Annotated in this window: 51 protein-coding genes and 1 tRNA gene (2 of these 52 cut by a window edge); 38 read left to right on the forward strand and 14 right to left on the reverse strand. The window is 46.6% G+C overall.

Going from position 1 to position 57,671, the window contains the following annotated elements:
• The 4 genes from ACFOET_RS16200 to carB form a co-directional block, all read right to left on the reverse strand.
• Positions 1 to 1,670, reverse strand: partial view of a TonB-dependent receptor gene (locus tag ACFOET_RS16200; RefSeq protein WP_379024552.1) — the 5' portion only. The gene continues 1,648 nt to the left of window position 1, outside the view; 1,670 of the gene's 3,318 nt are visible here — the first part of the coding sequence; it begins with the start codon at positions 1,668 to 1,670; its stop codon lies beyond the left edge, outside the window.
• Positions 1,671 to 1,944: 274 nt separating this feature from the next.
• Positions 1,945 to 3,156, reverse strand: a complete 1,212-nt coding sequence (locus ACFOET_RS16205; protein ID WP_379024554.1) for a FecR family protein — start codon at positions 3,154 to 3,156, stop codon at positions 1,945 to 1,947.
• A gap of 94 nt (positions 3,157 to 3,250) precedes the next feature.
• A complete protein-coding gene (locus ACFOET_RS16210; protein WP_379024556.1) occupies positions 3,251 to 3,853 on the reverse strand; it encodes an RNA polymerase sigma factor in 603 nt (200 codons plus the stop codon).
• A 154-nt stretch (positions 3,854 to 4,007) separates the two neighbouring features.
• Positions 4,008 to 6,824 (reverse strand): carbamoyl-phosphate synthase large subunit, encoded by a 2,817-nt coding sequence (gene carB, locus ACFOET_RS16215; protein WP_379024558.1) that lies wholly within the window; start codon positions 6,822 to 6,824, stop codon positions 4,008 to 4,010.
• Positions 6,825 to 7,033: 209 nt separating this feature from the next.
• Between carB and ACFOET_RS16220 the strand changes: the two genes are divergently transcribed.
• Positions 7,034 to 7,609 (forward strand): hypothetical protein, encoded by a 576-nt coding sequence (locus ACFOET_RS16220; protein WP_379024560.1) that lies wholly within the window; start codon positions 7,034 to 7,036, stop codon positions 7,607 to 7,609.
• A gap of 67 nt (positions 7,610 to 7,676) precedes the next feature.
• Positions 7,677 to 8,228 carry an AAA family ATPase gene (locus ACFOET_RS16225; protein WP_379024562.1) on the forward strand — a complete coding sequence of 184 codons (552 nt, stop codon included), beginning with the start codon at positions 7,677 to 7,679 and terminating at the stop codon, positions 8,226 to 8,228.
• On the opposite strand, the gene ahcY is transcribed toward ACFOET_RS16225, so the two are convergent.
• Positions 8,225 to 9,541, reverse strand: a complete 1,317-nt coding sequence (gene ahcY / locus ACFOET_RS16230; RefSeq protein ID WP_379024564.1) for an adenosylhomocysteinase — start codon at positions 9,539 to 9,541, stop codon at positions 8,225 to 8,227. The genes ACFOET_RS16225 and ahcY overlap by 4 nt on opposite strands.
• Positions 9,542 to 9,956: 415 nt before the next feature.
• On the opposite strand from ahcY, the gene ACFOET_RS16235 reads away from it, so the two are divergent.
• Positions 9,957 to 10,367, forward strand: coding sequence for a BrxA/BrxB family bacilliredoxin (locus ACFOET_RS16235; RefSeq protein WP_379024566.1), 411 nt, complete (start codon positions 9,957 to 9,959; stop codon positions 10,365 to 10,367).
• 66 nt (positions 10,368 to 10,433) lie between these two features.
• Here ACFOET_RS16235 and ACFOET_RS16240 read toward each other — a convergent pair whose 3' ends face one another.
• Entirely contained in the window at positions 10,434 to 12,005 is a 1,572-nt protein-coding gene (locus tag ACFOET_RS16240) for a Do family serine endopeptidase (protein WP_379024568.1), read from the reverse strand.
• A gap of 154 nt (positions 12,006 to 12,159) precedes the next feature.
• Between ACFOET_RS16240 and dapF the strand changes: the two genes are divergently transcribed.
• The 9 genes from dapF (at position 12,160) to ACFOET_RS16285 (ending at position 20,696) form a co-directional block, all read left to right on the forward strand.
• Positions 12,160 to 12,948, forward strand: coding sequence for a diaminopimelate epimerase (dapF, locus tag ACFOET_RS16245; protein ID WP_379024570.1), 789 nt, complete (start codon positions 12,160 to 12,162; stop codon positions 12,946 to 12,948).
• Position 12,949: 1 nt separating this feature from the next.
• The gene (locus ACFOET_RS16250; protein ID WP_379024572.1) at positions 12,950 to 13,339 is read left to right on the forward strand and encodes a hypothetical protein; all 390 of its coding nucleotides are present in this window, start codon (positions 12,950 to 12,952) and stop codon (positions 13,337 to 13,339) included.
• Positions 13,340 to 13,353: 14 nt separating this feature from the next.
• Positions 13,354 to 14,439 (forward strand): F0F1 ATP synthase subunit A, encoded by a 1,086-nt coding sequence (gene atpB / locus ACFOET_RS16255; RefSeq protein ID WP_379024574.1) that lies wholly within the window; start codon positions 13,354 to 13,356, stop codon positions 14,437 to 14,439.
• Positions 14,440 to 14,487: 48 nt separating this feature from the next.
• Complete coding sequence (gene atpE / locus ACFOET_RS16260; protein ID WP_379024576.1) at positions 14,488 to 14,703, forward strand: ATP synthase F0 subunit C; 216 nt, start codon at positions 14,488 to 14,490, stop codon at positions 14,701 to 14,703.
• 86 nt (positions 14,704 to 14,789) lie between these two features.
• Positions 14,790 to 15,290 carry a F0F1 ATP synthase subunit B gene (gene atpF / locus ACFOET_RS16265; RefSeq protein WP_379024578.1) on the forward strand — a complete coding sequence of 167 codons (501 nt, stop codon included), beginning with the start codon at positions 14,790 to 14,792 and terminating at the stop codon, positions 15,288 to 15,290.
• A gap of 27 nt (positions 15,291 to 15,317) precedes the next feature.
• Positions 15,318 to 15,866, forward strand: coding sequence for an ATP synthase F1 subunit delta (gene atpH, locus ACFOET_RS16270; RefSeq protein WP_379024580.1), 549 nt, complete (start codon positions 15,318 to 15,320; stop codon positions 15,864 to 15,866).
• 71 nt (positions 15,867 to 15,937) lie between these two features.
• Positions 15,938 to 17,512: a F0F1 ATP synthase subunit alpha gene (gene atpA, locus ACFOET_RS16275; RefSeq protein WP_379024582.1), complete on the forward strand. Its 1,575-nt coding sequence runs from the start codon at positions 15,938 to 15,940 to the stop codon at positions 17,510 to 17,512.
• A 60-nt stretch (positions 17,513 to 17,572) separates the two neighbouring features.
• Positions 17,573 to 18,457 carry an ATP synthase F1 subunit gamma gene (atpG, locus tag ACFOET_RS16280; RefSeq protein WP_379024584.1) on the forward strand — a complete coding sequence of 295 codons (885 nt, stop codon included), beginning with the start codon at positions 17,573 to 17,575 and terminating at the stop codon, positions 18,455 to 18,457.
• Positions 18,458 to 18,755: 298 nt separating this feature from the next.
• On the forward strand, positions 18,756 to 20,696 hold the full coding sequence (locus ACFOET_RS16285) for a polysaccharide biosynthesis protein (protein WP_379024586.1): 1,941 nt from the start codon (positions 18,756 to 18,758) through the stop codon (positions 20,694 to 20,696).
• Between the two features lie 9 nt (positions 20,697 to 20,705).
• Here ACFOET_RS16285 and ACFOET_RS16290 read toward each other — a convergent pair whose 3' ends face one another.
• Positions 20,706 to 21,752: a 3-oxoacyl-ACP synthase III family protein gene (locus ACFOET_RS16290; protein ID WP_379024588.1), complete on the reverse strand. Its 1,047-nt coding sequence runs from the start codon at positions 21,750 to 21,752 to the stop codon at positions 20,706 to 20,708.
• A 70-nt stretch (positions 21,753 to 21,822) separates the two neighbouring features.
• Here ACFOET_RS16290 and ACFOET_RS16295 point away from each other — a divergent pair, with 70 nt between their 5' ends.
• Positions 21,823 to 22,104 (forward strand): ATP-dependent Clp protease adaptor ClpS, encoded by a 282-nt coding sequence (locus ACFOET_RS16295; RefSeq protein WP_379024590.1) that lies wholly within the window; start codon positions 21,823 to 21,825, stop codon positions 22,102 to 22,104.
• 152 nt (positions 22,105 to 22,256) lie between these two features.
• Positions 22,257 to 24,755, forward strand: a complete 2,499-nt coding sequence (locus tag ACFOET_RS16300; RefSeq protein ID WP_379024592.1) for a TonB-dependent receptor domain-containing protein — start codon at positions 22,257 to 22,259, stop codon at positions 24,753 to 24,755.
• 26 nt (positions 24,756 to 24,781) lie between these two features.
• On the opposite strand, the gene ACFOET_RS16305 is transcribed toward ACFOET_RS16300, so the two are convergent.
• Complete coding sequence (locus tag ACFOET_RS16305) at positions 24,782 to 25,483, reverse strand: YjjG family noncanonical pyrimidine nucleotidase (RefSeq protein ID WP_379024594.1); 702 nt, start codon at positions 25,481 to 25,483, stop codon at positions 24,782 to 24,784.
• Positions 25,484 to 25,651: 168 nt separating this feature from the next.
• Between ACFOET_RS16305 and ACFOET_RS16310 the strand changes: the two genes are divergently transcribed.
• The 5 genes from ACFOET_RS16310 to ACFOET_RS16330 are packed head-to-tail and all read left to right on the forward strand — an operon-like array spanning position 25,652 to position 29,324.
• On the forward strand, positions 25,652 to 26,533 hold the full coding sequence (locus ACFOET_RS16310; protein WP_379024596.1) for a sensor histidine kinase: 882 nt from the start codon (positions 25,652 to 25,654) through the stop codon (positions 26,531 to 26,533).
• The gene (locus ACFOET_RS16315) at positions 26,520 to 27,236 is read left to right on the forward strand and encodes a response regulator transcription factor (protein WP_379024598.1); all 717 of its coding nucleotides are present in this window, start codon (positions 26,520 to 26,522) and stop codon (positions 27,234 to 27,236) included. The genes ACFOET_RS16310 and ACFOET_RS16315 overlap by 14 nt, the downstream gene beginning before the upstream one ends.
• The gene (locus tag ACFOET_RS16320) at positions 27,233 to 27,751 is read left to right on the forward strand and encodes a hypothetical protein (protein ID WP_379024600.1); all 519 of its coding nucleotides are present in this window, start codon (positions 27,233 to 27,235) and stop codon (positions 27,749 to 27,751) included. Before ACFOET_RS16315 ends, ACFOET_RS16320 begins: the two co-directional genes overlap by 4 nt.
• Before the next feature lie 11 nt (positions 27,752 to 27,762).
• The gene (gene hemE, locus ACFOET_RS16325; RefSeq protein ID WP_379025130.1) at positions 27,763 to 28,788 is read left to right on the forward strand and encodes a uroporphyrinogen decarboxylase; all 1,026 of its coding nucleotides are present in this window, start codon (positions 27,763 to 27,765) and stop codon (positions 28,786 to 28,788) included.
• Entirely contained in the window at positions 28,788 to 29,324 is a 537-nt protein-coding gene (locus tag ACFOET_RS16330) for a CopD family protein (protein WP_379024602.1), read from the forward strand. Before hemE ends, ACFOET_RS16330 begins: the two co-directional genes overlap by 1 nt.
• On the opposite strand, the gene ACFOET_RS16335 is transcribed toward ACFOET_RS16330, so the two are convergent.
• Complete coding sequence (locus ACFOET_RS16335; RefSeq protein WP_379024604.1) at positions 29,321 to 30,751, reverse strand: NAD-dependent succinate-semialdehyde dehydrogenase; 1,431 nt, start codon at positions 30,749 to 30,751, stop codon at positions 29,321 to 29,323. The genes ACFOET_RS16330 and ACFOET_RS16335 overlap by 4 nt on opposite strands.
• Before the next feature lie 158 nt (positions 30,752 to 30,909).
• On the opposite strand from ACFOET_RS16335, the gene ACFOET_RS16340 reads away from it, so the two are divergent.
• From ACFOET_RS16340 to ACFOET_RS16405, 14 genes are all read left to right on the forward strand, one after another.
• A complete protein-coding gene (locus ACFOET_RS16340) occupies positions 30,910 to 31,422 on the forward strand; it encodes a class I SAM-dependent methyltransferase (protein WP_379024606.1) in 513 nt (170 codons plus the stop codon).
• Positions 31,419 to 32,915, forward strand: a complete 1,497-nt coding sequence (locus ACFOET_RS16345) for a lipid II flippase MurJ (RefSeq protein WP_379024607.1) — start codon at positions 31,419 to 31,421, stop codon at positions 32,913 to 32,915. The genes ACFOET_RS16340 and ACFOET_RS16345 overlap by 4 nt, the downstream gene beginning before the upstream one ends.
• A 16-nt stretch (positions 32,916 to 32,931) precedes the next feature.
• Positions 32,932 to 34,041 (forward strand): glycosyltransferase family 4 protein, encoded by a 1,110-nt coding sequence (locus ACFOET_RS16350; RefSeq protein WP_379024609.1) that lies wholly within the window; start codon positions 32,932 to 32,934, stop codon positions 34,039 to 34,041.
• Positions 34,041 to 34,940 (forward strand): glycosyltransferase family 2 protein, encoded by a 900-nt coding sequence (locus tag ACFOET_RS16355; RefSeq protein WP_379024611.1) that lies wholly within the window; start codon positions 34,041 to 34,043, stop codon positions 34,938 to 34,940. Before ACFOET_RS16350 ends, ACFOET_RS16355 begins: the two co-directional genes overlap by 1 nt.
• A 30-nt stretch (positions 34,941 to 34,970) precedes the next feature.
• Entirely contained in the window at positions 34,971 to 36,086 is a 1,116-nt protein-coding gene (gene wecB, locus ACFOET_RS16360; RefSeq protein WP_379024613.1) for a non-hydrolyzing UDP-N-acetylglucosamine 2-epimerase, read from the forward strand.
• On the forward strand, positions 36,086 to 37,141 hold the full coding sequence (locus ACFOET_RS16365; protein ID WP_379024614.1) for a glycosyltransferase: 1,056 nt from the start codon (positions 36,086 to 36,088) through the stop codon (positions 37,139 to 37,141). Before wecB ends, ACFOET_RS16365 begins: the two co-directional genes overlap by 1 nt.
• On the forward strand, positions 37,138 to 38,049 hold the full coding sequence (locus ACFOET_RS16370) for a glycosyltransferase family 2 protein (protein ID WP_379024616.1): 912 nt from the start codon (positions 37,138 to 37,140) through the stop codon (positions 38,047 to 38,049). Before ACFOET_RS16365 ends, ACFOET_RS16370 begins: the two co-directional genes overlap by 4 nt.
• Before the next feature lie 18 nt (positions 38,050 to 38,067).
• Positions 38,068 to 38,976 (forward strand): glycosyltransferase family 2 protein, encoded by a 909-nt coding sequence (locus ACFOET_RS16375; RefSeq protein WP_379024618.1) that lies wholly within the window; start codon positions 38,068 to 38,070, stop codon positions 38,974 to 38,976.
• Positions 38,977 to 38,981: 5 nt separating this feature from the next.
• Positions 38,982 to 40,055 carry an EpsG family protein gene (locus ACFOET_RS16380; RefSeq protein ID WP_379024620.1) on the forward strand — a complete coding sequence of 358 codons (1,074 nt, stop codon included), beginning with the start codon at positions 38,982 to 38,984 and terminating at the stop codon, positions 40,053 to 40,055.
• Between the two features lie 57 nt (positions 40,056 to 40,112).
• The gene (locus ACFOET_RS16385; RefSeq protein ID WP_379024622.1) at positions 40,113 to 41,192 is read left to right on the forward strand and encodes a glycosyltransferase family 4 protein; all 1,080 of its coding nucleotides are present in this window, start codon (positions 40,113 to 40,115) and stop codon (positions 41,190 to 41,192) included.
• Positions 41,193 to 42,329 carry a glycosyltransferase family 4 protein gene (locus ACFOET_RS16390; RefSeq protein WP_379024624.1) on the forward strand — a complete coding sequence of 379 codons (1,137 nt, stop codon included), beginning with the start codon at positions 41,193 to 41,195 and terminating at the stop codon, positions 42,327 to 42,329.
• Positions 42,330 to 42,409: 80 nt separating this feature from the next.
• A complete protein-coding gene (locus tag ACFOET_RS16395) occupies positions 42,410 to 44,137 on the forward strand; it encodes a capsule assembly Wzi family protein (protein WP_379024626.1) in 1,728 nt (575 codons plus the stop codon).
• 170 nt (positions 44,138 to 44,307) lie between these two features.
• Positions 44,308 to 46,833, forward strand: a complete 2,526-nt coding sequence (locus tag ACFOET_RS16400; RefSeq protein WP_379024628.1) for an SLBB domain-containing protein — start codon at positions 44,308 to 44,310, stop codon at positions 46,831 to 46,833.
• Positions 46,834 to 46,905: 72 nt separating this feature from the next.
• Positions 46,906 to 47,949 (forward strand): GumC domain-containing protein, encoded by a 1,044-nt coding sequence (locus ACFOET_RS16405; protein WP_379024630.1) that lies wholly within the window; start codon positions 46,906 to 46,908, stop codon positions 47,947 to 47,949.
• On the opposite strand, the gene ACFOET_RS16410 is transcribed toward ACFOET_RS16405, so the two are convergent.
• The 3 genes from ACFOET_RS16410 to ACFOET_RS16420 are packed head-to-tail and all read right to left on the reverse strand — an operon-like array spanning position 47,927 to position 51,121.
• A complete protein-coding gene (locus ACFOET_RS16410) occupies positions 47,927 to 49,147 on the reverse strand; it encodes a bifunctional 3,4-dihydroxy-2-butanone-4-phosphate synthase/GTP cyclohydrolase II (RefSeq protein WP_379024632.1) in 1,221 nt (406 codons plus the stop codon). The genes ACFOET_RS16405 and ACFOET_RS16410 overlap by 23 nt on opposite strands.
• A 35-nt stretch (positions 49,148 to 49,182) precedes the next feature.
• On the reverse strand, positions 49,183 to 50,700 hold the full coding sequence (locus tag ACFOET_RS16415; protein ID WP_379024634.1) for an LptF/LptG family permease: 1,518 nt from the start codon (positions 50,698 to 50,700) through the stop codon (positions 49,183 to 49,185).
• Between the two features lie 43 nt (positions 50,701 to 50,743).
• On the reverse strand, positions 50,744 to 51,121 hold the full coding sequence (locus ACFOET_RS16420) for an START-like domain-containing protein (RefSeq protein WP_379024636.1): 378 nt from the start codon (positions 51,119 to 51,121) through the stop codon (positions 50,744 to 50,746).
• 90 nt (positions 51,122 to 51,211) lie between these two features.
• Between ACFOET_RS16420 and ACFOET_RS16425 the strand changes: the two genes are divergently transcribed.
• The 5 genes from ACFOET_RS16425 to ACFOET_RS16445 all read left to right on the forward strand — a co-directional run bounded on the left by ACFOET_RS16425 (position 51,212) and on the right by ACFOET_RS16445 (position 56,731).
• Positions 51,212 to 51,285 (forward strand) — tRNA-Met (locus ACFOET_RS16425).
• Between the two features lie 308 nt (positions 51,286 to 51,593).
• Positions 51,594 to 52,712, forward strand: a complete 1,119-nt coding sequence (locus ACFOET_RS16430) for a ThiF family adenylyltransferase (protein ID WP_379024638.1) — start codon at positions 51,594 to 51,596, stop codon at positions 52,710 to 52,712.
• A complete protein-coding gene (locus tag ACFOET_RS16435; protein ID WP_379024640.1) occupies positions 52,713 to 53,414 on the forward strand; it encodes a hypothetical protein in 702 nt (233 codons plus the stop codon).
• Complete coding sequence (locus ACFOET_RS16440) at positions 53,411 to 55,573, forward strand: sensor histidine kinase (RefSeq protein ID WP_379024642.1); 2,163 nt, start codon at positions 53,411 to 53,413, stop codon at positions 55,571 to 55,573. Before ACFOET_RS16435 ends, ACFOET_RS16440 begins: the two co-directional genes overlap by 4 nt.
• A 72-nt stretch (positions 55,574 to 55,645) precedes the next feature.
• Positions 55,646 to 56,731, forward strand: coding sequence for a hybrid sensor histidine kinase/response regulator (locus tag ACFOET_RS16445; protein ID WP_379024644.1), 1,086 nt, complete (start codon positions 55,646 to 55,648; stop codon positions 56,729 to 56,731).
• 19 nt (positions 56,732 to 56,750) lie between these two features.
• Here the strand turns inward: ACFOET_RS16445 and ACFOET_RS16450 are convergent, their stop codons facing one another.
• Both ACFOET_RS16450 and tsf read right to left on the reverse strand, forming a co-directional pair.
• The gene (locus tag ACFOET_RS16450; RefSeq protein ID WP_379024646.1) at positions 56,751 to 57,212 is read right to left on the reverse strand and encodes a response regulator; all 462 of its coding nucleotides are present in this window, start codon (positions 57,210 to 57,212) and stop codon (positions 56,751 to 56,753) included.
• Between the two features lie 348 nt (positions 57,213 to 57,560).
• Positions 57,561 to 57,671, reverse strand: partial view of a translation elongation factor Ts gene (gene tsf / locus ACFOET_RS16455; protein WP_379024648.1) — the final stretch only. The gene runs 729 nt beyond the window's last position; 111 of the gene's 840 nt are visible here — the last part of the coding sequence; its start codon lies off the right edge, out of view; it ends in the stop codon at positions 57,561 to 57,563.

Raw genomic sequence — 57,671 nt, forward strand, 5'->3', positions numbered from 1 at the left:
AATGAGAACATCGACGTGAGGGACAGGCCGGGGATGAGCATGCGGAGATCCTGGGTAGCTCGGATATTTGAGTTGATTCGGTTGCGCCACTCCGTAACGTAACCCGTTCGCGTCAGCATGGCATAGGGGTTTTGAAGTTCACCTCCACGCTGGTCGCCCACGTATCCATTGCTATATAAAACGGGGAAGGCGATCGGTGTAGCTTGCATGGCCATGCCAAAAATCCCTCCGGTGGAGGAACCAGGGAAATTGCCATTCATAATGTACCCTTGAACGCCCAAGTCAACTTTTGTCGTAGCTGTTGCCTGCATAGAGAGATTTGTGGTGAAGTTATAGCGGTCAAGTTTGATTTGAGAGTTGTAGTTCTGAAGTTCGTCGCGCTTGAATAATCCGACTTCACTAAAATACGCCGTAGAAACATAGAAATTCACCCGATCGGATCCTCCTGTCATATTCAAATTGGCACGGCGGTTATGGCCAAATTTATTAAAAACCTCGCTATACCAGTTGACATCGGGGTATAGATCAGGGTCTTCCCCGTTGGCAGTTTTAGCGATAATTTCATCCGAATAGCGAGCTGCCTTGCCTCTTGTCGTGTGGGCTTCGTTGACGATTTGCATATAGGTAGCCCCGTCGACTAACGAGGGGATCCGCGTGAATTGGTTGATGCTTTCGTTGTAGCCCGTTGTGATATTGATGCGGCCGGGCTTACCCTTTCGGGTGTTGATCAGGATGACACCGTTTGCGCCCCGGACGCCGTAGACCGCGGTTGCCGATGCATCCTTTAAAATGGAAAAACTTTCGATGTCTTCGGGATCTAAATCGGAAAACGGACGTTGCACACCATCAACCAGCACCAGCGGGCTCCTAGAACCCGTCAACGAGGAGACGCCCCTAATCCACACATTGGCGTTGTCATACCCTGGCTCACCGCTCCGTTGGACGGCCACGATCCCTGATAGTCTACCCGCTAATACTGTCGAAAGGTTGCGGACAGGCGTTTTCAATTCCTCCGGCCTTACCGTTGCCTGAGAGCCGACATTGGTAATTTTCTTCTGTACGCCAAATCCCACTACGACGACCTCGTCCAAACCGGTGTTATCCGCTTGCAAAACCACGTTGAAAACGGATTGGATTCCAATAGCAATTTCTTGCATGGCATAACCTACGTACGAGAAAACCAATGTAGCAGCGGTACCTGGTGGCGCCTCCAGCACGAATTTGCCGTTGATATCGGTGCTTGTGGACATCTTTGATTCCTTTACTGCCACCGAAACCCCAACCAACGGCGTGCCCAATGTGTCTGTCACAGTACCCGTAATGGTCTGTTGTTGGTTTACCTTGGCTGTTGATTTCGGCAGCATATCCGTTGTTGAACCACTTGACCGCTTGATGACAATCGTATTATCTTCGAGATGCCAGTCAAGATTTCTGTTGGCCAGAATAGCGGTCATCGCATCAGCCAATTCCATTTGTTGAATATTCAAACTGACACGCGTTGAAGCTATCTTATTCCCAAGGAAAAAGAACGATGAGCCCTGTTGTCGCTGTACACTGTTCATCACTTCTTGCAGCGTTGCATTGCGGACACTCAGCGTGATTTTTTGAGCTTTACTCTCAGCGACGGATTGCAAAAAGAACGCAACGATAAAAAAAGCCGTCAGTTTCATTATTAAGATATATCGGTATGTACGGGAATAAGCATCCCTGTTCACACATCGTGAAAAACTCATATATTTGTTCTGTTTGGGTGGTTATAATATTGGTTAATTCCATGTAGCGATACATCGGGTATAGCCACCAGACGTATAGCCGGGTGGTGTTGTGAGCATCATCCGGATTTTTGCGCCACGATTGAAGATTAGATTACTCGGGGGCTGGCTTTATCATAGCTTTTCAGTTAAATTGGTTATTTGATTACTGTGCTTGGTTTGTTACTCAAGATTATTCAGTCCCTACGATCAATTGGAATCCGCGTCCTTTAGGCATAACCTCGAACTCGAGCCCTGCTTTTTCCAATATGCTCAAAAATGATCCAAGCGACTTATTCCGCTCAATCTTTCCATAGAATTCAACCGTACGCAGGTCGTTCCGGTATACCACTTCGATATCGTACCATCGGCCCAATTGGGCAAAAGCCTCTTGTGGCGAATCGCCGTTGAAGTAAAAATATCCGTCTTTCCATGCGGTGTACTGATTGACATCGACCTGTTCGATCTGTACGGATGAGATGCCTACAATTCCCTGTTGGCCGGGCCGGAGCGTGAACGGCGCATGCGGATGATTGTTCGGCGCGTTGTCAAAGCATATCTGTACCTTACCTTCTACCAGGGTTGTTTTCGTTTCATACTCGTCAGGGTAGGCACTGACGTTGAATTCGGTACTTAGTACGTTGATCGTCTGCCCACGGGAAACCACCTTAAAAGGTCTGTTGGCATCTTTTGCGACAGCAAAATACCCCTCGCCCGTGATCTCAACAATACGTTCGCGATCACTAAAGACTGTCGGATACCGCAACGAAGAGGATGCATTGAGCCATATTTGCGTACCATCTTGCAACACTATTTGGTATGTTCCGCCCCTCGGTGTCGTGAGTACAACAGATGGCGGATTGGGGTCGCTTGTCGGTGCAAACTCTTGTTGGTCCAGAAGTCTGCTCCCATCCGTATAAGAAATGTTCTTATCCCCGAAAATTATTCCGTGCTGCGTTTCATCTAACGTGATCGTCCGCCCATCGGTGAGCGTTAATGTTGCTCGGTTTCCGCCTGGTTGGATATTTCCTGCATGTACGATAGCTCGCGGTTTATTGCTGGGCAGTATTTCAAAAAACAACCATGCTACGGTAGTGGAAGCGATGATCATCGCCGCCACATATGGCAACCACCTGTTCAACCAGCGTCTCGAACGACGTGCGATAGATTGCCGGATGCGGTCGTCCATACGTTGAAGGCGAACTATCCCCGCTTCTGTGTCGACGAGAAAGAGCAATGTGTTAAGGTCTTCCCGGAGCGTTTCCTCAGATTCCAAACGTGTTAGCGTTGCGCGATTCTGCGTCGCTTTAGCTGCCCATTGCTCGATTTGTTGGTTTTCCGTATCGGTGGCGATACCCTGTAGCCGGCGCAAAAGTAACTGCTCTATGTCTTTTCCAGTTTTCACTCCAAAGGTCTTTGGCCGTTATTACGATATTATCGATGAAACCTTTCCGATTATTTTAAGAAAGCAAGAACCTAGGCTTCGGCGTAATCATCCGTTAAGTGAAGGTTTTTAGAAACCCGGGTAGCCCGTACTGGCGGTCTGCTAACGGTAAAAATGCAAGGTAGGCCAACAGGTCCTTCCCTTTAAAGAGCTTCTGAAGTTTTGCAAGTGCTTTTGAACGTGCAATGAATACTGCGTTTGAATTCATGCCCAATGCTGTGCATATTTCTTCTGTACGAAGTCCATCAATGAATGTGAGCTTAAAAACCTGTTGTTGTGTAGGCGAGAGCCTTTTGATCTCCGCGTAGATGAGTTGAAGGGTTTCTGCATGTATCATACGTGCTAGCAAGTCGTTGTCCGTTTGGGGAAAATCATCCTTAAGTTCACCGGATGCCACCCGAACGCGGTTTTCGATTCCTTTTAGGTAATCAATGCAAGCATTCCGGGTTGTTAGGTACAGGAACGACTTCAGATGGGCTTCGTTCTCCAGCCGTGCTCGGGCATCCCAGAGTTTCAGGTATGCATCTTGGACCAACTCCTCGGCTACCGAGTCGTTCGCTACCATCCGATAGGCAAACAGCAAAAGCCCCCGGGCATATCGATCGAAATATGCCGAGAGCATTCGTTCATTTCCTGACTTAAACTTTTCGAACGACATTCAATTATAGTTGGCTGCAGCAAGTATAACAAATTTGAGTAATACCTCAATACAACGTCAGGCCACGGCACGCCTTTGCAATGACCGTGGCCTGATAAAAAAGCCCCCGGCACCACTATGGGTGCAGAGGGCTTTAAGAGGCATCAGCATTTTTTTATTTGCTCAAATACATCGACTTTTTGGCATACATCTCCCGGAAAAATGGATCATCCAAGTCCTTGATGAAGCGGATGGCTTCACCGGTAGATTTCATTTCTGGACCCAATTGCTTGTCTACATCCGGGAATTTATCGAATGAGAATACGGGTACTTTGATAGCATAGCCCGTGAGCTTCCGCTCAATATTGAAATCTTTCAATTTGTTTACGCCGAGCATGATTTTCGTAGCAATATTGATGTAAGGCACGTCGTAAGCCTTCGCAATGAACGGTACGGTTCGTGATGCCCTCGGGTTTGCCTCGATGACGTATACCTTTTCATCTTTTATAGCAAACTGGATGTTTAGCAGCCCTTTGACATTCAATGCTTTGGCGAGTTTTACGGTGTATTCCTCCATTTGGCGTTGCACCGTTTCGGAAAGGCTGAACGGCGGGAGCACGGCGCTTGAATCGCCGGAGTGGATACCGGCCGGCTCGATATGCTCCATCATGCCGATGATATGGACATCCTCACTGTCACAGATCGAGTCGGACTCGGCCTCCTCCGCGCGGTCTAGGAAATGATCAATCAACACACGGTTTCCAGGTAAGTTGCGCAGCAGCTTTACCACCGCCCGCTCCAGCTCCTCATCGTTGATAACGATGCTCATGCGCTCGCCGCCGAGCACATAGCTTGGGCGAACAAGCACGGGATAACCTACTTCCTTGGCTACCTTAAGCGCTTCCTCTGCGCTTTCGGCCACCCCGTATCTTGGATAAGGGATGTCCAAGGACTTCAGCAGGTCGGAGAAACGGCCCCGGTCTTCAGCCAAGTCCATGTCTTGGAAAGAAGTTCCGATGATCTTGATGCCATTGGATTCCAGTTGTTCCGCCATCTTCAGTGCCGTCTGTCCGCCAAGTTGCACGATAACACCCTCGGGTTTTTCCAGTTCGATGATTTCGCGGACATGTTCCCAATAGACTGGCTCAAAGTAGAGCTTGTCCGCCATGTTGAAATCGGTAGACACTGTTTCGGGGTTGCAATTGATCATGATGGACTCATATCCTGCTTCTTTAGCTGCTAACAGGCCATGCACGCAGGAGTAATCGAATTCAATACCTTGCCCGATGCGATTCGGCCCGGAGCCCAGCACGATAATCTTTTTCTTATCGGATACGGCCGATTCGTTTTCCTCCTCGAATGTCGAGTAATAGTACGGAGTTTGTGCCTGGAATTCTGCGGCACAGGTATCAACCATTTTATATGCCCTTCGGATACCCAGTTCCTTACGGCGGTTATAAACATCGTCTTCCGTTACATTGCTCAACAGCCACGCGATTTGGGTATCGGAATACCCTTTTTGCTTGAGGGTGAGCAGAAAATCTTTAGGAATATTATTCAGTTGGTATCTGCGTAGTTCAGCTTCCAGGTGCACCAGTTCCTGAATTTGAAGCAGGAACCATTTATCAATATGGGTTGCTTTGCGGATCGACTCCAGTGGAACACCAAGTTCGAACGCGTCCTTAATATGGAAGAGGCGATCGCTGCTTGGGTGTTCAAGGCTGTGCATGATCTCTTCCAGGTTGCGCAGTTGCTTCCCGTCTGCTCCTAGGCCATGCCGGCCAGTTTCCAGGCTCTGACAGGCTTTCTGCAAGGCTTCAATAAAGGTGCGGCCAATTGCCATCACCTCGCCCACCGACTTCATCTGCAGTCCCAGTTCGCGGTTCGCACCTTTAAACTTAGCGAAGTTCCACCGCGGTACTTTGACAATCACATAGTCAAGTGTCGGCTCGAAGTATGCTGAAGTAGTTTTGGTGATTTGATTTTCGATTTCATCGAGGTTGTATCCGATGGCCAGCTTTGCGGCGATCTTGGCGATGGGGTAGCCCGTTGCCTTTGAAGCCAATGCCGAGGAGCGTGATACGCGTGGATTGATTTCGATCGCGATGATATCTTCATTTTCCGGATTGACCGAAAACTGTACATTGCATCCGCCGGCAAAATTACCGATCGCACGCATCATCTTAATGGCTTGGTTGCGCATCTCCTGATAGCAGCGGTCGCTAAGGGTCATGCCGGGCGCCACCGTAATCGAGTCACCCGTGTGGATGCCCATCGGATCGAAGTTTTCTATTGTACAGATAATAATGACGTTATCATTACTATCACGAAGCAACTCCAGCTCAAATTCCTTCCAACCTAATACCGCCTGCTCTACCAGCACCTCATGAGTAGGAGATGCCTGGAGTCCGCGGCTGAGCGCCGCTTCAAAGTCTTCTTTTTTGTGGACAAAGCCGCCTCCGGTGCCGCCCAGTGTATAGGATGGCCGAATAACTAAGGGGAATCCGATTTCCTGGGCGGCTTCCTTCCCTTCCAAGAAGGAGTTGGCTATTTTCGAGGTTGCAACTCCCACTCCGATGTCGACCATCAGTTGCCGGAACTCCTCCCGGTTTTCAGTCTTTTCGATGGCAGCAACATCCACTCCGATAACTTTTACGTTATATTTTTCCCAAATTCCCCGTTCGGATGCTTCGATACACAGGTTGAGGGCAGTCTGTCCGCCCATGGTGGGCAGAACGGCATCGATATGCTGTTCCTGTAGTATCTGTTCAATGCTTTCGCATGTAAGGGGAAGTAAGTATACGTGATCGGCAATTACCTTATCCGTCATGATGGTGGCCGGATTGGAATTGATAATGGATACTTCAATGCCCTCGTCCTTGAGTGAAAGGGCAGCTTGTGATCCGGAGTAATCAAATTCACAGGCCTGTCCGATAACAATCGGGCCTGATCCGATAATTAAAACTGAATTGATGGAGGTGTTTCTGGGCATGCTGTGGTGAAAAACGTAAACAATATCCGATGATGTTATGTGACCAAAACAGCAAGAAACGCCTGGGAAATTTGAGTAGGGTATTCCGACTGTTTTGTCGGAGTGCAAAGGTATGTTTTTTTGATGGAATTATCACCTAATAATTTTGATATCTATCGAGGAAATTGATTCAGGATTTTTTCGTGATCCAAATTTATAAGTATTTTTTCGTGATTGTTCAAAAAATTTCGCTCGAATCAAGTAATGTTTTACTTTTGCGCGGAAAATTAAAATCAATGACGATGAAAATTAAATTGACCTTATTAACTTTTTTCGCTGCATTTGCTTTGACGGCTTCTGCGCAAAGTGACTACCAGAATTCTATCGGTGTTCGTCTCGGTTCTGGTTATTATGACGTTTTCGCTGCCGCATTCAAGACCTTTATCAGTCAGCCGGCGGCATTGGAGTTTGATTTAGGAATTCGGCCTTATTCAGGTTGGGCCAAGCGGACAAACCTTTCTCTTTCCGGGGCTTATCAACATCATTTTCCTATCGGTGACATTGAAGGATTTAAATGGTTCGTAGGCGGTGGCTTAGTGCTATCCAACACGTTTTCCGATGTAGAGGGGATAAAAGGATTTAACGCCGGTATTTTCCCCACCGGTGGTGTGGACTACAAGCTGAAAAATGCACCGTTTGCTTTTTCCGCCGACATCAGGCCTACCATTCATCTGGTAAACGGCTCGGACTATGGCTACAATAATTTTTATGCGAATGGCGGTTTGACTGCCCGTTACGTTTTTTAAGCAGCAGGTTGTCCCCAAATTGTCGCCATTGGTTGAAGAAGCCAATGGCATTTTTTATGTTTGCATAATGCAAAAAGATGAAAAGCAGCCAATTAAAATTGCAGTGGTTGGCCCAGAGTCGACCGGCAAATCAACGATCGCAGAACAATTGGCGCGGCATTTCGGAACGGTATGCGTACCCGAGTACGCGCGTGAATATTGTCGTGACCTCAACCGGGAATACACGTTGCAAGATGAGCTTAATATGTTTTATGGGCAGCTGGCTTTGGAGCGGAGTGTGGTGCCCTTGGCTCAGAACGGTATTCTGATTTGCGATACGATGTTGCTTACCATCAAAATTTGGTGCGACCATCTTTTTGGGTATACGCCGGGTGTAGTGCTCCAAACGCTTCGACGCACCCATTATGATCTTTATTTGCTGATGGATATCGACTTGCCGTGGGTGGACGACCCTTTGCGCGATTTCCCGCATTTGAGGGAGCATTTCATGGGGGTGTGGCGTCATGAAATGCAGGCCAACAATGCGCGCTATCAAGTCATATCGGGGCTGGGATCGGATCGTTTCCAGAAGGCTTTAGAAGCGGTCAATTTGTTTATTCGTTCAATCCCTGTTCCTTAGTATCGGTAATGGTCCGGCTTATATGGCCCTTCGACAGACACCCCGATATACTCAGCTTGATGGGGATCCAATACATCCAGTTCAACACCGATTTTGGCAAGATGTAGTCGGGCAACCTTCTCGTCAAGGTGTTTTGGAAGCGTATAAACCTTTTTTTCATAGTTTTCGCTGTTGGTCCACAATTCGATTTGGGCAAGCGTTTGGTTGGTGAACGAATTGCTCATCACGAAAGAGGGGTGTCCGGTGGCGCAGCCAAGGTTGACCAAGCGGCCTTCTGCCAGCAGGATGATATCTTTCCCGTCAATGGTGTACTTGTCTACCTGCGGCTTGATTTCTATTTTGGTATGCCCATAGTTGCTGTTAAGCCAAGCTACATCAATTTCATTGTCGAAGTGCCCGATGTTGCAGACCACGGCCTTGTCTTTCATGGTTTTGAAATGTTCGCCCCGTACAATGTCTCGATTACCTGTCGTCGTGACGATAATGTCTGCCTCTTTTACCGCGTTGGCGAACTTTTTTACTTCGTAGCCTTCCATGGCAGCCTGCAATGCGCAGATCGGGTCAATTTCAGTAACGATGACGCGTACACCGGCGCTGCTTAACGATTCGGCTGATCCTTTGCCCACGTCGCCATATCCGGCAACCACGGCAACTTTACCGGCGAGCATGAGGTCAGTAGCGCGGCGGATGGCGTCAACCAACGATTCGCGGCACCCGTACTTGTTATCAAATTTGGATTTGGTCACCGAGTCGTTCACGTTGATGGCCGGGAGATGCAGGGTTCCGTTTTTCATGCGCTCGTAAAGACGATGAACACCGGTAGTGGTTTCTTCGGAAAGCCCTTTGATTCCGTCAATCAACTCGGAGTACTTATCAAACACCATATTGGTCAGGTCGCCACCGTCATCCAGTATCATATTTAGCGGCTTACGGTCTGCGCCGAAGAACAGCGTTTGCTCGATGCACCAGTTGAATTCGGCTTCGGTCATGCCCTTCCATGCATACACGGGTATTCCGGCAGCAGCGATAGCTGCCGCAGCATGGTCTTGTGTCGAAAAGACATTGCACGACGACCAAGTGACTTCAGCCCCAAGCTCAATGAGGGTTTCGATCAGCACGGCAGTCTGGATAGTCATGTGCAGGCAGCCTGCAATACGTGCTCCTTTCAGCGGTTTGGAAGCACCGAATTCCGCTCTGAGTGCCATCAGGCCCGGCATTTCGGCTTCGGCCAATTCAATTTCCTTACGGCCCCATTCGGCGAGGTTGATGTCTTTTACTTTATAGGGAAGGTGTGTGGTATCTATCGCTGACATAATACTAAAACGTTAAATGTATTTGGCACAAAGATACCGTTTTCTGTGCTTGAATTCAAATATATATAGATGAACCCCCACCAAGCATCACTCCGCAACCTTTGCTGGAAGAGCGAAGAATCAGTGGTAACTTTTTTCTGCTGAAAAGGAAATGTAACATAGTTAAAGGCGAATGATCTTTTGCAATTTGTCATTAAAATAAGTCTTTTCATCGTCTTTTTGACGTATTCGACGTAATGGAAACGATTTTTATTACAATATTATGTTTGTTTCAATAATACGTCTCGGCCAAGGTTCGACGGTATGCCGTAATATTCTGACATTCCGGTGAAAGGCAAGATTTGCTTAACGCCGTGATGAACCGTATCTTTGTAAAGATTTAATCGGTTAACTATTAATAGAAAGGACTAACATTATGTATCCCGAATACCTGGTTGCGCCTATGCGCAAAGAGCTGACAGACGTCGGTTTTGAAGAACTTAGATCCCCTGAGGAGGTCGATGCGGCCATCAAGCAGGATGGGACTGTGTTTGTGGTGGTTAATTCCGTGTGTGGCTGCGCAGCGGCAAATGCGCGCCCTGCAGCGACAGCAGCCATCAAGAATGAAAAACAACCGGACAAAATGGTTACGGTATTTGCTGGTATGGAAAAAGAAGCAGTCGACAAGGCACGTTCCTATATGTTGCCATACCCGCCATCTTCGCCCGCCATGGCGCTGTTCAAAGACGGTAAATTGGTGCACATGATCGAAAGGCACCAAATCGAAGGGCGTCCTGCGCAGATGATTGCAGACAACTTGGTTGCTGCTTTTAACGAATATTGTTAATAGTTTCTTTGGATCAAGAAAATAAAAAAAATCCCGGCGGACGCCGGGATTTTTTAATGTATTTTATTATCGACGTTGCTCGTATTCAAAAGGGATGTTCAACTCAACCCGGGTACCGCGCTGGGGTACACCCACGAGGCGGATTATGCCGCGTTGCGAATCGGCAAGTGCAGCCTCAACGTCGTCATTACTATTTACAGGTTTGCCGTTGACGTGTGTGATTACTAGCCCACGTTGTACGTTATAGTAGTCAAATAGTCCACCCTGATGTACTTGTGTGACTGTCACACCGGAAGAGATACCGAGCTCTTTTTTCTTTGCATCGGTGGCCGGTACAAAACCTGCGCCTAATCTATTGTAGATCTCAGCAGCGCTTCGCTTGGCTTCGCTTTCCCTATTCTCGCTGCTTTCCGTTGAGCGGGTGTCCTCTTTCAAGGTGACCGTAACGTCCCGTTCTTTACCGTCGCGTTTATAGGACAGTTTGACCTTGTCGCCCGGCCGCAAGCGGTATATGCGTTCCTGAAGATCAGAAGAAGATTGGATGGTCCGCCCGTCGAGCTTGGTGATCACATCACCCTTTTTCAGCCCAGCTTCTTCGGCTGCACCACCCGGTACAGTTTCCACGACGTATAGCCCGGAAGTTTCCTTTGTTTCGAATTCCTTGGCAACAATGGGGTCAAGTTCTTGGAAACTGATGCCGATCAATCCTCGTTTCACCGTGCCGAATTTGATAAAGTCGTCAGCGATTTTCTTGACGATATTGACGGGAATAGCGAACCCATATCCCGCATATGTACCGGTAGGGGTCATAATGTTGGAGTTGATACCGATCAGCTCGCCATTTGCGTTGACCAGTGGCCCACCGCTGTTACCTTTATTAATAACAGCATCGGTTTGAATGAATGACTCCACAGCTGTGTTGAGCATTGGCTGGTCGTCTGATTGGTACCCTTGTTGCTGGTATTGCCGTTGCTGCAATTCACGCGCAATGATACCAGTTGAGCGGCCGGTTGCACTCACAATACCTGCGGTAACGGTCGATTCCAGTCCAAGCGGATAGCCTACTGCTAATACCCACTCGCCGATGCGCACATCATCAGAATCTCCGAACCGGACGAAGGGAAGCCCCTTTTCGTTGATTTTGATCAATGCGAGGTCGGTGTTGGGATCGCGGCCGATGATTTTTGCTTCCACCACGCGCTTGTCCGTTAGTTTTACTTCAATTTTCGTGGCATCTTCCACCACGTGGTTATTAGTGACAATATAGCCGTCTTCCGAAATGATCACCCCAGAACCTGAAGCTTGGGCTGGCGGCGCAGAACGCGGCTGCCGCTGGCGAGGCATCCCGAAAAATTCTTCAAAAAGGTCGAACGGGGTTCCACCGTAGCCTCTGGCGCGCCCCGGGTAGGTGGTGGTAATGTTTACCACCGCCGGCGCTACCATAGCTGCCGCTTGCGTGAAGTCCGGATTCCCGGTAGACGACACAACGGAAGGTATGGGGTTGTTTGCATAATGCAACTGTTGCCGTTCTTCAAAAGACATCTTACTTTCCTGTTTGTTTTCAAACAGTTTATAACCGCCTACAGCGATCAAGCCTCCAATGAGTGCGGTTAATAAAGTTAATCCTAGTTTTTTCATGGTTATTCCATTCGTTATAAGTCGAAAAATTCTGCTGTTGACTATCCTTGTTCAAATGTAATACCATTTCATACTCCCAAGCAAATTAGTGGCAGCAGTTTTCTGTTAAATAATGTTAAAGGGTACGTTTCATATGATTACCTTTGGGCCAAGTATGGAAACGCGCGTCTTTTATAAATATCAGGGTGCTGGCAATGATTTCATAATCATCGACAACCGGAAAAAGTTGTTTGATCGGGACAATGAATCCTTAATACGCCGCCTCTGCCATAGAAGGTTTGGCATCGGAGCTGATGGATTAATGCTTCTTCAGCATGCGGAAGGGTACGATTTTGAAATGATATATTTTAATGCAGACGGGCGCGAAGGGAGCATGTGCGGCAACGGCGGAAGGTGCATTGTTGCCTTTGCGCAGGACATCGGAATCATCGCCACGAAAACTGACTTTCTGGCAGCCGATGGCGTTCATCACGCCCGGATGCATGACAACGTAGATTGGATCAGCCTGCAGATGATCGATGTTCAGCAAATCGCTCAGGATGGTGACGCCTATTTGCTGGATACCGGATCCCCCCACTATGTGCGCTTGGTAGCGAACCTTGAAAACTTCCCGGTGGTTGAAGAAGGGCGCAGCGTACGGTACAGCGATACGTACCGCAGCAATGGAGTCAATGTGAATTTTGTGGAGGCTGATGGCGATGGATATCGTGTGCGCACTTACGAACGCGGGGTGGAGGACGAAACCTTAGCCTGCGGTACAGGCGCTACGGCTGTGGCGCTGGCTATGGCCTGGCGGAACGGCACGGATGGTGCGTTCGAAACGCCTATCCGGGTGGAGGGAGGAAATCTTATGATCCGATTCGAGAAGCAGGGACGCCGCTTTACGAATGTCTTTTTGGAGGGGCCGGCTGAGTTTGTCTTTAAAGGTGAGCTATCTTGGTAAGATGAAACTTGCACGTTTTCTGATCTTTTACCATGTGTTTGCAGCCCTGGTCGCATGCGCCGCTATTGCGGTCCAGTTATTGGCCGGTGCAAAGATGGTGCTCGCCCCTTATTTTTGGTTGCTCTTTGTTGCGGTATATGTGCTAACACTGGTTGCCTACGTATTAAGCGATCTTGGTATTCGCAAGGGAGGAGAAATATCCATTTACAGCTTGATGGGGGGGCTTTTTGTCAAATTGTTTGCCAGTTTAATGGTAGTAGCGGTTCTGATCCTAAAATTCCCTGAATATAAGTTGATTACAGCATTTAATTTTTTTTCGCTATATTTCTTATTCACGATCTTTGAAGTTATATGTTTGTTACGTAACTTGCGCGACCAAAATGAGAAGTAAAAAATTGGGAATAGATGGATTTTAGGCACTTTTTCGATTCAAAAAAAATCAGCTTCATAGCAATTTTCGCCGTTTTAATGACCTTTTCCGTTACGCAAGCTGCCGATATTGATGCTGTTAATCCCGTAGCCGAAGGTGGGCATGGAGCACACGCCGAAGAAGAATTTGAGCCTACCGGAGTCATCATGGAGCACATCAGTGATGCGCATGACTGGCACTTATGGGGGCACACATCTATTCCGCTTCCTGTAATTCTATATACTGACAAGGGCCTGGAGTTTTTCCTTTCTTCTGTGTTTCACCACGGCGAGCATGACCACCAAGGTAAGTATTATACGTACCGCTTGGTAGATAAAAAGAAAATCATGGCGGTGAATGCCCTAGGTGAAGTGGATGAAGAAGCCTCCAAAAGGGTTTGGGATTTTTCCATTACCAAGAATGTGGCGTCGATGTTTTTATCGGTGATCATTCTTCTATTGATATTCACGTCCGTAGCGCGGGCTTATAAAAAGCGCGAGGGTAAAGCGCCGAAAGGGCTTCAGTCACTTTTGGAACCCATTATTCTGTTTGTACGGGATGATATTGCCCGACCAAATATCGGACATAAGTACGCTCGGTTCATGCCGTTGTTGCTGACTATATTCTTTTTCATCTGGATCAATAACCTGATGGGTTTGGTGCCTTTTTTTCCGGGCGCAGCAAACGTAACGGGAAACATTGCTGTCACTTTTGTATTGGCGCTGATTGTGTTACTGGTCGTCAACTTCAGTGGCAATAAATATTACTGGAAGCACATTTTGGCGCCGAATGTACCTTGGTGGTTGTACCCTATTATGATTCCGGTGGAATTGATCGGCGTGATATCACGGCCTTTTGCGCTGATGGTGCGTCTGTTTGCCAATATTACTGCAGGGCACATTATTATTCTTAGCCTGATTTCGCTGATATTTGTGTTCAAATCGCTGGCAGTTGCTCCCATTTCACTGGTATTCGTGCTATTCATGAATATCTTGGAACTGTTGGTCGCCGCGTTGCAGGCATTTATCTTCACGCTGCTCACCGCCCTGTTTATCGGAATGGCAGTGGAGGAACATCATTAATGTTGAATACCCTTATAGTTATAATATATACATTAAATTCAAATTGTTATGGTAGGTTCAATTGCGGCAATTGGTGCCGGATTAGCAGTGATCGGTGCCGGACTTGGTATCGGTCAGATTGGTGGGAAAGCGATGGAAGGTATCGCACGTCAGCCTGAAGCTGCTTCAAAGATTCAGACCGCGATGATCATTGCGGCAGCGCTTGTTGAAGGTGCTGCCCTGTTTGCAATCGTGGTAGCTTTGTTGGGTAATAACCCTGCATAAGCGGCAACTGGATACAAAGGCTGGACACCTGACGGTTGGTCCTGTGTCCGGCCTTCATTTAAACGGAATCAAATTTTAATCTATATATGAATTTTGATATTGGTAATCCGAGCATCGGATTGGTATTTTGGACATCGGTTGCGTTTTTGCTGTTGTTGCTGCTGTTATGGAAATTTGCTTGGAAGCCAATCATGCAGGCTATCGGCGAGCGTGAGCAGTCCATTGAGAGCGCGCTGACCTCCGCTGAAAAGGCAAAGGAAGAAATGGCACGCCTCACGAATGAAAATGAGCAGTTGCTGAAAGCTGCTCGTGCCGAGCGCGATGTCATCCTCAAGGAGGCGAAAAATCTCAAGGACCAGATCGTGGCCGACGCGAAGGTGCTCGCCCAAACCGAAGGAGCCAAATTGATCGAACAGGCCCGCAAGGAAATAGACGACCAAAAGAAGCGGGCATTGGCCGAAGTCAAAGGACAGGTGTCGTCCCTTTCACTGGAAATTGCCCGCAAAGTTCTTCAAAAAGAATTTGAGGATGAACGGAAACAGCAGACCTTGGTGGCCGACCTGCTGAAAGACGTCGAATTGAACTAACTGGCTTGGAGCTAACCGCATAACGATATGTCAGAATTTAAAGTTGCATCGCGATACGCCAAGTCACTCATCGATTTGGCCGAGGAGCAGGGGAATCTGGAAACGGTAAAGCAGGATATGGAACAGTTTGTGGCGGTACTTCGTGCCAATAAAGAACTGCAGGCTGTGCTGAAAAATCCCATTATGAAACAGGAAAAAAAAAGCAGTATCCTGGATGCGCTGTTTGAGAAAAAGATTCACCCTTCCATCACGGCTTTTTTCCATATTATGGTGCGGAAGGGACGCGCCGGTATTCTGTATCCCACCGCAAAGGAATTTCTTCGCGAATACAATGAAGTTAAGGGAATTGTATATGCAACGGTCGTATCGGCCGTGGCGCTTTCAGCGGAAAACTTGGAAGCGCTCAGAAACGTGATCGCGAGTGAAATCAATGCAGAGGTGGTGCTGAAAAATCGTGTTGATTCGTCGTTGATCGGCGGATTTGTGGTTAATGTGGGAGATAAGCAGATTGATGCAAGTATCGCAGGCAAGCTTAGGAAACTGGAACGCCATTTCGGAATGCAGGCGGTAAATTAAGTGCTACATAGTACATTTACGAATAGCCGGATAATATTGTAAGAAAGTAAAAAACCCCTAATAGAGATAACATGATAGAGGTAAGACCCGATGAAGTATCGGCAATTTTAAGAGAACAGTTGTCTGGCTTCAAATCAGAAGCTGAACTTGAAGAAGTGGGCACCGTGTTGCAAATTGGCGACGGGATTGCCCGGATATATGGATTGACTAAGGTACAGTCCGGCGAGTTGGTTGAGTTCGAAAATGGTTTGCAAGGCATCGTACTAAACCTCGAAGAGGACAACGTGGGTGTGGTTTTGCTGGGCCCATCGGATGAAATCAAGGAAGGTGACACGATCAAACGTACACGGCGCATTGCGTCGATTAAAGTGGGCGAAGGCATGCTGGGACGTGTTGTGAATACGCTGGGGCAACCCATCGACGGGAAGGGGCCCATTTTGGGCGCAACCTATGAAATGCCTATCGAACGCAAAGCACCGGGAGTGATCTATCGCCAGCCGGTAAACGAACCGTTGCAGACTGGTATCAAAGCGATTGACGCGATGATTCCGATCGGTCGCGGCCAGCGGGAATTGGTAATCGGCGACCGCCAAACCGGAAAGACCGCGGTTTGTGTCGACACCATCATCAACCAGAAGGAGTTTTACGATGCTGGTGAACCGGTATTCTGTATTTATGTGGCCATTGGACAGAAAAATTCAACAGTGGCCAATATTGTGCGCACGTTGGAGGAAAGCGGAGCGATGCCCTATACCGTAGTCGTAGCGGCTTCCGCTGCTGATCCGGCGCCGATGCAGTTCTATGCGCCGATGGCGGGTGCTGCAATCGGTGAATTTTTCAGAGATACCGGGCGCCCGGCGTTGATTATTTATGACGACCTTTCCAAACAGGCGGTTGCCTATCGCGAGGTATCGTTGCTGCTCCGTCGTCCACCGGGTCGTGAGGCGTATCCGGGTGACGTGTTTTACCTGCACAGCCGCCTGTTGGAGCGTGCTGCCAAAATCAATGCTTCTGATTCCATAGCCCAAAACATGAATGATTTACCTGAATCCATCAAAGGGCTTGTTAAAGGTGGCGGTTCGTTGACAGCACTTCCGATCATTGAAACGCAAGCGGGTGACGTATCTGCGTACATCCCTACTAACGTGATTTCCATTACGGATGGACAGATATTTCTGGAATCGAACCTGTTCAATGCGGGTGTGCGGCCAGCCATCAACGTCGGTATCTCCGTATCCCGTGTGGGTGGCAACGCGCAGATTAAATCGATGAAGAAGGTAGCCGGCACGCTGAAACTGGACCAAGCCCAATACCGTGAATTAGAGGCATTTTCAAAATTCGGATCAGACCTCGATGCGGCTACAAAAGCAGTGCTGGATAAAGGGATTCGTAACGTGGAGATTTTGAAACAGGGGCAGTTTTCGCCTGTACCCGTCGAGAAGCAAGTAGCCATTATCTATGCGGGTACCAAAGGATTGTTCCGCAGTGTTCCGGTAGACAAAGTGAAGGAGTTTGAAACCGAGTACCTACACCAGTTGGAATTACGCCACCCTGAAGTGCTGAAAGCGCTGAAAGAAGGCAAGTTCAACGACGAACTTACCGGTGTATTGGACAAAGTGGCCAGGGAGTTGGCGGATAAGTATTAATATAGGTGAGGTTATCTCATATTGTGTATCTGATTTCTCATCAAATCTAAGGTCTAAGAAATGGCAAACTTAAAGGAAGTACGGAACCGTATATCGTCGGTTTCCTCTACCCAGCAGATCACCAAGGCCATGAAAATGGTCTCTGCGGCTAAGCTTAAGCGGGCGACCAATGCGATCGTCCAGCTGCGTCCGTACGCGGAGAAGCTGCGGGAGATACTCGCCAATGTTTCTGCCAGTGTAGAGGGGGGTACTTCTCCATATACGGTTGATCGTAAGCCTAACAATGTACTGGTCGTTGTTATTGCCTCCAACAGGGGGTTGGCCGGGGCATTCAATACCAACGCCATAAAGACCGCCAATCAGCTTATAGCGAGCAAGTATGCAGCGCAGCTGCAAGCCGGAAACGTGAGCGTGATGGCGATAGGTAAACGGGCGCAGGATTACTATATGAAACGGGGTTACCGGGTGATAGGCGACAATAATGAGCTATTCATGGCGCTTAATTTTGAGAATACATCTAAAATCGCCGATGCGATCATGAGTGGATTTGCCAAAGGCGAATATGACCGGGTAGAAGTGGTGTACAATCGCTTTAAGAATGCGGCTGTTCAGATCCTGACCACTGAGCAACTGCTGCCGTTGCTGCCACCAACAATGGAAACGGAACAGCCAAAAGTGGAGACCGACTACATCATTGAGCCGTCAAAAGAGCGAATCGTCGAAGAGTTAATTCCTAAAGTGATCAAGGTACAGCTATTTAAAGCCGTATTGGATTCGCATGCTTCTGAACATGGAGCACGGATGACCGCGATGGACAAGGCCACAGACAATGCCGGTGAATTGCTAAAATCGCTTAAATTGTCTTACAACCAGGCGAGGCAGGCAGCGATCACTACAGAGCTTACGGAGATTGTAAGCGGCGCAGCGGCACTTTCCGCAGGATAGCGCTGTGTTTGGCTATGGCAAAACATACAGATAGGGCACATGCCCTTTTTTTGTTTCGGTGGGGCTTTAAATACCTGTACACAGGTACATAGTCTTGTAAACAATTCGCCTACCTTTGTGTTACTTCCTTCACAAAGCGATCATTCGCTTTGGCAAGGTTATTGAGTTAAAAAAAGCGACTATTTAGAAGGGCGTTTTTATCAATAATTCATCATTATTGTGCACATGCTGTAGCAAAGAGATTATTTGTTTCGTTTCGTGAAACGAAGGGTGGGGGTGGCTACGATATCTAGCTTACATGAAAGAACTAATACTTCGCTTTAAGACCGTGCCTCGTTGGGCAATACTGTTGTTGGATTTGCTGATACTGACTTGGTCTTTTACGCTGTCCTATTTTATTGCCAAACAGTTCAACTTCCACGACATTATCCGAGGGCACTTTCTGATTTATACAGCGATGTACAGCGGGATTGCATTACCCGTGTTTTTCCTGATGCGAATCCATACCGGATTGATCCGGTATTCGGACACGCGGGATATGCTGAAGATATTCTCCGCCATGTTGATTACTTCGGTAACCTACATGATGGTAACCTATCTAATTCTTGGACCGCTTTTGAATATTCGGGATGGCCAACTTGGACTGGTGATGTTGATCAACTTTTTTATCGCCACCTCCTTTTTGATCATGCTTCGCATTACGGTCAAAAGCATCTATTTTATATTGATGCGGAAAGTGCGGGACGTAGACACCGTGCGGGTACTGATTTATGGATCGGACCAAAATGCTATCATGGCTAAGCAGGCGCTTGAGAACAGTACAGAATCCAAATTTATCATTATCGGTTTTATCGATACGAACAGGAGCAAACTTAACAGCTATATCGAGCGGAAGCGTGTTTATCATGTGAAAGATCTCCCGGCGTTGAAGGATCGTTATTCGATAGACCAGATGATTTTCGTAAAAGATCACTTGGGCAGCAGGGACAAAAAAGTGATTGTGGAGCGCTGTCTTCGATTGGGAATCAAGGTGCTAACGGTCCCCCCAGCGTCGGAGTGGGTGTCTGGCAGGCTACGTTTACAGCAAATAAAGAACCTACGTATCGAAGATTTATTGCAACGGGCGCCCATTAAAATCAATAACGACCGAATCTGCGACGACTTATGCGGCAAGCGCATTCTCATCACAGGTGCTGCCGGTTCTATCGGTTCGGAGATTGTCCGTCAGGTATTGCGGTATGAGCCGCAGATGCTTATACTTTGTGACCAGGCTGAATCTCCCATGCATGAAATCCAATTGGAGATCGAAGAGAAGTATCCGTCGAGCAATGTCGTGGTAGCAATAGCTGATATCCGTAACGTAGAACGGATGCATCAGATATTCAATGACTATCGGCCTGAGCTGGTTTATCATGCGGCTGCGTATAAGCACGTGCCTATGATGGAAAAGAACCCTGGAGAGGCCGTGAGTACAAATGTGGGTGGGACAAAGAATATAGCAGATTTGTCTGTCCTCTTTGGCGTGAAGAAATTTGTGATGATTTCTACCGATAAGGCGGTAAATCCAACCAATGTAATGGGAGCTTCCAAACGTATCGCTGAGATCTATACGCAGAGCCTTGACGGGCAGCAATCCATTCAGCTGGTAGGCGCGACGCCGGAGACGAGTAAAATGGTTAAAGGAACACGTTTTATAACTACCCGGTTCGGCAATGTATTGGGATCAAATGGTTCGGTGATTCCGCGTTTCCGTGTACAGATTGAAAGAGGGGGACCATTGACCGTAACCCATCCGGATATCACGCGTTATTTTATGACCATTCCTGAGGCTGTACAATTGGTGTTGGAGGCCGGAACCATGGGGAAAGGAGGGGAGATTTACGTGTTTGATATGGGCAAACCGGTAAAGATCGTCGACCTTGCGAGGAAAATGATCCAACTGGCCGGCTTGAAACCCGACAGGGATGTTGAGATTGTTTATACCGGCCTGCGCGCAGGAGAAAAATTGTACGAAGAGCTATTGAGCGATGGGGAAAAGGTTGTGCCTACCCATCATGATAAAATCCACATCGCGCGGGTCAATCCAATGGATTACGAACGAGCTAAGCGTACCATCTACGAGCTGCTTGCGTTAAATGAACGGAAGAACAGCAGTGGCGTGGTCCGGAAGATGAAGGAAATTGTGCCAGAGTTCGTTAGCAAAAATTCACCTTTCGAAGCGTTGGACTCGGTGGGATGATCGCCAATATCACCACCTAATCAGTGCGCTTGCCCAAGTAAACCCTGAGCCGAACGCGGCAAGGCATACCAAATCACCGGCGTTGATTTTCCCCGTTTCCCAAGCCTCACCTAACGCAATGGGGATCGAGGCCGCGGTGGTGTTTCCATACTTCTGAATGTTGTTGAATACTTGATTGTCTGAGAGTCCCAATAACTTTTGCACATATTGGCTGATGCGCAAGTTGGCCTGATGGGGAATGAGTAGGTCGATGTCGTTTTCCGACAGGTCGTTGGCGGCCAATGCTTCTTTGATCACCTCGGGGAACTTCACGACGGCTTTTTTGAAAACAGCCTGCCCGTCCATATAGGGGAGGGTGGCCCCACTTTCAAGTTGTTCTGTGGTGAGGAACAGGCCACCTAGTTCCTGATCTGGAAACGGTGGTTTTTCATCCACCCATTTATTGGCATGAGCGCCCGGATAGTACATGGCCAGCAACTCAGCCTCGGTCCCGTCGCTGTGGAGGTGGGTACTTAAAATTCCTTTGCCGGCATCATCGGTGGGCTGGAGCACCACGGCGCCTGCACCATCACCGAAAATGACGGAAACGTTGCGGCTACGGGTTTCAAAATCCATAGCGAAGGAGTGTTTTTCACTGCCAACCACCAGGATGTTTTTATACATACCGGTTTTTATGAATTGGTCGGCTACTGACAATGCATATACAAATCTCGAACATTGGTTTCGGATATCAAGTGCGCCGATTTCGCGCATGCCCATTTCACGTTGGAGCAGCACGCCGCAACCTGGGAAGTAATAGTCCGGACTCAGGGTGGCAAATATGATGAAGTCAATGTCACGTGCGGTAGTACCGGCACGGTCGATCGCGATGTGGGCAGCTTCCATGGCCATCGTTGTTGTGGTTTCGGAATGGCGGTCTGCAAATCGGCGTTCCCGTATCCCTGTGCGTTCTTTTATCCACTCATCACTGGTCTCCATAAAACGGGTCAGATCATGATTTGTATACACATTTTTTGGGACGTAATATCCTATCCCAGCTATCCTTGATCGGTACATACGTTTCAATTTTATAGGTTTACTGATACAATTGTACGGAAATTTTATAAAAAGGCGTAACTTTGTATCCATGACAGTCGAGACACAGGAAGAGACGTATACGCTTGACGAGGTGTTGGCTGCTGCTTCAGCAAACCACCGGCTGATTCTCTGGAATGATGACACCAATACCTTCGACCATGTAATCAACTGCCTGATTAAGCATCTGCAATATACCTCAGATGAAGCCGAAAAGATTGCCTGGAAGGTGCATACCGACGGCAAATGTGCGGTGTTGGAGGGTAGCTATACGGAAGTGGACATTTACCGGAAAATCCTGAAATCGGAGGGATTGACGGTAAGCATAGAATAGTAGCATCTTTTTTTTGGTCGTGCAAACGTAACATTGTCCGCGACGCAGCTTCCCGGCTGTAATATTGCGGTTACCTAAGTTCCACAAGTGTAATAAAAGCATAATCTTTGCGGCGCTTTAGTCAGATACTATTTTTAAAAACGAACAGGCAGATGGATTTTATGCGTGGAACATTGATTGGCATATTGGTGCTATGGATGATTTGGGCGTTGCCCTTGGCGGTTATCGGACAAGGAGGAAACGGCTCGATATCAGCTACGATAGTCGACAACGTGTCCAAGGAACCTGTTGGGTTCGCGAGTGCTGCCCTGTTGCAGCAGGAATCAAAGACTTATGTAAGCGGAATGCAAACGCAGGACGATGGACAAATTCGGTTTACGGACGTTCCAGCCGGCGTATATGCCATCCGGGTCACATTTGTGGGATACGAGGACCTTTTGAGGGAACAGGTCGTTGTGAGGGCCGGTCAACATGTCGACTTGGGTAAGTTATCGTTTATCCCCTCGGGGGAACTGCTCGACGAAGTGGTGGTTGAAGGAACGAGGCCAGCGATGGAGATGGGAATAGACCGGAAAATCTTCAACGTGGCACAAAGTACGCTGAGCGTTGGGGGGACTGCGGCCGATTTGCTGACCAATGTGCCTTCGTTACAAGTGGATATGGACGGCACGGTGAGCCTGAGAGGGTCCAGCAGTGTCCGTATATTGATCAATGGACGCGAATCTGCACTGGCAGGGAGCGACGTTGCCCAATTCCTACAGTCTTTGCCGGCCAATTCAGTTGACCGCGTCGAGGTGGTGACCAATCCATCCTCAAAATACGATGCGGAAGGACAATCGGGTATTATCAACATTGTGTTGAAACGGAACACCCTGGTAGGCTTCAATGGCACAGCGAATGTTTCTGGAGGCTCATACAACAACTATATGGCAGGAATGAACTTGAACTTTCGCGATACTAAAGCTAACTATTACTTGGGATATACCTTCAATAGAAGAAACATGGTGGGTGATGGAATCAACGACACAGAGTTCATCCGGACCGCCAGCATGATCAATAACCGATCGGAGAGTGGTCGACTTGGACTTAACCACAACGTCCAACTTGGGCTCGACTATTACGTGAGCGATAAAACGTTTCTTGCTTTCGGTGGGAATATCAGCGTCCGGGGCAATGAACGCGATGAGGATATCTTCTACCGGTACATCAATCATCCCCAATTTGCTGGGAACAGTACACGCCTATCGCGACAAAACGAGGACGATTTCGGTGGCGAGGTCTTCTTCGATTTCAGGCAGGGCTTTCGGCGGGACGGTGAAGAGTTAACGGCAAACCTGACTTATGGTTACGATACGGAAAACGGCGTCAACCGGTTTAATCAGGACTATACACAACCACCAAGTGGCTTATATGAGCGCGAACGGATCAATGATACCGAAGAGACGGGACACAACATCAACATTCAACTGGACTATGTCCGGCCTTTTGGCGATAAGGGCAATCACAAATTCGAAGCCGGTTATCGGACCATCGTCAGAAGAGGGCTGGAGCACCAATACTCGGAGGTAGATTCTACCGTGGGCCTGCTGCCGGATTATCGGGTGAGCAACGATTTTGACATGACCAGCAGTGTGCATGCGCTGTATGGAAATTATCAAAACAAGTTGACCGAGAAACTGGGGTATCAGGTGGGGCTTCGCGCCGAACAGGCTTACCTGGATACCCGACTAGGATTGCTCACGCCGGGTTTGTCCGATGAAGAGCGGACCGTGCCGGGGAGGCTGGACTATTTCCGGATCTATCCCAGTGTATTCCTGACACAGGAGTTTGGAAACCAAAACCAATTGCAGTTGAGTTATACCCGGCGTGTAAGCCGGCCGCGCGGGTGGCAGGTAAATCCGTTTATCGATATATCGGACAACATGAACCACAGGCAGGGGAATCCAAACCTGATGCCGGAAGACATACATTCATTTGAGCTCGGATACACCAAAACCTGGACCGCGGTGTTGCTGACCGCTTCGGCGTATCAGCGCATCGTCCGGGACGTCACCCAGCCGATCATTTCGGCGGTAAATGAGACAACCGGTGTAACGTTGATGCAGTGGCAGAATCTGGGCAAAAGCGAGAACACAGGCTTTGAATTGATTTCCAAGATCGACATAACCAAGAAATGGGATGTCATGACCAACGTGAACGCTTTCCATACCTGGTTCAGCGGCGGAGAGGTTTTGATAGGCGATCAAGATATGGGCATTTCACCGAATTCAGGTTTTAGCTGGAATGCTAATGCTACCACGAACTACCGGTTCACTCCGCAGCTGTCGCTGCAAACCCGACTTGAGTATCAGGCTCCGAGGATAATGGCACAGGGAAAAGGAATCGAGAATTTCGTCATCGATGCAGGATTGCGGATGGATGTTTTAAACCGCAAGGGGAGTATCATGTTCAATGCCCGGGATCTATTGAACCAGCGCCGGTTTGGCGGATTCACCACCAGCAATGGCGTTCACCGCTATTTCGAACACCGATGGATGCGGCGGACATTTATGCTTACGTTTAACTACCGCTTCGGAAACCAGCAGATTAAGCGTGAAGAGCGGAAGCGGGACAAGGAAACGGAAAGTTTCGGCGGGGAACAGCAGTTTTAGCACGTGCAGCCCGGCGGAACGAGCTTTTAAAGCAGCGCTGTAAGTTCACGCAGCGCGCCGATGCTCTGCCGCACGTCTGACGGTACTTCCTGGTGCTTGGGGTTGAAGTAAATAGCGTCCATGCCGACATTTTGCGCGCCGCGGATGTCTGCATCTAAGCTATCGCCAACCATCACGCTGTCGGATATCGACGTTTTTGCGTTAGCTACGGCATAATGAAAAATACGGGGATGAGGTTTGTGGACTCCGACCGATTCTGAAATCACAATGGTGGAAAAGTACTTTCTCAAACCGCATTTTGTTACCTTGATTTCTGCAGCATCACCGAAACCGTTTGAGATCAGGTGAAGCGTATATTTTTCCTGTAAATAGCTGAGCGTTTCGTGTGCATAGGGGAAAAGGCACGTCTTTTGGGGGCACAAACGAAGATAGTCGGCCTCGAACGATTTGGGAAATAACGTCGGGTCCACGCCCAGCTCACTGAACGTATCGGCGAACCGGGCGTCGCGAAGTTCCGATTTAGTAATTTTTCCATGATGATACAGGGCCCACAGGCGGTGATTGTTGCGATTATAGGTTTCGATAAACGATTCAGCGGATCCAAACCCGAACGAACTGAATCGGTAGGTGTCAAACAGTTCTAGCAGTGTTTCTTCGGCATTTTTTTCGAAATCCCAGATGGTATGGTCAAGATCAAAGAAGATATCTTTTTTGTTCTTTTTGCTCATGGGGCAAAGGTACGGATTTCAGGCCGCTTGAACTATTAGCATAGTTTAAATATTGCAGCACGTCTGCATGCGATATGTGACATTCTCATGTCTTAGTCAAATTGTCCGTCGGATTATCCGTCGATTCATTGAAATTGGTACTTTTGTAGGGTATTAGATTTGTACGGTATGCGTAAGCCCTTAATATTGTTTTACTTCCTAGTTTTCTATGCCACTGCGCAATTGATCTGGTGGGGGGTGTTGCTTATTGAAGTGCAGCCCGACCGGAAAGTGATGATCATCGGCGAGGGAATTTTTTTCATGCTCATTTTTGTGGTGGGTGCCCTTAAGTTGAAAAAGGCGTTTGTGCGCGAGCAAAAAATACAGCAGCAGCAGCAAAACTTTCTGCTGGCTGTAACTCATGAACTGAAATCGCCGCTCGCCGCAATTAAATTAGCTATTCAGACGATCCTGAAACGGGATCTGACTAAAGATCAGCGCGAACAGTTTCTGTCTAATTCCCTGAAAGATATTGAAAGGCTCGATGACTTGGTCGGTAACGTGCTGATTGCAACGAAGCTAGCTGACCTGCGCTATAATTTCCCTAAAGAGCGTATTGATCTCAGCGAACTGGTAAAGAATGTGTCAGGGAGGCTACAGATCCACTCCTGCACTACGCAGGTAATCAAAACCGAGCTGCAACCGGACATTCAGATCGAAGGCGACCGATTCGCGATCACCAATGTGGTGACCAACCTGATTGAAAATGCCGTTAAGTATTCCCCACCATGTGCCCATGTGCTCGTAAGGTTAGTAAACGAAAATGATCAAGTGGTTTTCAGCGTGGCTGATCATGGTATTGGTATCGCAGACGAGGAAAAACGGCTGATATTTAATAAATTCTATCGCGTAGGTAATGAGGATACACGGAAAACCAAGGGTACCGGTCTGGGGTTATATATAGTAAAGACGGTGTTGGAGAAGCACCGCGCGCAGATAAAAGTGAAAGATAACTCACCTTCAGGAAGTATTTTTGAAGTGATATTTAACAACCATTATGCAACAAACTAAGCAACGGATCTTATTGGTCGAGGACGAAGAGCACCTGCTGGATGCTATCAAGCTCAATCTCGAACTGGAAGGTTACCGGGTCTCTGCGGCTACCGATGGCAAGAAGGCCCTGAAAATATTCAAAGAAGAACGCTTCAATTTGGTGATACTCGACGTCATGATTCCGGAGATCGACGGGTTCCAGGTGGCCGAAACGATACGGCTGCAAAACACCGAGGTGCCCATTATGTTTCTGACTGCTAAAAACAGCAGTGAGGACCGGATCACGGGGCTTAGGAAGGGTGCCGACGATTACCTTGTCAAGCCGTTTAATTTGGAAGAGCTGATCTTGCGTGTAGGCATACTGGTACGGCGCGGCATGAAAGGGGACGAATTGAAGGAGCTCAATTCGTATACCATTGGCGATAAGACCATCTATTTCAATTCCTTTGAACTGCACCATGCGGACGGTACAGTGACATCATTAACAAAAAAGGAAACCATGCTGCTTAAGCTGCTAATTGAACGCCGTAATGAGGCGGTTTCCCGCGAACAGATACTGGAGACCGTGTGGAACTACGATGTCTATCCTTCAACGCGCACCATTGACAATTTTATCCTTACCTTCAGGAAATATTTTGAGCCCGATCAGAAACATCCGATATTTTTTCATTCCATCCGTGGCGTAGGCTATAAGTTTACCGATAACCCGCAAGCTTCATGATGACATCCAGGACACGGGCGGTGGTGTTGGTAGGTGCGTTTTTGTTGTTGGTTTGGGCTATCTATGACAATAGCTACCAACTGGCGGTAATGATTGGGGGGGCGATGGGGTATCTGACGTGGAGCCATTATCGGGAAGGAACGGTTTTTATTGCTTCCCAAGCCTTTCAGCAGCAGGACTATGAAAAGACGCGCCGGTTGCTCGCCGATATCAAGCGGCCGGATTATTTGCGTAAAGGGAGACGGAATTACTATGAGTTCATGAGCGGTAACCTCGCTCTTAAAGCGGAAGACTATGATGCGGCGGAACGGCATTTCCAGATCGCTTCGCGTCTGCCATTCCGACGGCCCAATGATAAAGCGATCATTCTGGTCAATTTGGCAAACATTAACCTCCGCAAAAAGGACTTTGAGCGGGTAAGGGCTTACGTGACGCTTGCCCGTAAGTTGGAGGTGACTTCCCGTGTAGCGCAGATAATCAATAAAATTGAAAACGAAATACCTAAAGATCAATAGTGAGCATTGAATTGAAGAACGACCTACTGATACGTGCTGCTTTTTCACAGCGCACCGAACGTCCTCCGGTGTGGATGATGAGGCAGGCTGGCCGGTTTATGAAAGAATACTGGGACATAAAAAACAGGTATTCTTTTTTGGAAATGTGCAAAACGCCCGAGATTGCAGCGGATGTAACGATGCTGCCGGTAGACTTGCTGGGCGTGGACGCCGCCATCCTGTTTTCGGATATCCTCGTCACGGCCGAAGCTATGGGCGGGCAGTTGAGCTTTGAGCAGGGGATTGGGCCACGGTTTGCCAATCCGGTTCGAAGCCGGGCAGATGCGGAAGCGTTGCGTACCGATGTTCTCGATGAACTGCAGTATGTGGCTGATGCGATCACGGTAATCCAGCAACGGTTGCAGGGTAACATTCCGCTCATCGGTTTTGCGGGGGCCCCTTTTACGGTGCTTAGTTACCTGGTGGAGGGAGGTTCGTCGAAAGATTTCAAACGGACAAAACTGCTGCTTCACAATGAGCCGGAATTGGCCCATTTCATCTTGCGGAAAATAGCAGATGTGACGGCCGATTATCTCAATATGCAGATTGAGGCGGGCGTCAATGCCCTGCAATTGTTCGACAGTTGGGCGTTAGCACTGTCGTACGACGATTACCGCTCTTTCGCACATGACTATAATGTCTATATCATTTCGAAGCTCAAAAGAAAGGGCGTACCGGTGATTTCTTTTTGCAAAGGAAGTTCTGTATTTGCACCGTTGATGGCTGACGCCAAGCCTGATGTAATTTCGATGGATTGGAATGCGGATTTGCGCCAGGTGAAGGAAAGGTTACCGGATGGCATCGCCGTACAAGGTAACTTGGACCCTTATGTACTATATGCCGATAAGAAAGTCATCAAGGAAAAGATTTTACACCTATTTGAACGCATGCGGGGATCTGATGGTTTTATCTTCAACCTGGGACATGGGATTATGCCGGATATTCCGTTTGATAACGTGAAATATGCCATCGATGTGGTGAAAGAGTTTAGGTTTTAATGTTGTACCTCTACGCCAAAGCCGTACATATTATCTTCGTCATCACGTGGATGGCGGGGTTGTTTTATATGGTCCGCCTTTTTATTTACCACACCGAAGCACGGCAAAAACCTGGGCACGAGTACCAGGTGCTGCACCGGCAGTTCATGGTGATGGAAAGCAAGCTGTGGTGGATCATTACGACTCCTTCTATGTATTTGGCTGTTGCCGCCGGTCTGACTATGCTTTACATTGCACCGGGTTTGCTACAAGCCGGCTGGATGCATGTGAAACTGGCTTTTGTGCTTGGGCTAGTCACTTACCACTTTGTTTGCCAGCGCATCATGTTCAGGCTTATGCAAGAGCGGAACAAATGGACATCGATCAAGCTGCGCCTTTGGAACGAATTAGCCACGGTGATGCTGTTTGCTATTGTGTTTGCTGTGGTGCTCAAAAGTGCGATCCACTGGGTATATGGCGTGCTCGGTTTGCTCCTGTTGTCTATGATGCTGATGCTTGCCGTAAGGTGGTATAAAAAAATCAGGGAACGATGCTAGCTGCCGAAGCATAAGTATTTCACCTCGGTATACTCATCAAGTCCGTGTTTGGATCCTTCTCGGCCGATTCCTGATTGCTTAACGCCTCCGAAAGGCGCCGCGGCATTGGAAAGCAATCCGGTATTGATACCCACCATGCCGGCTTCAAGCCGCTCCGCCACCCGCCAGCATCGATTAATGTCTTTACTGTAAAAATAGGATGCCAAACCGAATTCCGAATCGTTAGCCATGGCAATCCCCTCTTCTTCGGTTTCGAACCGAAACAGCGCACATACCGGTCCGAATGTCTCTTCATAGGCAATCCGCGATGATGGGTGCACATCGGCTAAGACGGTAGGTTGATAGAAGAGGCCTTTCGTTACCTTGCCACCTGTCCGCAGGCTGGCTCCTTTATCGATGGCATCTTGCACATGTGCCTTTACCTTTTCCAATCCGTCTTGATTGATAAGCGGGCCCACCAGCACACCTTCGTCAAGCCCGTTCCCTACTTTCAGTTTTTTTACGGCAGCGGTCAGTTTCCTGGTGAAGCTGTCGTATATGCCGTTTTGCACATAAAGCCGGTTGACGGAGACGCATGTTTGTCCGGAGTTGCGAAATTTGCCAGTAATCGCTCCATTTACAGCGGCGTCGACATCGGCATCATCAAAAACGAGGAATGGCGCATTTCCTCCGAGCTCGAATGATACGTTTTTAATTGTTTTGGCTGCCAACGCCATCAACGCACGCCCTACTTCGGTAGAGCCGGTAAATGAAATCTTGCGTACTTTCTCGTGAGTTGCCAACGCTTCTCCCATACCTTTGCTGTCTTTGCCCGTGACCACGTTAAGCACGCCGGGAGGGAATCCTGCTTCGTGAGCAAGCTTAGCCACGGCCAACGCCGTAAATGGCGTTTGGGAAGCAGGTCGGAGAACGACCGTACAGCCGCAGGCCACCGCAGGGGCTACCTTCCGGGTGATCATTGCGAGCGGAAAGTTCCAAGGAGTGATGGCGGTGACCACACCCACCGGCTGACGGATGGTGACAAGCCGTTGGTCTTTTTTGGGCGCGGGTATAGTTTCGCCGTACGCCCGTTTGGCTTCCTCGGCAAACCACGCTACGAAGGAGGCGCCGTAGTCGACTTCAGCAAGGCTCTCTGTCAGCGGCTTGCCACTCTCCAAGGTCATGATGCGCGCTAATTCCTGTTTGCTGGCCATGATAAGCTCATACCACTTGCGAACAGTGTTGCTTCTAATGGCCGTATCGGTGTCTCGCCAACAGGGCCATGCTTGATGAGCATATTCGATGGCCTTCATGCAATCCGGCACGCCAAGGTCCGGTACGGAGGCGATAGTCTCGCCGGTGGCGGGATTGACCACATCAAAGGTCTTACGGGCATGGGTGAATTTGCCGTTGATGTAGGCTTTGGAATTAATTATTAACTTGCGCATTTATCAAACACAGGGGTATATGTTGTTAATAACATATGGCAATGCTAATAGTTTTTCGCTAAATTGTCAATATTAGCCAATAAATGTACCTTTGTCCCGATGCCGTTACCAAGCGAATGAGCAAATTTCGTATCTACAACGCATATATTAACAACCAAATGGAAAGTGTTAAACTGCTTATTACTTTCTGTATACGGTACGGCTTTTGGTCCGGATTGAGATTATATTTTAAGCCTGAGTCCGGACGTGTCGGCCACAACAAGTTGGCATCAGTAAAGCATCCGTTTTCACTGCAGGCCAACACATCAGATATCGACGCATTTTACCAGGTCTTCTATAATAACCACTACGACATCGAATTAGCTAAACTTCGAGTCCTTATAGACAGGGGCGCTAATGTGGGACTCTTTACAATGAAAAATAGGTACCCAGGCGCAAAGGTCATCTGTGTTGAACCCGACAATGAAAATTCGATATCTTGCAAAGGAGTGTCAGCAGCTATGCTGCATGACGTCGACAAGCGTGGCTGTTCCCGATCTTTTTTTGAGGCGATTAACCGCGCGTTGCCCCAATATGCGTTTTCCGTGAAAGGTGAAAACGTAATCATTGAGAATATGAAATATAATATAAATAGGGTTTATACAAGCGTACCTAATCATTTGACGATTTGATAAGGAAAATTAGTTTCTTGTTTCTTTTAAGGTTTGCAAAAATCGCGTTGTCGGTTTTAAGTCTTTGGCTATCGGCTAAGTACTTCGGGACATCGATTTGGCGGGATGTATGGTTGCTTGCGTTAAATGGTATTGTTGTACTGGATGCCGCAATCTGGGGACCCTTGAATGAGATTTTCCGGACGAAATTTATTTTTATCCGCGAAGAAGAGGGTGAACAGCAAGCATTGACAAAGGTAAGATCTCTTTTTTTTTTCACTTGCTTGGTGTCCGTCGCTTTAGTGATCATTGTTGCTTGTTTTCGTGATTTCTTTGTTGGCGTTTTGGCGCCTGGTTTTGATAGCAAAGAACTTACCTCGTTATCGTTGATGTTATTGGTGCTGATCCCCGCATTACTTCTGAATCAAGTTAACCTGCTTCTTAACAGCCTGTTGAACGCTTATCATTCATTTGTCATTCCCGATATCGTGGCATTTGTCGGTACCGCCGTCAACATCATCCTCTTGATCTTATTGGCACCGGTCATTGGAATATTTTCATTGGTAATTTCCTACTATATAGGTATCCTGTTACTTACAGGTTTGTTAGTGTGGCAGGTATTCCGGCTGAAAATTGGGCTTTTTTCGAATACCGGTCCGATAAAGTTCTCTTACTTTTGGATATTTTTTGGTTTTTCCTTGCCGTTTTTTTATTCCTATTTTTTGGGACAAATAAGTGCCGTTTTGGAGAAGTCGCTAGCAAGTACGTTAGGTGTTGGTATGGTGTCTATGGTTGATTATGGAAGAAAGTTTTCGGAGATGTTAATTACCGTATTATTAGGTATATTAATGACTTTTTTGGTTCCATCCATTTCCCAGCATTTTATAAGAAAAGATTACAGCGCATTTTATACAGATTTCAGGAAAATCTATCAATGGGGGCTTTTGATAATCACGATTTTTGTTGCGTTATTTTCCGTGATTCCTGACTCCATTGTTCGTTTTTTTTATAATGAAGATTCTATCAGCGTAGTCGAGCTAGCGACAATAAGCCGATTGTCTTCATTATACGCATGGGGAGTACTTGTTGTGTTCCTTTATTTTGTATTTGGAATGGCGCTATTGTCATCAAATAACAAGAAAAAATACGCTTATCTTGCAGTAGTTGCCCAAATGATTACTATCGGGTTGAACCTGCTGTTGGTGAGGCATGTAAGAGAAATCGCTTTTCCGGTTGCGTACATCTCGGGGCACCTGATTGGCGCAGCATTTATGTTTATTTTTTTTCCTTTTCAGATCAAGAAACTTTTGGCATTGACCATCAAATACATGGGAATGATGGCTTCGGTTGTGGGCATTCTATTTGCACTTGATTGTTTTTTGCCTTTAGGTTTATCCGATGTGCAGTTAATAGTTTTGTATACTTGCGTTGCTCTTTTTTCACTCGTTTTGCTTTCTGCTATTTTTAGACTTGACGAATGGAAGTACATAAGCCGATTGTTGAAATGGTTATAACCGTGCTTTTCAAGCGATGAAAAGGTTTTTGACGATTTTTCCTCAGTTACGGAACGTACATTTAACAAAGGATGTAGGAATGATTCCGTATTTTTTGCAACGGGAACAGCATTATGACTGCACAATTGCGTGTTTCGGATATGATCAGTACCCTTATCTGGAACAGGAAGTACAGGGTTTGAAGCTGAAGGTAATAAAAAGACTTTTTAAAAGTGATTTTCTAAATTTGGTTTTATTTATTTTTTCGGAACATAAAAAATACGATGTGTTGCAGATGTATCATTATTCGCGGGACACATTGCTATTACTATATCTGTTCAAGGCACTGGGGCTGTTTCGAAAAAAGACTTATCTTAAACTCGATGCGGACGATCGTATCAGGAGCTTTAAATTCGGAAGTGGACCAAGTGGTTTGATTGCTCGTTTTCTGTTTCGTTCGATTTCCCTTGTAAGTATAGAGTCTAAACCGCTTCACGAATATTTAAATAATGACAACCACTTGGGAAGAAAAATTACCTATATTCCTAATGGTTTTCATCATAAAAACGGGGAACACGTCCGCGTGGATTATGGCGAAAAATCTAATTTAATTGTTTCCGTTGGACGTTTGGGCTCAAGGCAAAAGGCCACAGAGCTTGTCTGCGAAGCATTTACGAAGTTTGTTATATCTCAACCGGACTGGATATTGATGTTAATAGGAACAGAGGAGCCTGTATTCAGCCAATATTTGGATGACTTGATGTTTAAGCACCCTTTTTTGCATAAAAAGATAAAGCGCTTAAATGAGGTCACGGATCGAAACCTTCTAATGTCATATTACAAACAGGCGAAAATGCTGGTACTGCCTTCTCGCTGGGAAGGATTTCCATTGGTTTATGTGGAAGCTATTTCTTCTGGATGCTACGTTATTACAACACCTGTTTCAGCTGGTTTGGACGTCACAAGAAACGGTGAACTAGGGGTGATTGTACCTTTTGATAGTGTCGATGAAATAGCTTATGCAATGCTTGACTATGCTGCCAACGAATCCCATATGCGGACAATCAGTAGTAACATACAGAACTATGCTTATCAACAATTTTGGTGGCCTCGAATAGTAGAAAAGATAAGTGAAGCGCTTTATTGATGATTGACGTGCAAGTTTCCATTATTATTGTTAATTACAACACCACAGCACTGACTTTACAGTGTATTAAAAGTATCCGTAAAATGGTGCTGGGTATACGCTATGAAATCATTGTCGTCGACAATCATTCATCAGAGGGAGCTGTTGCACTACTGGCGTCAAGAAAAGATATCACGTTTATACGTAATGGTGAAAATCTGGGGTTCGGCCGTGGTAATAATAAAGGGGCTGAATGCGCAAAGGGAAAATATTTCTTTTTCGTCAACTCGGATACGTATTTTGTAAACGATGCGGCGACCATTTTACACACATTCATGGAAGAAAAGGGAAATGAACGCGTAGGGTGTTGCGGTGGAATGCTTCTGACGTCGGATGGCAAAAAACAAGCTTCTTATGGAAATTTTCCTTCGGTCTTCGGAGTACTTTCGGAAATCGGCCTGTATCGGCTTTACCGGAAGCGGTTTACCGACCGCCTGTCGATTGCTGTGAAGGACGGGGCGGTGCATGTAAAAGAAGTTGATTACATTACAGGAGCGGATTTTTTTGTCAGATCAGCCGTTTTCCGACAAGTGGGTGGCTTTGACCCGGATTTCTTTTTATATTTTGAAGAGACGGAGCTGGCGTGGCGCATCCGTCATGCCGGCTTTATGTCCATGTGGGTTCCCGCAGCCCGGATAGTGCATCTGGAGGGAGGATCAACAACGGACACATCGGGTAAATGGCCGTTGCAAAAAATACGATTCTTTACTCAAAGCCGGTATTTATACTTTCGGAAAACAACAGGGAGGTGGGCATTGCTCGCGGTAAAAATGCTGCTTTCTTTTCAAGCATTAATGCGGTGGATATATCGCCGTGAAAGATATTACTTCGATGTATTTCGTATAATTGTAACCTCTTAAACATCGAGTTATTTGTAAGGGTGGTTTGGTATGAAGAAAATCTTAGTTGTATTTGGTACAAGGCCTGAGGCCATTAAGCTGGCTCCTTTGATCAAAGCCATCCAGCAGCGAAATACCGATTTTTTGCTGGAAATATGTGTAACCGCTCAACATCGCTATATGCTCGACCAAGTACTCTCTTTTTTTGAGATTGTTCCGGACTATGACTTGGATTTGATGCGCGATAAACCCAATCTCTTTACCCTTACCGCGACAGTACTGGTTAGGATGAAAGAAGTGCTTGAAGCCAGTAAGCCGGATTACGTATTGGTTCATGGGGATACCACGACTTCCATGGTCGCGTCATTGGCTGCTTATTACGAGCAGATTTCAGTATGCCACGTGGAAGCTGGGCTTCGGACGCACAACCCATATGCTCCGTTTCCCGAGGAAATAAACAGGCAGTTGACGGGACGGATCGCTCAGCTGCATTTTGCACCCACGCTGAAAGCCAAGGAGAACCTGATGCGCGAGGGGATAGATGAGACCTTGATCCATGTGACGGGCAATACGGTCATTGATGCTTTGAATTGGGCAAGGGTGAGGCTTGAAGGTTATCACGATGAAGAAATCGAAGTGATGCAACGTGCCGTCGGCAACGCCGGCAAAGTGATACTGGTCACCGCCCACCGGCGGGAAAACCACGGCAAGGGCATTGTGGATATCTGCGTTGCGCTGCGAGAGATCGCGTTGCGCGACGATGTGCTCATTGTCTTTCCTGTGCACCTGAACCCCGAGGTGCGCAATCCTGTGTCTGAGTTATTGGGTAACCTGTCCAACGTGCTATTGGTTGATCCGCTTGGATATCCAGCCTTCACTTGGCTTATGCTGCGGTCTTACCTTATCATTACGGACAGCGGCGGTATCCAAGAAGAAGCCCCGAGCTTGGGGAAACCCGTTTTGGTTATGCGGGAGGTTTCTGAGCGCCCAGAAGCGATAGCAGCAGGCGTGGTTAAATTGGTGGGTACGCAATCGGACCACATCATTAAAGAGGTGATGTCGCTTTTGGATGACCATGACGAATTCAGGCGGATGGCTGCCGGAAGCAGCCCTTATGGCGACGGGCATAGTGCCGAGCGAATAGTGAATATTTTGCTAGACAACTGATGAGGGTATTGTTTTTAGCTAATTTCCCGGCAACGGAAGCCTTATCGGAAGGCATGTCCCAGCGTATGGCGGCTGTTGACGAACAGTACGAGGAATACGAACGGGCGTACCTGTTTGTCTCTCATCGCTTGTTTTGGTTTAAAGAACGCTACAAAGTAAAAAGGGGCGCCTTGCAGTATCACTGCAACTTGTTCAGGCATTTTTTTTTCATCCATAAGCTGCTGAAAAAGGCCGACGTGATTTATATTCATTCCGTGATTAACCTGTTACCTTTGTTGCCGGTTTGGCTGATTACCAGAAAGCATGCGAAAGTGATTTTGGATGCGCATGGCGTGGTCCCCGAGGAGCACCTGCTTGCTGGGAAGCGATGGAAAGGCAAACTATATGGACTTAGTGAAAAAGTGCTGTTTGACAATGTGGATACGGTTATAACGGTTTCGGAAGCCATGAAGCGCCATTTTCAGGTAAAGTATCCGGTATCACGTGCTCGTTATATACTGTACCGCATATTGCCCGTCAATATCGTTCAGGACGACTATGAGTTGGAAGACCACCATGAACCGCCCATCCGGGTGGTATATAGTGGAAATACGCAGAAGTGGCAGCATATCGAACTGATGATATCCATTATCAAAGAGAACCTTTCCGAGCGGATCAGGTACGATATCCTTACAGGCGATCTGGAGCAAATGAGAGGATACTTGCGTGATGCTGGCTTGGATTCAGCGCACAACGTCCATGTTGCTAAAGTCTCTCCCCAAGAGTTAAAAAGTTATTATAAGCTTGCGCACTATGGATTCGTTTTGCGCGATGAGATTGTCGTAAATCGCGTTGCGTGCCCCACGAAACTCGTTGAGTACCTTTATTATGGCATCATTCCGATTGTCAAATCTCCATCGATAGGGGATTTCATGGAGACCGGGTACGAGTTTTTGGAAAGCTCCTCGTTCTCCCCAGAAGTGAAAGCGAGGAAAAGTGCCAAAAATCATGCGATCATCAAGCGTTGGCTCGCGGCAGATCAAGCGTTGGATGTCAAAAAACTGATGGGCCGATGAGTAGGGTGAATGTTGATATTTTAATGGCTACGTATAACGGTAGCGAGTACCTGTCTGAACAGCTCGATTCCCTATTGAAACAGTCGTATCGAAGTTGGCGGCTTTTGGTGCATGATGATGGTTCTTCCGATGACACGGTACGTATCGTGCAAAATTACCAAAGAATGGACCGTCGGGTACAACTTTTATCTGACGGTGTACGTGGACTAGGAGCGGCAGGTAATTATATGCATCTATTGAAATATACAAATGCGCCGCTTTGTATGTTCTGTGATCAAGATGATGTTTGGTTTGATGATAAGGTGAGCAGGCTGGTTGCCGCGATAAGCAACGAACAGGGGCCTGCGGCCGCTTACGCCAACGCTTTTTTTTACGAAAGTGGAAGGCTGACAAGAAAAACCATAGACATCCATCCCTCCAGCTTAAAAAATATGTTGTTCATGAATTCTGGTATACAGGGCTGTTCATTGATCGTAAACCGACAACTGATCGAGTTGGTCAGGCCGTTTGATGGAACGGTCGCTATGCACGATCATCTACTCACGCTTGCTTCGGTCGCCTTTGGAAAACTGATTTATCTGGATGAAGTGCTGATGTTATATCGCCAACATGAAAAGAATGCTACCGCCGATCATCAAACAGGATTGTCCGGTCGTGTGCGCTCGTTCCTCTCGCGGAACAAGCAGGTTATCGATCGAAGGCATTTTGAAGCAAACCGGTCTTTTTTTGATTATTTTTTCCTCCGGCTTTCGCCGCAAGCCAGGCAGCTTTTTGAAGCTTATTTTCGTTATGCCTTGTGCCCATCTGTATTCGGTCGGCTATGGCTTGTGTGGAAACACGGATTCCAGTTGGGCAACCGGAAGGGACTTTTGTCCATGAAGACATTGATGAGGCAAGCTATCGATTGATGCAAAACCGATAACATTATGGCAGTGGTGTCCATTACCGTGTTTACGCCGACCTACAATAGGTGCAATTACCTGAGTAGGCTTTATGCTAGCCTGAAACTGCAAGCTCGGTTTTTGCACGAATGGCTTATTGTGGACGATGGAAGCAACGATGGCACCGCAGCTCTTGTCAACGACTTTATCTCAGAGGGCGCCTTGTCGATATCATACCATTATCAAGCGAACGCGGGTAAACATCGGGCGATCAATAAGGGCGTGCAACTGGCAAAAGGTGCGTTGTTTTTTATTGTGGATAGCGATGACTACCTGCCGGGGCATGCATTGATGGAAATATCCAGCCGATGGTCGGCTGTGCTGCAAAAGCCGAATCCGAAAGAGTACGCCGGTATTTGCGGGTTGCGTATCGATGAAAATGGTGCGGTAGTCGGAGGAAAGGTTGACTATGATGTCCTTGATACGACAACAGTAGATTACCGCTACCGTCGCGGTTATCAGGGTGATAAGGCAGAAGTATACCGGACGGATATATTACGTGCTTATCCGTTTCCCGACATTGAGGGCGAGAAATTCTGCACCGAAGCGTTGGTCTGGAACCGCATTGCAGCGTCATATCGATTGGTATTTTTCAATAAAGGTATATACGTGGGTAACTATCTGGCAGACGGCTTGAGTGCGAAGTCATTCCGGCTGCGTAAAACAAACCCTCAATACGCATCGCTATACTATGCCGAATTTCTCAACAACGAGCAGATACCCTGCGTACACCGCCTTAAGTCAGCGGTCAACTTCTGGAGATTTGCGGTTTATGATCAAAAGCATACCTTTAGGCATAAGCGGAAAATGGTCAAACAGCAGTGGACGATGGTTTTTCTGCCATTATGCTACACGCTGTGTCTCATTGACCGATTAAAAAGTAAATCCGGATAGATTGGATGACGCCATACTACGCAATCGTGATAACCACATTCTTGCTAAGCGTGTTTGACCTAGTGAGAAGCCATGCTATTCGATTTTCTGTATATGTAGGGTATTGCATCGTGTTGGTGTTGTTCGTTGGATTACGGTCTGTTGGGGTTGATAATGACAGTGTAAACTATGAGGAAGCCTTTAGCTTGGCGGCAAGTTTACCATGGTCGGATTTGATAACAGGCAACTACGATGAAACCATGGAGCGCGGATACCTGGTGTTGAATAAAGTGATTCACTCATTGGGGGGTGGGATCCGTACCGTGTTTTTGCTAATGGCGATACTGACCGGACTGGTTAACTACACATTAATCTATAAAAAAAGCCCGTTTCCTTTTGCATCCCTTTTGTTGTATGTCTGCTTTTTTTACTTTTATCGGGATTTTACGCAAATTCGCTTCGCTCTATCTGCGGGGCTGGGCTTATGGGCGCTGTTCAGGTTGACGGAAGGCAAATACTGGAGCTTCGCTGTCTTAGTGCTGGTTGGCGCTGGCTTTCATAGTGCGGTGTTAATCGTGCCTTTTGTCAGTTTGTTTTATGTGTTGATAAAGAGCCTCTGGTTTTATTTTGTGTTGCCGCTTTTGGGCGTATTAGGGGGGCTCTTTAATCCTGTCATGATTCTTTTTAGCTTAGGAGGATTGCCGCCGACGCTTGCGCAGTATGTCGAATTTGATGAGTTGGGTAAAGGGGGATATGTCCCTTCCATTATTGCGCAGGTGTTTATGGCTGGTATGATGATTTTTAGGCGAAGGTTGCTGAATTATCACCCTAAAAAGGTAATCGATTATATGTTTATCGCGCTATCGCTTGCTTCGTTTATCAATTTGTTGTTTATTTCATTTGCCATTATGCAGCGATTAGCGTTGCTGTTGTTTGGTGCTATTTTATTCAGCATGCCTTATGTGTGCAAAATGTTGGAATCAGATAGGTCTGAAAAGTTTTTAGCGTTATTTTTACGGGCGATTTTTATGTTATACGTTTTGTATTATGGGTTGAAGATGGTCAATCCCAATCTGATGCAGCCCTATTCAATTTTGTAAGGCGGGATGGGAGCCGGTGTTAAGGGAAGTTCGATGCCAATGTCATGTAAACGCAAGTTGGTTTATATTATTCATGGGATCGCTATTGGCGGGGCAGAGACGGCGTTGGTGACTGCTTTACCTGACTTGGATAAATATTTTGACCTACGTGTGTATGTGTTGGGAGGCGGGCAGGAGCATCAGTTGCTTCAATCGTTGGACGCGCCATTAAGGGACAAAATGAGGTTCTGCAACATACCGGTTTACGCATTGCCATTCTATTTGCCTGTGCTCTATATGAGGATGCGCAAATTTAATCCGGATATTGTGATTAGCTCTTTATGGAGATCTGCGATTGTAGGGAGTTTTTACCGGGTTTTCAACAGGCAATCCAACTACTTTATGCTGTTGCATAGTGACAATTTTTTCCATTGGGCTGACCGCATCTTCAGCAAACTGGGCTTGCGCTTGAGTGACGCCGTTTTCGTGGATTCGCATGCAACAGCGTCTTTGGCTAAGCGGGTTTTAGGAGACACAGCAGCGATCAACGTGCTTTCTTACCTGACAACGATATCTCCAAGCGATATTAAGGGACGTGATTTTACGGGGCCGAAGCATTTTTTTTTCATAGGTCGGCTTCACGCGATAAAGCGGGTGCCGCTGGCTGTCAAAGCAATTGCTTGGCTTCGCAAAAACGGGGTGGATGCAACCTTGCGGATATATGGACGGGATGACGGTGACCAGTCGGCTGTTGAAGAAGCTATTGACGCATGTGGTTTGAGGGGATATGTCTCCATTGAAGGTGAGATCGGTTTTACAGAGAAGTGGAAACTTTATGGTTGTCACCATTATTACATGCAGTTAAGCGCGCAAGAGGGCATGGCGATGAGCGTGGCGGAGGCGATGCAGCAGGGAATGGTATGCTTCGTTACACCTGTTGGTGGTGTCGCTCAATACGCGGTTGATGGGCACTCCGCGGTGTTTGCTGACACAGGCGATAGCCAAGCGTGGGATCGTTCATTGCGTAATCTGTTAGCGGTGTTACGAGATCGCGTAAAGTGCGAAGCCATCTCCAGCAACGCGTATCAGACATTCAAGGGGGCGCCAGTATTTTCTGATTCGCTGATTGCTGCTATTAATTTATATATAAAAAAATGAATGGCCGGTAAGATCTGCTTGGTTTCGAATACGGGTTGGAGTTTTGTGAGATTTCGTATTGATGTCATCAAGTCGCTGGTGGCAGCGGGGTATGAAGTTTTGTTGTTAATGCCTGCAGACGCATTTGCCAGGCAGCTAGCATCTTTGGGTGCAAAGGTTGTACTTTTGCAATCATTGTATCCAAAGGGGCTTAACCCTGTAAAGGATATCATGCTCTATCGCGAGTTCAAGCGTATATACCGGGAAGAAAAGCCTGATTTAATTATCCAATATACGATTAAACCAAACATCTACAGTACTTGGGCAGCAAAGCGATACGGCATTCCCACCATTGCCGTGATCACCGGTCTAGGGTATGCATTTATTAATAAGGGAGTCGTGACAGCGATAGCTAAGCAACTTTACCGCCTGACGTTGCGAAAAACCGAGCGGGTTTGGTTTCTCAATCGGGACGACTTGGATTTTTTTGTCTCGCATGGGTTGGTCGATCACCGAAGGGCGTTTCGGATCCCCGGAGAGGGAGTGAACTGCGTCGATACCTTTAATCCAGAGTTGTTCTTGCCGGCTGCCGACCGCGGTGTGTTTCGGTTCTTGTTTGTCGGTAGGCTGCTTTACGACAAGGGTATAGCTGAGTTTGTGGAGGCTGCAAAACGAATCAAACGTGCATATCCTGATACCGTTTTTTTGGTTTTGGGTTATCTGAATGTTGAAAATCCCGCGGCAGTACAAGAGACGCGCCTGAACGAATGGATTGGGGACGGGTGGATACGTTACCTTGGCGCCGTCGACGATGTCCGGTCTGTTTTGGTTGATTGCGATTGTGTGGTATTACCGTCCTACAGGGAAGGTATGTCGACCACGCTGCAAGAAAGTGCTGCTATGGGTAAGCCTCTCATAGCTAGCGACATACCTGGGTGTAAGGAGTTGATAGATGATGGGGATAATGGATATTTGTGCCGAGTAAAAGACGTAGACAGCTTGACCGCCTGTATGGAGCGTATGATTAATTTATCTCAGGACATGCGAAGATCAATGGGACAGAAGGGTAGGGACAAGATGATCAAAGAATATTCCGTTGACCGGATCATTTCCATCTACAATGCAACGATAACCGAAATCCTAGGTGAAAAAAAGTAGGAAAGGCATGTTTTTTGATTACTTTTGCGTGCAAAAGTTGCGTAAAGTGGAAACCACGGTCTATACATAACCTATTATTTATGCAAAGTTACGGGCGGTTTGTCGCTAAGTCCCTTATTTTTTTTATTGTTTTTATCATCGCAATAGGCCCGTTTTCTTTAAACGGCCAAGTCCTGCCTGTTGGCTCGCAGGTACTTGAAGATCGCTACAGACGAGATCAATTGTTGGGACTCGTCGATTCAACCATCTCATTCACTATACGGCCTTTAACGGCGGCCGCTTTGCAGCGTGCGGATGTTTTTGATCCCGACAGTTCATTGGGTAATAGTAGCATCATCTATACTATGCCGGATAACCATGGCTATGTGCAACTCCTGCCCGCCAGCTTCCTATACCGGAACAATACGGAATATCCATATGGTTGGAACGATGGAAATATGATCCCTGCAGCGGGCGGGCAATCGAAACTTTCGGCAGGTATATTTGCTAAATATCGCTTCCTGACCGTGCAATTCCAACCCGAGGTGATCATAGCAAGTAACAATCGTTACGATGAGCTTGCCGCGTCGCCCGGATACGGCTGGCACTGGTACTATACGTTCGGTAATCGCATTGATATGCCTGAGTATTTTGGCAAAGGACCGTACTCGCGAGCATTTATGGGGCAAAGCAGCGTCCGGGCGAATTTTGATCCGGTATCTATTGGCTTGTCGACCGAAAACCTATGGTGGGGGCCTGGAATACGGAACGCTTTGCTGATGAGCAATACGGCGCCAGGGTTTCCTCACCTGACGATCAATACAACGAAGCCGGTTTCCACGGCGATTGGGTCTTTCGAAGGGCAGTTCGTGGTTGGAAAGCTGAGGTCATCGGGATATCCGCCATCGTACACGGAAGAAAGTAGGCATCACGAGCTGTTTTATGTGGAAAAGCCCGATGTGGATCGGTCCTTCTCCGGATTGATTGCGAGCTATCAACCCCGATGGATAAAAGGATTGTCGTTAGGCTGGATAACCACCAAGGTAGTCAATAGGCCCGATGTGAACGGCTTGAGGGATTTTTTACCTTTCGTGAAACCTGAAGCGCGCGATGTCGCTTATTTGGATGCTGGCAATGGGGCTGAGCGGACGAGCCAGGACTATAGTATCGACTATAATTCGATCTTTTTCCGCTGGGCGATGCCCGCTGGGATGCTCGAACTTTATGGCGAATACGGGAGAAGCCTAAGGCCGCATGATGGGAGGGACAGAATGGTGCAGGCGGCGCATTCCCGAGGGTATGTACTTGGATTCAGGAAACTCTTGCCGTCAAACTGGATAAAAGCCGGGGACCTCTTCCAACTTGGGGCCGAAATAACGCAACTGGCATTCAACTCCAGTTATTTTTTGAATGACAGCCCGACTCCGACCTGGTACACCCATCATGTTGTCAGGGATGGGTATACCCATCGCGGCCAGGTGTTGGGTGCGGGTATTGGACCTGGCAGCAACATACAGTCGGTACAGGTATCGTGGCTGCGGGGGTTTAAACAAGTAGGGCTTCAATTTGAGCGATTCGTACAAAAGGAAGACTTTTTTTATAGCTACGGACATGTAAACGATTTGAGGAGACAATGGGTCGACTTGGGCGTGCGGGCATATGCTGATTGGGATTTTGATCGTTTGATCGCTTCGGCGGGGCTTCAGTACACCCATGCATACAACTATCGGTTTGAGTTTTATATGCCACCGGGTAATACGTTCTGGGAGTTTGACCCCCAAGACAAGACCAATATAACGATTCAGATTGGATTGTCTTACAGGTTTTAACACTAAACTGTTGCTGCTAAACCATCGTTCAAATAGGAAAACTGATAGGCGGCCAGCTTTAAACGGAATTAATGGGCGATTGTAGGCAAAGTAAAAAAAAAACGTTTTATTTGCGATAAATTAGAAGCGGTGGGTTTTATTGCATGTTAACTTTTCAGAACAAGAGGTAGATGAAGTATCGGTTTTTTTATGCTATCAGTATTCTTTTATTGGTTTGCCTAGGAATATTTGGGGGCGGGAGTTACGGTCAGTCGATAAACTCATCAGATTTATCGAATGTTCGTGTCGACGATTTGTCGGATGAACAGATCCGGGCTTATCTGAGACAAGCCGAGTCTTCTGGGTTGAGCGAAAGCCAAATGGAGCGGTTGGCATTGGAGCGGGGTATGCCGCCCGCGGAAATTCAAAAGCTAAGGGAGCGGATAGAGCGGTTGGACGGGCCCGCGACGGGGGCGTCAAGTTCGCCGACGCCGATGAGAGATACAGAACGCCAATTGGCCGACTCGTTATCGCCGCCAATGAGCAGCGATACACTGAATTTGGATTCACTGGCCGCAATCGATAAAGCAGCCCGAAATCTCCACTTAAAAGTATTTGGTGCTTCATTGTTTCAAGATGTTACGCCTGTATTTGAACCTAATTTGCGTATCGCTACTCCCCAAAATTACGTGATAGGTCCGGGCGATCAGATCTTGATTGATATTTATGGAAAGTCCGAAGACGGGCATGCCCTGACAGTTACTCCAGAAGGAGTCATCAATATTCCATATATCGGTGTAGTTTCTGTGGCCGGGATGACCATTGAACAAGCAACGGCGCGGATCACCAAGCAATTGTCCGAAGTTTATTCGGCTATCCGTACCGGAGAGACGAAAGTGAACGTCGCATTAGGTAATATTCGTAGCATTCAGGTGACCGTCACCGGTGAGGTAGTCCAACCCGGTTCATATACCTTGCCTTCCGTTGCGACGGCGTTTAACGCATTATATTGGTCAGGGGGACCTACCAACAACGGATCGTTCCGGAAAATCGATATCATCAGAAATGGAAGAGTAGTCGCGACATTGGATATTTATGATGTGCTGATCAATGGCTTTTTTTCGGAGAATATCCGATTAGAGGACCAGGATATCATTATGGTACCACCATATCAAAACAGGGTAGAAATGCGCGGAGAGGTGAAACGGCCTGCTATATTTGAATTGAAAGAGGGGGAGACGTTCGATAGGCTCCTCGCCTATGCAGGAGATTTCACCGAAAATGCTTATCGCGCACGAATCAAGGTCACAAAGCGGACAGATCGGGAGCAACGGATTGAAGATTTGCTGAGCAGTCAGTTCTCACATTATGAACCAAAAACGGGTGACCGATTCAAGATAGAGCGCATATTGGACCGATTCGAAAACCGCGTAACTATCAAGGGAGCGGTATTTCGACCGGGAGAATATGAACTTAGTCCTGGGTTGACATTATCTATGTTGATCAAGAAAGCTGATGGGTTAAAAGAAGACGCATTTCTGAACCGAGGGTATATATTACGACTAAAGGATGATTTCCAGATGGAGCAACTTTCATTCAGCGTGTCGGGAGTTTTAGCCGGGACAACGGCTGACGTTGAGTTGAAGCGGGAAGACATTGTTACGGTCTCCTCCATATTTGATCTGCGCGAAGCCTACCTCGTGGAGATAGATGGTGAAGTTCGCACACCCGGACAATTTGATTATGCAGAAGGGATGACGTTGAAAGACCTAATCATGCAGGCGGGAGGATTTAGAGAAAGTGCGACGGGAAGCCGAATTGAGGTGTCTAGACGAGTTACAAACGCAGACGCACTTTCTCAATCTGCTCAGGTCGCAGAGGTTTTTCAGGTGTCTGCAGATAAGGGGCTACGGAAAGAAGATGCGGACTTCGTGCTAATGCCGTTCGATAAAGTGGTAGTCCGGACTGCTGCGGGATACGAAACACAGAAAACAGTGCGGATCGAGGGAGAAGTGCTGTATCCAGGCTTGTACACGATAACCCGCAAGGATGAGCGTATTTCCGATATCATCAAACGCGCGGGGGGCTTTACACCTTTTGCTTATGTGGAAGGAGCATCGTTAAAACGGGACAGAAATTTAAGCAGTACCAAGACGGCCGAGACAAACGCAGAAAAAGCAGAACGGGAACTGCAGAAACAAGACGAATATAATCGATTGCTTGCCCTGAAGCAATTGCAGAGTGATGCTAGTGTAATTAATGATGCAAGTATAAGTAGGAATATCAACAATGACTTTGTTGGTATCAACCTTGAGCGGATCATCAGGCAGCCAGGAGATCGCGGCGACTTAATTTTAGAAGATGGAGATGTAATTCGAGTGCCTAAGGAGTTGCAAACGGTCAAGATATCGGGGGAAGTATTGGCCCCTTCCACAGCAGTGTATGCTCCGACCAAAAGCTTTAAACAGTACATTTCGCAAGCGGGTGGGTTTTCTTCTAGAGCATTGCGAAAAAGCTCTTATGTATTATACGCTAACGGGTCAGTGAAGAGCACAAACAGATTTTTGTTTTTTAATAATTACCCGCCGATCAAGCCAGGGGCAGAAATTTTTGTGCCACAAAAGGAGGTGAAGGAGCCGATGAGCCCTCAGCAGTGGTTAGGATTAGGGACAGGCGTTGCTTCCCTTGCTGCGATCATTATGACGATGCTGCGTTAATTTTATGAACTAAGATAAAATATGGCTGACCATAGTAACAAAACTATCCAAGAGCACGATGACGAAATCAGCTTGAAAGAGCTGATTATGAAGATGCAAGAATGGATACGATATTTTTTAGGCAAATGGTGGCTTATTGTAATTGTTGGGATACTAGGAGGCGCTGTGGGCCTTTTGTATGCGATTAGCAAAAAAATTAGCTATACGGCTACGCTCAACTTTGTTATGGAGGAGCAAAGTTCTTCGCGGAACAGCCTTGGGTCTGCTGCGGGTATTGCCGCTCAATTTGGACTCAACTTAGGAGGGCTTGGTAGTTCGGGTGGTTTTTTCCAGGGAGACAACATTATTGAATTTCTTAAATCACGCTCCATGATCAACAAGACCTTGCTCACCGAAGTGGAGATTAAGGGCGAAAAGGAGTTATTGGTCAACCGGTTTGTCGATTACAATGGACTACGTAAAAAATGGGCTGAAAAAGAACACTTGCAAAGAATCCAGTTTAAGGATACAACAGGAGTGTATTTGCAAGACAGTTTGATGTTTCAATTTTATAAGTCTATTTTAAAAAATAACTTGACTATTGATAAACCGGATAAGAAGCTGAATATTATTGCTATCAACATGGAGACGCCTGACGAGGAGTTCTCGAAAGCGTTCGTGGAGACGCTCATTGCAAACGCATCGGATTTTTACATCAAGACAAGGACACAGAAGGCACAGGAAAACCTTGCTATACTGACACATCAAGTAGATTCTGTGCGGCGTGAACTTAATGAAGCTATTGGAGGCGTAGCTGCTGCTACAGATGCCAACCCCAGCCCCAACCGGGCTTTCCAGAGTCTCCGCGTCGGTTCACAGCGACGCACGGTGGATGTTCAGGCGAATACGGCGATATTAACCGAACTAGTAAAGAACCAAGAACTCGCAAAGATTACTCTTCGCAATGAAAAGCCCGTCATTCAGGTATTGGACAGACCTATTCTTCCTCTTGAAAATAATAGGCTTGGAATGGTAAGAGCCATTGTTATCGGTGGTTTTCTCGGCGGATTTATCACTTGCTTGGTTTTGCTAATCCGGCGGATTTACCGCCAAATTATGGAAGCGGATCCTTCATGATGGTATGGCCCATCCTGTCACGTTTTGCACGCAAATACCGCTCGTTAAAGGGGTTAGCTTCAATTTCGATAGGGACGTTCTCTACAATTTCCAATCCATAACCAATCAGGCCGGCTCGTTTCGTTGGATTGTTACTCATAAGCCGCATTTTCGTGACGCCCAAGTCTCTTAATATTTGGGCACCAATGCCGTAGTCTCTATGATCAGGTTTGAAACCGAGCTCTAGGTTGGCGTCTACTGTATCAAGCCCGTTTTCCTGCAGATTATAAGCATGCAATTTGTTAATAAGGCCGATACCCCGACCTTCTTGATTCATGTAGACGACCACCCCTCTTCCTTCTTCTTCGATCATCTGCATGGCCCGGTGCAACTGAGGGCCGCAATCGCAGCGGCATGAGCCGAATATGTCGCCCGTCACGCATGAACTGTGCACCCGCACCAAGATCGGTTCTTCGGGAGCCCACTCGCCTTTATATATGGCTATGTGTTGTTCGCCTGTGTTCTTTTGGGTATAGGCCATCAGGTTAAATTGCCCCCATTGTGTAGGCAGATTTACAGAAACTTCCCTGGTAATAAGCGTGTCCTTAGTCAGCCTGTATTCAATAAGGTCCTTGATGGAAACGATTTTCAGATCAAAATGTTCAGCCACCCGAATAAGGTCAGGCAGGCGGGCCATTTCACCGTCTTCTTTGAGTATTTCGACCAAGACGCCCGCTGGCTCAAAACCCGCGAGTCTGGCTAGATCTATCGCAGCTTCCGTATGTCCGGCGCGGCGCAATACGCCGCCATCTTTAGCGATGAGGGGAAATACATGCCCCGGGCGGCCGAACTCTTCCGGTTTAATCTCTGGATTTATGAGTGCTTTAATCGTTTTTGATCGATCTGACGCTGAAATACCCGTTGTGCATCCGTAACCTTGTAAATCTACTGAAACCGTAAAGTTTGTTTCATAAACAGCCGTATTGTTGCCGACCATAAGATTGAGATCGAGTTCTTTGCACCGCTCTTCTGTCAGCGGCACACATACCAGCCCTCGGCCATGCGTAGCCATGAAATTGATAATTTCAGGGGTGACGTTGCGTGCTGCGGTAACAAAGTCCCCTTCGTTTTCACGGTCCTCATCATCGACTACGATGACCACCTTTCCTGCTTTTACGTCTGTGATCGCTTCCTCTATTGTATTTAGCGTGATGCTCATTTGGCCTCCTTTGACTGGGTGCAAAAGTAAGTTACTTACGACGATAATGTATAATCGTCATGTAAAGATTTGGAAGGTGGATGTTGTATGGTATTCCGTTTCTTGATACCTAGCTTAGCCTTTATCCGGGTGATTATCTTTTCTGCTTTTAAACGGTACTGCTCGATATCAAACAGCGCTGAGTCTGTAGCCGCTTTATAAGCCAGGAAAATAGCCAATGGGGATAAGACGAAAATAGCCATCCACATTCCCCAAAATGCATCTATGTTCCCTTCTTTTGCCGACTTCTCACTCACCGTTGAGATAATGTGGTAGATGAGGAAGAAGATGATGGCCACGACAACAGGTAGGCCCAGTCCCCCTTTCCGGATAATCGCGCCTAACGGCGCTCCTATGCAGAACAGTAACAGGCAGGAAACAGCCAAGGTGAATTTGCGCTGAAACTCGATCCTGTAGCGGATGTCTTTGTCTCGGTAAAACCCGTCTTCATTAGCTTTGATGTTGAGTACGTCTTTTATGTACCGGACTTGGTTCAACGCGTTGTTGACCGCGGTATTACGCTTATCACTCGGGATGATTTCTATGAAGCTTTTTGCGACCGGGGCCGGAGCGGATAGGGCAATCGTACTGTCTTTTGGCTTATAATAGTCACTGAAAAAGTAGTAATAGGATTGTGTCTCCCTAAACACCGTATTTCGAAGACTATCCATCTGCAAAGCATTGGAGTCTGTATAATGTTTCAGCTGTTTCAGGTTGAGCATCATGTGATGGCTTTTGAACAGGTTTTCATCTGTGCGTTTCATTTGGAACGCTGACATGTCAAATTTCTGCTCGGTCTCTTCAAAGTGAAATCTCGTGAACTGTTGGCGTGTATTGTATACTTTGGCATTTCTTGCCCTGCTGTCCTCATAGCGGACGCCATCCTTGAGTTTCAGGATCATGGTGTTATTGTCTGGGGAATTATAAATATACCCTTCTTTGGCCAGTAACACATTGTTGGCCGTATTGCTTGATTTATGGTCGTAAATCATCAGGTCATACAAAATTTTCCCGTCTTTACTTTTCCCTTTTGCCCGAATGGAGTATCCGGGTATGGTGTTATTGAAAATACCGGGTTTGATAAGAAAGTCCGCTTGTTTAATGCGGACATCATAGAGCAAAGCGCCCATTTTCAGGTTAACAACCGGGAGGATGTAATCACTGAATAGGAAGGCGCCTCCGCTGAATAACCCGACCAGCACAAACAGCGGCATCATAGCTTTCCGGAGAGAGATACCTGCGGCTTTGATTGCTACAAGTTCATAGCTTTCCCCCAGGTTGCCGAATGTCATAATGGAAGAAAGCAGCATGGAAAGCGGCATGGCCATCGATATCTGTACCGCCGACTGGTAAGCCAGCAATTCCAAAATGACATACCACTCAAACCCCTTTCCTATCAAGTCATCAATGTATTTGAAAAGGAATAGCATCAGCAAGACAAACATCACAATGAAGAATGTGACGATGAATGGCCTGATAAATGACTTAAGAATAAGAAGATGGATTTTTTTCATCAATACGCACCCCGTGCAACCTTACCTACAAAGGTAAGGTTTTTTAGGCACCAATTACGCTTTGAAGGTATTCAATTTGGTTGTTCCAGATCAACTTACGGTCATTGAGGTTTTCCACTTGCGCGAAGTCGGTAATCGCAAGAGCGACGTCATTGGTCAATTCATCCTGCACGATTTCCATTTCAAAGTGGTAAGGCTCGTCATCGAGCCATTTGTATTTTACAAGCTTGTTTTCTTTAAGGCTGATCAGCTTTGCGGCATGCTGCTCATCGTCCCAACTGAACTCATATATCCCGTCTTTGTAGGTGACATCATCTGCAAACCACTGCGCTAAAGCATTAGGTTCATGCAAAAAAGAAAAAAGGATTTTTGGGGAAGACTTGATTTCGTATTCTAATTGAAATTTTACTTTTTCTACCATGCCGCGTTATGCTAGTTGTTGCGCTTACTGCTTTGTGAACTTTTTTTCTAAAGAAAAGGAAAATAAACTATATTTGCAAACTAATTTTCAGGCGGGGTAGCTCAGATGGTTAGAGCGTTGGATTCATAACCCAAAGGTCGGCAGTTCGATCCTGCTCCCCGCTACTTACAGCAGCCGAGGGAGAGGGGGTACCTCTCCCTCGGCGTTTTTGTTGTGTATATGCTACCTTTGTGACGAGCGCTTTTCCTGTTTGATCAACGCACTTGAAGTTCGTTGGCAAGCTGAATTGGTGTTAGTCAGATCAGATATAATCACCCGAACAGCCGTTTGTAAAGCGGATGTTTCTATTTGACTTAATATAACTTAACCGAGTTATTATTTTTTGTGTATTTTTAGGCGCCATAGGATGCATCTGCAAAATAGCGGCATCTTAAAAGCACAAAGTCTTGACACATGACCATATAGGATAAATATGACCAATCAACGGCAAGAAACAATCGACTATAAACCTATTTTCTTTCGCTTAAGACACGAAAACGAACGGCAGGCTTTTGACGAACTTTTGCGCCAGAACCCGGAGATAAGACTCTACGACACGATTAAAGAACAATTGGGGGAGCTCGCTAGGATATCCTTCCCTGGGCGTACATTGAGTGAACATGAGCTGAACGCACTAATATTCGACTGGACAAAAGGCTTTCCATTGGAAACGTATGGTGTTTGGGTGTATTTTCCATGGAATCGAAATTGTGTGCATCTTCTCGAAAAGGAGGAATTCGTGAAATTACGTACCAATCGGAATGTCTATAAAATCGATTTTGATCAAGTCGATATACTGCGCACAAAGAAGATAGGCATAATCGGTTTGTCCGTGGGTCAGAGCATAGCGTTGACAATGGCTATGGAGCGAGTATGTGGCGAAATCAGACTCGCTGATTTCGATGAGATCGAACTGAGCAATATGAATAGGATACGTGTAGGTGTGCAGGACCTTGGGGTGAATAAAGCGATCGTTGCGGCAAGGCAGATTGCCGAAATGGACCCGTTTATAAACGTAGTTTGCTATACCTTGGGTGTCAATGATGGTAACATTGATGATTTTTTTCAAAAAGACGGAAAGATTGACGTGTTGGTGGAAGAGTGTGACAGTATCGATGTAAAGATATTCAGCAGACTGAAGGCGCGCTCACTGAATGTGCCTGTGGTAATGGACACCAATGATAGGGGAATGCTGGATGTTGAGCGGTTTGACCGGGAGCCTGATAGACCGATATTGCATGGCACGGTTGAAGATTTGGAACGATTGCCAACCGAGCAATTAGTCCAAAAGTTGAGAAACTTAACCATCGGCGAAAAGGTTAATTATCTTTCAAATATCATTGGGATACAAAATGTCTCTAAGGAGATGTTGAGATCTTTGGAGGAACTCAACAAAACAATCGTTGGCTGGCCGCAGCTTGCATCTGCAGTTGTGTTGGGCGGAGCAATGGTGACAGATACTTGCAGAAGAATTTTATTGGGGGAACCCGTGCCATCAGGGAGATATTTTGTTGATTTCGAAGAATTAATCAGAGATCCAGCATCTTATTAAATGATTCAAATAAGAACTTTCAGGGCTCCCGACGATCCTCAGGCTTGCGAAAAGTTTATTGTTGGACATCGGAAATTATTAGAAATATTCGGAATTACGAAAATCACATCCAACAGGCAAGATTGGGTAGATGACAACGATACCATTGTCATATTGGTTGAGGACAAAGATACAAAGGCGGTTTATGGAGGAGCAAGGGTTCAAGTGGTCAGTGACAAGTACCCTTTGCCTATAGTAACAGCCATTGGCAAGTACGACGGCAGGATCTACGACATGATAACGCGCGATAAAGAGCGGGGTGGGACGTGCGAGATTTGTGGTCTTTGGAATTCGAGGGAAGTGGCCGGGATGGGCATAGGGAGTTACATCCTTTCTAGGGTGGGCGTAGCCATTACTAAACAACTTCCAGTTGTCAGTTTATTCGTCTTGTGCGCTCCGATTACGGTGAAAATGGGATTGCGGCTGGGCTGCATAGTCGAAAAAGAATTGGGGAACGATGGATTGTTTTACTATCCGAAAGACGACCTCGTTGCTACGGTAATGCGGCTAAAAGATGTCGATGATTTGTCTTTGGCTACGGAGGTAGAACGGGAGAAAATTCTTTCTTTAAGAAGGGATCCGCATCAATTTATAGTAGAAAGAGGTCCAAAAGGAGAGTTTGAGGTAGAATATAATCTAAAAATTCCTAATCCTAACTTATGAAGCAGACTTACCACCTGAGTTTAGTTTTGGTAGTGCTGATGTTATTGCCGGTGTTTGGGCAGGGACGCACCGATGATAGTGTCATTGTTTTCAATGATGCAGGTGCTCTTTTTAATATCGTTGAGAATGTTTTTATTTATCAAGATTCGACAGGTAAGCGGGGTATAGATCAGGTAAAGGAGTTTTTTTTTGAAAAATACAAAACGGGAATTCCCAATATCGGATTTACCAATTCAACAGTATGGTTGAAGTTGTACCTAAAAAACACCAGCGAAGATAGCGAACTATATCTGACGGTTCGGCAACCCTCTATAGATAGTATCTGTCTTTACCATGCTGATGTGGTAGCGGAGCGAATATGCTTGGGTGAAACCCAGCCCTACAGCGCCCGGGTCGTAGATAACCCTGCGTATATTTTTCCACTTACCTTAAAAGCCGGAGAGGTACAAGTCTACTATTTAAGTATTGTGTCGAAGGATCAGATACAACTACCGATGTTATTGGGGACGGCTGAAACAGTTTTCGAAGAATATTCCCAAAACAATTTATTGTTCGGTATTTATATAGGCATTGTCTTGGTGATGATGGTCTATAACCTTTTTGTAGCACTTACCGTCAGGGACATAGTCTATTTATATTACATTATTTACATCTTCTTTGTAGGGTTGACGCAGGCATTCTTTCAGGGATACGCGTTTAAATACCTTTGGCCCAACAGTATTTGGCTTGCAAGTAACGGTTCTGTGATTATCCCGTTTTTGTCAGGCATATCAACAATTCTATTCATCAAGCCATTTTTGCAAATTCGGCGATTTGTTCCCAAGCACAGTTTGGGGCTCAACTTGTTGATTTTACTGTATACGATAAGCCTGGTCTTGGGACTGGCAGGATATTATCATATCAGTATACTATTATTGCAACTTATCGCCTCTTGCGGCTCTGTTTATGTGATTATAATTGCGTTTATCATTAGAAGGAAGGGATACCGCCCGGCATTCTTTTTCTTGATCGCCTTCAGCATCTTTCTGTTGAGTGTCGTGCTGTTTGTGCTTAGAAACTTCAATCTTATCCCGTACAATGCATTAACATCCTATATCTTGGAGATCGGGTCTGTCTTCCAGATTGTTCTTCTCTCATTTGCATTGGCAGATAAGATAAACATATATCGAAAAGAGAAAGAGGATTCGCAACTTAAGACGATAGCGATTGCTAAAGAAAATGAAAAGTTAATTCGTGAGCAGAACATTGTACTTGAGCAACGTGTAGAAGAGCGCACGCACGCGTTGCAGGAATCTAACAACACGCTGCAGGAAACCTTGGCCCATTTGAAGGACGCTCAGGCACAGCTTGTGGAGGCAGAAAAGATGGCTTCACTCGGACAGTTGACGGCTGGAGTTGCCCATGAAATCAACAATCCCATCAATTTCGTGACATCAAATGTTGCGCCTTTGAAGCGTGATGTCAACATGGTATGGGATGCGATTGCTGAAATCGAGGCTATAGCACTTTCTGATTTGCCCATTTCGGTCAAGGAACGGCGTATCAGTGAATATAAAGAAGAAATGGATATCGAGTATCTCAAAACTGAGATAGAGTTTCTATTGAAGGGTATGCATGAAGGGGCGAGCAGGACGGCCGAGATCGTTAAAAGCCTCCGTATATTCTCACGTGTAGACGAAAATTCGTTGAAGTTCGCAGACATCAATGAGGGATTAGACTCGACATTGGTGATCTTAAATAGTATCGTCCGCGAGGGAGTGCAAGTGGTGAAGCGATATGCTGACTTGCCATTGATCGAGTGTTATCCCGGGAAACTGAATCAAGTGTTTTTGAACATTATCACCAATGCGATTTATGCCGTCAATAAAAAGTTTGAAGGAAGTCCGGGCGGTACATTGGAGATAGAAACCAAGGCGGATCAAACAAACGTCTATATATCGATAAAAGACAACGGGATTGGAATGCCCGAGGAGGTGCGTGAAAAAGTATTTGATCCGTTCTTTACGACCAAAGAGGTCGGAGAAGGGACGGGTTTAGGCATGTCTATTGCCTACAATACGATACGAAAGCATCAGGGCGAGATCAAGATTGAATCGCAAATCGGCATAGGAACCGAATTTATATTGATCATTCCGCTTAGACAGCATACTGATAAATAGATATTCGTTATTAATCATTTTATGTTAACTTTGTTTTTAGCCCCATTGGCCCAGTAAACTTCGCTTCGCTATATGCTCAAGTCGCCGGAAATACTTTATATTGATGACGAGGCCAATAACTTAATCAGTTTTAAGGCTACCTTTAGATACCGTTATCCGGTATACACCGCGATCAACACCGATGAGGCACGCGAGATCCTGCGTTCAAATCCCAACATCCGGGTGATTTTTTGTGATCAGCGGATGCCAGGCGAGATGGGGATTGACTTTTTGCATAAGATTAAGCTTGATTTCCCGAGACCGGTCCGAATCCTGCTTACTGCTTATGCGGACATGGAGACAGTAGTAGATGCGGTAAATAAAGGACATATTTTTAGGTTTGTTCGTAAACCTTGGTTGGAGGAGGAAATCATTTCCTCCATTGAGGAAGCTAACAAATTTTACATCGCGAGTTCAATGCTGGATATCAGGAATGAAGAGCTCCAAAAGGCGTATGATGAACTTGATAAATTTGCCTATAGTGTCAGCCATGACCTTCGCGACCCGCTGACAGGTGTTTTGTCGGCGATAAAGCTGGCGCTAGAATTTGACACCGTAGACCGCATCCACGAGATACTGGCACTGATGGAAAGTTCGGTGCTAAAACTGAATTCTTATATAAACAGCCTGCACGACTATTATCTCTTAAAGCGCGGAGAGCTATCAATCGCAGAAATTGATTTCAGGTCATTATTCGAACATTTATTGCATTTTTACAGTATTTACACCCAAAATAACAATGTTGAGTTTAGGGTTAGAGCGGAACAACAGGAGGAGTTTAAAAGTGATGAAACGGCATTGCAATTGGTCCTGCACAATTTACTTTCCAACGCTTTCAAATATCAGAAAAAAGATGGCGATAATAAATTGGTGGAATTATCGGTTTCGGTAGAAAATAATAAAGCTACCATACGGGTAAGCGATACCGGGATTGGAATCGCAGAGCATGATCTTGAAGATATTTTCAAACTTTTTTTCAGAGGGAGCGATCAGGCTGACGGTACGGGGTTTGGACTTTACAACGTAAAAGGCGCATTGGCTAAACTTCAGGGTGAAATCTCGGTGCAATCGATCGAAAAGGAGGGAACAACCTTTACTGTAGTGATACCTAGTAAGTAGCTGTACGTTTAGTTTTGATTCAAGATAGCAGCTTTTGCCTGAGTAAAAACTCAAGCTGTTCGTTCGTTACTTCGAGTTTCGAAAACGATTCTTTAATTTTTTTCTGCTCCGAATAAACTTCGTAAGCTCGTCGAATTGTTTCATCTAATTCTTCTTCGCTCCAGGGCTTATTCAGATAGTGGAATATTTTGCCTTTGTTTACTGCGTCTACTACAGCACTCATGTCCGCATAGCCAGTAAGAAGAATTCGCATTGGGTCAGGATTTACCTGGATTACCTCCTCTAAAAACTCGACCCCGGTCATTTTAGGCATCCTTTGATCTGTTATAATGATGTCTATCGGTTTTTCCTTAAAAAGCTGAATCGCTTCCGTACCACTTACTGCTGTATAAACCCTATATTTCAGACGAAATGTGGCTTTGAAAGAGATCAGATTATTCTCCTCATCATCCACGTATAAAACTGAAATCTTATCCTCCATGTGCTTTTTTCTTTTGGACCTTTGGATATTTTAAGAAGCAAACTGCGTACCTTTTTCAGTTTTCCTGTTTTTTAACCTGGCGTTAACGGTGCCCCACGTATTTCCACCTTCCAAGTTACCAAACTTTATCGATATGTGGATAAAAATAATTAATAATTTAAGGCAAATGTTGATGAATGCAGCTGTTTGTAATAAGTCGGTTCGGGTTTACGATATTTTTATTCCAATAGCATTTTTTATTGCTCAATAGGTAAAACAACGGCCGGTAGAAGAACACCACCTTCTCATTGCTGACATTCTTTAAGAAGGTGGTGTTTTATGAAACGGATATACAATAGCAGTTTTTTGCTACGCTCCAAGCTGCACCCGTTTGAATTGGGTCACCGTTAAACCTTTGGAAACGCTATCTAGGAACTGTGCGATGTTTTTAGAAGAGTCTTTCACAAACTCTTGGTTAAG

This window comes from Parapedobacter deserti (genome assembly GCF_042646065.1).
GTDB lineage: Bacteria > Bacteroidota > Bacteroidia > Sphingobacteriales > Sphingobacteriaceae > Parapedobacter > Parapedobacter deserti.

Coding starts and splice junctions, on each gene's coding strand:
- ACFOET_RS16210 (WP_379024556.1), bottom strand. CDS start 3,853: ATGTCGTTCGAAAAGTTTAAGTCAGGAAATGAACGAATGCTCTCGGCA.
- carB (WP_379024558.1), bottom strand. CDS start 6,824: ATGCCCAGAAACACCTCCATCAATTCAGTTTTAATTATCGGATCAGGC.
- ACFOET_RS16225 (WP_379024562.1), top strand. CDS start 7,677: ATGCAAAAAGATGAAAAGCAGCCAATTAAAATTGCAGTGGTTGGCCCA.
- ahcY (WP_379024564.1), bottom strand. CDS start 9,541: ATGTCAGCGATAGATACCACACACCTTCCCTATAAAGTAAAAGACATC.
- ACFOET_RS16235 (WP_379024566.1), top strand. CDS start 9,957: ATGTATCCCGAATACCTGGTTGCGCCTATGCGCAAAGAGCTGACAGAC.
- ACFOET_RS16240 (WP_379024568.1), bottom strand. CDS start 12,005: ATGAAAAAACTAGGATTAACTTTATTAACCGCACTCATTGGAGGCTTG.
- dapF (WP_379024570.1), top strand. CDS start 12,160: ATGGAAACGCGCGTCTTTTATAAATATCAGGGTGCTGGCAATGATTTC.
- ACFOET_RS16250 (WP_379024572.1), top strand. CDS start 12,950: ATGAAACTTGCACGTTTTCTGATCTTTTACCATGTGTTTGCAGCCCTG.
- atpB (WP_379024574.1), top strand. CDS start 13,354: ATGGATTTTAGGCACTTTTTCGATTCAAAAAAAATCAGCTTCATAGCA.
- atpE (WP_379024576.1), top strand. CDS start 14,488: ATGGTAGGTTCAATTGCGGCAATTGGTGCCGGATTAGCAGTGATCGGT.
- atpF (WP_379024578.1), top strand. CDS start 14,790: ATGAATTTTGATATTGGTAATCCGAGCATCGGATTGGTATTTTGGACA.
- atpH (WP_379024580.1), top strand. CDS start 15,318: ATGTCAGAATTTAAAGTTGCATCGCGATACGCCAAGTCACTCATCGAT.
- atpA (WP_379024582.1), top strand. CDS start 15,938: ATGATAGAGGTAAGACCCGATGAAGTATCGGCAATTTTAAGAGAACAG.
- atpG (WP_379024584.1), top strand. CDS start 17,573: ATGGCAAACTTAAAGGAAGTACGGAACCGTATATCGTCGGTTTCCTCT.
- ACFOET_RS16285 (WP_379024586.1), top strand. CDS start 18,756: ATGAAAGAACTAATACTTCGCTTTAAGACCGTGCCTCGTTGGGCAATA.
- ACFOET_RS16290 (WP_379024588.1), bottom strand. CDS start 21,752: ATGTACCGATCAAGGATAGCTGGGATAGGATATTACGTCCCAAAAAAT.
- ACFOET_RS16295 (WP_379024590.1), top strand. CDS start 21,823: ATGACAGTCGAGACACAGGAAGAGACGTATACGCTTGACGAGGTGTTG.
- ACFOET_RS16300 (WP_379024592.1), top strand. CDS start 22,257: ATGGATTTTATGCGTGGAACATTGATTGGCATATTGGTGCTATGGATG.
- ACFOET_RS16305 (WP_379024594.1), bottom strand. CDS start 25,483: ATGAGCAAAAAGAACAAAAAAGATATCTTCTTTGATCTTGACCATACC.
- ACFOET_RS16310 (WP_379024596.1), top strand. CDS start 25,652: ATGCGTAAGCCCTTAATATTGTTTTACTTCCTAGTTTTCTATGCCACT.
- ACFOET_RS16315 (WP_379024598.1), top strand. CDS start 26,520: ATGCAACAAACTAAGCAACGGATCTTATTGGTCGAGGACGAAGAGCAC.
- ACFOET_RS16320 (WP_379024600.1), top strand. CDS start 27,233: ATGATGACATCCAGGACACGGGCGGTGGTGTTGGTAGGTGCGTTTTTG.
- ACFOET_RS16330 (WP_379024602.1), top strand. CDS start 28,788: ATGTTGTACCTCTACGCCAAAGCCGTACATATTATCTTCGTCATCACG.
- ACFOET_RS16335 (WP_379024604.1), bottom strand. CDS start 30,751: ATGCGCAAGTTAATAATTAATTCCAAAGCCTACATCAACGGCAAATTC.
- ACFOET_RS16340 (WP_379024606.1), top strand. CDS start 30,910: ATGGAAAGTGTTAAACTGCTTATTACTTTCTGTATACGGTACGGCTTT.
- ACFOET_RS16350 (WP_379024609.1), top strand. CDS start 32,932: ATGAAAAGGTTTTTGACGATTTTTCCTCAGTTACGGAACGTACATTTA.
- ACFOET_RS16355 (WP_379024611.1), top strand. CDS start 34,041: ATGATTGACGTGCAAGTTTCCATTATTATTGTTAATTACAACACCACA.
- wecB (WP_379024613.1), top strand. CDS start 34,971: ATGAAGAAAATCTTAGTTGTATTTGGTACAAGGCCTGAGGCCATTAAG.
- ACFOET_RS16365 (WP_379024614.1), top strand. CDS start 36,086: ATGAGGGTATTGTTTTTAGCTAATTTCCCGGCAACGGAAGCCTTATCG.
- ACFOET_RS16370 (WP_379024616.1), top strand. CDS start 37,138: ATGAGTAGGGTGAATGTTGATATTTTAATGGCTACGTATAACGGTAGC.
- ACFOET_RS16375 (WP_379024618.1), top strand. CDS start 38,068: ATGGCAGTGGTGTCCATTACCGTGTTTACGCCGACCTACAATAGGTGC.
- ACFOET_RS16380 (WP_379024620.1), top strand. CDS start 38,982: ATGACGCCATACTACGCAATCGTGATAACCACATTCTTGCTAAGCGTG.
- ACFOET_RS16390 (WP_379024624.1), top strand. CDS start 41,193: ATGGCCGGTAAGATCTGCTTGGTTTCGAATACGGGTTGGAGTTTTGTG.
- ACFOET_RS16395 (WP_379024626.1), top strand. CDS start 42,410: ATGCAAAGTTACGGGCGGTTTGTCGCTAAGTCCCTTATTTTTTTTATT.
- ACFOET_RS16400 (WP_379024628.1), top strand. CDS start 44,308: ATGAAGTATCGGTTTTTTTATGCTATCAGTATTCTTTTATTGGTTTGC.
- ACFOET_RS16410 (WP_379024632.1), bottom strand. CDS start 49,147: ATGAGCATCACGCTAAATACAATAGAGGAAGCGATCACAGACGTAAAA.
- ACFOET_RS16415 (WP_379024634.1), bottom strand. CDS start 50,700: ATGAAAAAAATCCATCTTCTTATTCTTAAGTCATTTATCAGGCCATTC.
- ACFOET_RS16420 (WP_379024636.1), bottom strand. CDS start 51,121: ATGGTAGAAAAAGTAAAATTTCAATTAGAATACGAAATCAAGTCTTCC.
- ACFOET_RS16430 (WP_379024638.1), top strand. CDS start 51,594: ATGACCAATCAACGGCAAGAAACAATCGACTATAAACCTATTTTCTTT.
- ACFOET_RS16435 (WP_379024640.1), top strand. CDS start 52,713: ATGATTCAAATAAGAACTTTCAGGGCTCCCGACGATCCTCAGGCTTGC.
- ACFOET_RS16440 (WP_379024642.1), top strand. CDS start 53,411: ATGAAGCAGACTTACCACCTGAGTTTAGTTTTGGTAGTGCTGATGTTA.
- ACFOET_RS16445 (WP_379024644.1), top strand. CDS start 55,646: ATGCTCAAGTCGCCGGAAATACTTTATATTGATGACGAGGCCAATAAC.
- ACFOET_RS16450 (WP_379024646.1), bottom strand. CDS start 57,212: ATGGAGGATAAGATTTCAGTTTTATACGTGGATGATGAGGAGAATAAT.